The following is a 55,652-nucleotide window of genomic DNA, read 5'->3' on the forward strand; positions in this document are numbered from 1 at the left end:
ACCCGCTACGACAAGTTGGCCGTCCGGTTCCAGGCCAGCCTGACCATCACCATCATCTGCGAGTGGCTCTGACCGGCTTATGAAACACGCCTTAGAGTGCCGGCATGGCCTTCTTCGCCGTACACCGCAACGGCCGGCCGGCGACCGCCGACGACCTGGCGCCGCTCGCCTTCGCCGGCAACGCCCACTTCACCGCGATGCAGGTGCGCGACCGCCGGGTGCGCGGCCTCGACCTGCACCTCACCCGCCTGCGGGAAGCCTCCCACGAGCTGTTCGGCACCGCGCTGCCCGACGACCGGGTGCGCGCCGCGATGCGGGTCGCCATCCAGGCCGGCCCGCCGGACGTCACGCTGACCGCCACGATCCATCCCGGCGAGAGCGAACCGGACCTGCTGGTCCGGACCCGCGCCGCCGCGTCACCGCCCGTCGGGCCGCTGGCGCTGGCGGCGTACGAGTACGAGCGGTTCCTCCCGGCGGTGAAGCACGTCGGTGAGCTGGCGAAGAGTCACCTCGCCCGCCGGGCGGTCCGGGACGGCTTCGACGACGCCGCGTTCGTGGATCGGACGGGCCGGTTCACCGAGGCGACGATCTGGAACCTGGTGTTCGCCGACGGCGACGCGGTGGTCTGGCCGGATGCGCCGATGCTCGTCGGCACCACCATGGGTGTCCTCCGGCGGCAGTTGGACCGGCTCGGCGTGCCGCAGCGGACCCGGCCGGTGACGCGGGACGACCTGCCCGGCTTCGCCGGGGCGGCGGTGCTGAACTCGCGGACGCCCGGGGTGCCGGTGTCCCGGATCGGCCCGGTGCGGTTCCCGGAGGCCGAGGAGTTCCTGGCCACGCTGCACCGGGCCTACCAGGCGGAGCCGCCGGTGGAGGTCTGAGCGGTCAGGTCGAGGATGTGCCGCACGGCCGGCTTCCCGCCCAGCTCCACCTCGCCGTCCGGCTCGAAGCCGGCGCGCCGCAGCACCGCCAGCGACGCCGGATTCGCCAGCGCGGCCGAGGCGACCAGCCGGCGCAGGCCGTACTCGGTCCGAGCCAGGTCGCAGACGGCGCGGACACCGTGCCGGGCCACGCCGCGCCCGGTGGCGTGCTCGGCCACCCGGTAGCCCAGTTCGGCGCCGCCGACGGCCACGTCGAAGAGGTTGAACCGGCCGAGCACGCTGCCGTCGTCGTCGACCAGCAGGTGGAAGTGGCAGATGCCGCGCTCCTGCTCGTCGAGCAGGGCCGCGTGCCGGTCCGCGAACCCGGCGAAGTACGCGTCGCCCCGGTCGGCGACGAACCGGGCGAAGTATGCCCGGTTCTCCCGCTCGAACCGGAGCAGCGCCGGGGCGTGGTGGGCGGCGAGGCGTTCGAGGCGCGGCACCGCGTCAGGTTAGTGAGTCGTAGCTGCGCAGTTCCACCGTGTTGCCGTCCGGGTCGCTGACGTAGATCGAGGTACCGGTGCCCCGGGCGCCGAAGCGCGACACCGGCCCGGTCAGCACCGTGAACCGCCCGGACGCCACCACCGCCGCCCAGTCGACAGGGGCCACCACCAGGCAGAAGTGGTCCACGTTGGACCCGTCCGGCTCGCCCGTCACCAGGTCGATGATGGTGCCGGCGTCGACGCGTACCGAGGGGAACGGCACCTCGCCGGCGCGCCAGCGGTCGACCCGCACCGGGGCCAGGCCGAGCGTGCCGCAGTAGAAGTCGAGGGAGCGCTCGACGTCGCCCACCGTCAGCACCAGGTGGTCGAAACCGGTCACACGCATCGTCATCAGGTCCTCCTGACCAGGTCGGTAACACCGTCAACACTTGTCGGAGGCGACGGCCGGACCAAGCCCCGATCGCTCTACCATCGTTGCCCGACGGTCAACGACGGGAGCGCCGGGTGCTGGAGCGGTACGAGATCGAGGCGTTCCTGACCCTGGCCGAGGAACTGCACTTCGGGCGCACCGCCGAGAAGCTGCGGGTGACCACCGGGCGGATCAGCCACGTGGTGCGCGGGTTGGAACGGCGGATCGGCGCGCCGCTGTTCGAGCGGACCAGCCGGGTGGTCCGGCTCACCCCGATCGGCGAGCGCCTGGCCGAGGAGATGCGCCCGCTGGTCGCCGGCATCGAGGACGCGGTCCGCCGGGCCGTGGACGCCGGGCGCGGGCTCACCGGCGAGCTGCGGGTGGCGTACGTGGGTGAGTCGACCGCGTTGGTGCTGCTACGGGCCGTGGCCCGGTTCACCGAGCGTCACCCGGAGTGCGAGGTGCACGTCCACGAGGCCCCGCTGGCCACCACCCGGTCCAGCCTGGTGGACGGCACGATCGACGTGCTGATCGCCTCGTACCCGTTCGACGGGATGGCGAACGGCCCGGCGCTGCTGCACGAACGCCGGCTGCTCGCGGTGGCCGCGGGTCACCCGCTGGCCGGCGCGGAGTCGGTGTCGCTGGAGGTGCTCGGCGACCATCCGGTGATCCAGTACCCGGCGGTCACGTCGGATGCGTTCAAGCGGGACCGCACGCCCGACCGGACGCCGGCGGGGCGCCCGGTGCCGAAGGGCCCGGCCGGCGGCAGCTTCTCCGAGATGCTGGCGCTCGTCGCGCTCGGGCGTGGGGTGCTGCCGGTGGGCGAGCAGACCCGGCACTACCACGCTCGGCCCGACCTGGCCTACGTGCCGATCCACGACGCGCCGCCGATCCGTCGCGGCCCGGTGTGGCTGGCCGGCAACACCACCGCCCGGGTACGCGAGTTCGTCCGCGCTGCGGTCGACGCCAACCCGCTCCAGGCGGACTGACACGGTCGTACCCGGCTGGCAGCATCGGCGGCATGCGGAACGAGATCCGGGCGCTCGTCGAGGCGCTGCCGCCGGGCGACGAGCTCGAGGCACGGCACCGGCGGGAGGCGCTGACCTGGCTGGCCGGCACGGAGACGGTGCGTCGCGAGCTGCGCGAGGAGTTGGACGTGCCGGCGGTGTTCGCGCCGGCGTACGGCGAGCGCCCGGCGTTCCTCACCGTCACCGAGACGGTCGGCCCGCCCGAGCAGCGCCACACCGACGTCAGCCTGTGGTTCCTGCTGACCGCCGACCGTGGGCAGCGGTTCACCCCCGACCCGGTCGAGTTCCGGGGCATCCGCTGGTGGGCGCCGGCGGAGGTGACCGCGGCCCCGGCCGGCACCGTCGAGCCGCACCTGGGCCGGATGCTGGCGAAGCTGGCTGCCGTCTCGCCTTGACCCGGACCCTGCGGCAACGCCCAGCGTGGTCCCTGCCGGCCACCGGTGCCGGCACGAGGAGGGGAGCGACGTGCGGCTGCTGACCATCGGGGCGTTCGCCCGGGCGGCCCGCCTGACCGCCAAGGCGCTGCGAATCTACGACGACTGCGGACTGCTGCCGCCGGCCGCCGTGGACCCGCACTCCGGCTACCGCTACTACGCGCCGGAGCAGCTCGACCGGGCACGGCTGATCGCCGCGCTGCGCCGGGCCGGCATGCCGTTGGTGGAGATCCGGACCGTCTGCGGCCTGCCGCCGGAGGCCGCCGCCGAGGCGCTGGACGCCTGGTGGCGGCGGGTCAGCGCGGACACCGCCGCCCGCGGCCGAACCGTCGCGCTCCTCGTCGACAAGCTCACCGAGAGGGGCAGCACCATGTCCGAGAAGACCACCTTCCGGTACGCGACGCGCTGCGAGACAGGCGCCGTACGCGACTCCAACGAGGACACCGCGTACGCGAGCGACACGCTGCTCGCGGTCGCCGACGGCGTACGCGGTCCGGGTGGGGCCGCCGCGGGCGCCGCCGCAGTGGACGCGCTGCGGCCGTTGGAGCGGGCCGACGTGCCGGCCGCCGACCTGCTCTCTGCGCTGGCCGACGCGGTGAGCCGGGCCGACCGGGCGGTACGCGCCCAGGCCGGCGACGACGACCGGCCGGCGAGCACGCTCACCGCGATCGTGCGGCGGGGCACCCGGCTCGCGCTGGTGCACGTCGGGGACACCCGGGCGTACCTGCTGCGCGGCGGCGAGCTGACCCGGCTCACCCAGGACCACACGTACGTGCAGACCCTCGTCGACCAGGGGCGGCTCACCCCGGCCGAGGCGGGCGTCCACCCGCAGCGGGCGCTGCTGGCCCGGGCGCTGGGCGCGGGCGGCGAGGTCGAGGCGGACCTGGCGCTGCGCACGGCGCTGCCCGGCGATCGCTACCTGCTCTGCTCGGACGGCCTCTCCGCGACCGTCGACCCCGGCGCGCTGCACGCCGCGCTGGCCGGGGCGGACGACCCGGAGACCGCCGTCGGGAAGCTTGTCGAGCTGGCGTACGCGGCGGGCGCGCCGGACAACGTCGCCTGCGTGGTGGCCGACGTGGCGGCGTGATCGACCGACCCGGGCCGGCATGTCCGGCCCGGGTCGTACCCTGGCGATCATGCGAATTGGCATCGTGATCCTGCCCGACCAGCGCTGGTCGGAGGCGCGTCACCGGTGGGCCCAGGCGGACGAATGGGGTTTCGACCACACCTGGACCTACGACCACCTGGGCTGGCGTGATCTGGTCGACGGGCCCTGGTTCGACTCCTGGACGACGCTGACCGCGGCGGCGACGGTGACCTCCCGGGTGCGTCTCGGCACGCTCGTGGCCTCGCCGAACTTCCGCCACCCGGCGGCGTTCGCCCGTCAGGTCACCGCGCTCGACGACGTCTCCGGCGGCCGGGTGCTGCTCGGGCTCGGCGCGGGCGGCATCGGCTTCGACTCGGCGGTGCTGGGCGGGGAGACGCTGCCGCCCCGGCAGCGGGTGGATCGGTTCGCCGAGTTCACCGAGCTGCTCGACCTGATCCTGCGCGAGGACGGCACAACCTGGCGTGGCGAGTGGTTCGCGGCGGTGGACGCCCGCAACAACCCCGGTTGTGTCCAGCGACCCCGGGTGCCGTTCGTGATGGCCGCGAACGGGCCGCGCTCGATGCGGCTGGTCGCCCGGTTCGGGCAGGGCTGGGTCACCACCGGCCTCGACGGTGACGACCTGGAGGCCTGGTGGGGCACCGTGGCGGAGCTGTCCGACCGGATGACCCGGACGCTCGAGGAGGCCGGCCGGGATCCGGCCACGCTCGACCGCTACCTCTCGCTCGACTCGGCCCCGGTCTTCTCGCTGACCAGCGCCGACCTGTTCGCCGAGCAGGTGGCCCGGGCGGCCCGGCTGGGCTTCACCGACGTGGTGACGCACTGGCCCCGCGCCAGCAGTTGGTACGCCGGCGACGAGGCGGTGCTGGCCGAGGTGGCCGCGCTGCTGCCGGAGCTGCGCCGCTAGGTGTTAGGAGGGGCCCCTTCTTATGCAGAATGCGTTAAGAAGGGGCCCCTCCTCACGTGCCGACGCTGTGCTCGGCGGAGAGCAGCCGGAAGCGCAGGCAGACGATCCGGCTGTCGTCGGTCACCGGGGTGCCCTGCCGGGCCCAGTAGGCGCCGTGGCCGGCCCGCCACTCCTCGATCGACCGGTCGCCCTCGCCCTCGGCGCGGGCGAACTCCCACGGCACGTCGGCGAAACGCATCACCTCGACGCCGGTGATCTCGACGACGCCGACGAGCGCGTCGTGGTCGTCGACCAGGGCCAGCCGTTCGCCGACGTGCTCCAACTCCTCGTCCTCCTCGGCGTACTCGCCGATCAGCCCGGCGGTGGCGGTCTTCACGCCGGCGAGCACGAGATTGTTCAGGTCGGCGCGCAGCCCGCCCGGGGTGCCGAGGGCGAGCGCGCGCAGTCCACCGATGCGGGGCCACATCCTGCCGAGGCTACTCAGATCAGCCGGCCGGCGTGGGCGGGTGCGGCCAGCACCCGCCGGTCACCCGTCGTCGCGTAGGACTCCAGCACCGCGTCGGCGAGCTTCACCACGTGTTCGTCGCCGTGCCGGGCCGCCCGGGCGAACACCTCGTCCGGGTCGGCGGATCCGCCGATCGGCGCCGAGGCGGCCGGCGTCGGTGCCGCGTACACCGAGGTCACGGCCGCCGTCGCGGACCAGGCCGCGGCGACGCTCGGCGCCCGCAGCGCCGGATCGAGGGCCGGCAGGGTACGCAGCACGGCGGTCGGCGCGGTGACCGCGTGCACCAGCATCACCGGCTCGCCGTGCCCGAACCGCAGGTAGTCCAGCGCGGCCCGGTGCACCATCTCGCCGAGGGTACGGGCGGCCTCGTCCGGGTCGGCCGGCGCGCGCAGCGCGGTCACCGCGCCGGACCATCCGGGTACGCCGGTCAGCCGGCCCAGCCGTTCCCGGATGCCACCGGTCCGCTGGGCGATCCGGGGCACCCCGGCCAGCGCCGACGCGACGTCGGAGTGGCCGGTGAGCGGGCCGGCGCCGGGCACCGGCTGCCAGCGGGCCGCCCAGTAGCCGAGCGCCTGGCCCAGCTCGGCGCGGCGGTCGGGTGTCTCCCCGTCGACGCGCAGCACCCGCACCGCGTGCCCGACCCGGATCACGCCGTGCGTGGCGCCGGCCGCGATGCCGGGCAACAGCCGGGGCCACCACTCACCGAGCACCTCCTGCCAGTGTCGTTCGCGCAGCTCGCGGTCGAAGTGGTGGAGCCAGTCGCCGGTCCGTTTCGGATCACCGAGCGCGGCCCGCCAGTCGTCGATCGGTCGCAGCCCTCGGGGCAACTCGTCGAGCCGGCGTAGGTAGCCGTCGAGCCAGCGGTGCACGCGCGCGCCCTGCCCGTGCCGGACCAGCGCCTCGGCGGCCATCGGCCCGTGGTTGGACAACCAACCCTCGAACTCGGGGCCGGTGCGGTGCAGTCGGTGGTACGCCTCGTCCAGGATGTCGTCCATCCGAGGATCGTCCGGGTTGAAGCTTGCTTGAGGTCAAGCGTCCGGGAGTTGGTCACCGGTGAGCAGGGCGCGCAGTCGTAGCCGCTCGGCCACGGCGGGTGGACAGCTCGACACCAGCGCGACGGCGCCGACCGGCACGGCGGCGGCGTTCCGGACCAGCCGGTGCAACGCGTCGAGCTGGGCGCCGGTGTCGACCCAGTCGTCCACCAGCAGCACCCGGTCGCCCGGGCCGAGGCGCCGGCCGTCCACGCCGATCCGTAGCCGCTGCCCCCGGTGGTCCGGCGGGGTCTCGGCCCACCGCGTCGCCCCGATCCGCCGCCGCCCGCCGCCCGCCTTGTACGCGGGCAGGAAACCCGCGCCGGCGGCCACCGCGACCAGCGGGCCGAGCAGCAGGCCGGTGACCTCGGGGGCGATCACCACGGTCGGGCGCGCGTCGGGGTGCAGCGCGGCCAGCGCCGGACCGGCCTCGGCGAGCACCTCGGGGTCGCGCCACCAGCCGGTGAGGTCGCTGACCAGGTGGCTGCTGTCCGGCCCGGGGTTGGCCCAGCGGAACAGCTCGACCAGGCGACGGTTCAGCACGCGTTCCATCCTGCACACCTTCCACCGTTCGGCCCAGCGGGGGTGGCTTGATCGGCTACACGTACCAGGGTAAATGCGGGCATACCACCATGATCACGTTGACTTCGGAAGTGCTTCTCTCGTTACGGTCCGGGCCGGTTTGTTGAGTTGACGAAAGGACCGGGCCGGTGGCTGGTAGGCACCTTCGTACCCGCAGATTGTTCTCCTCGCCCGCCGGCATCGCCGCCACCGCGGCGGTCGGCGTGGCGCTCGCGGTCGGCGGCACCGTCGGCGCGGTGCAGCTCACCTCCGGCGAGCCGGCCGACGCGCCGGTCGCCGTCGAGGCGCTGCCCAGCACGCTCGCCCCCACCTCGGCGGCGCCGTCGCCGAGCGCGTCGACCTCGCCGAGCCTCAGCCCGTCGCCGACGGCCAGCCCGAGCGCGAAGCCGACCCGCACCCAGGCGGCGTCGCGTGGCAAGGCCCGGACGGCGGCGCCGAAGCCGACCGCCACGAAGAAGAAGACCCCCGCCCCGACGGTCGTGGACAGCGGCTCCTGCGGCGCGTCCTTCTACGACGAGGGCCAGATGACCGCCAACGGCGAGACGTTCGACCCGGACGCGCTGACCGCCGCGCACAAGACGCTGCCGTTCAACACGAAGGTCCGGGTCACCAACCCGGCCAACGGCAAGTCCGTGGTGGTCCGGATCAACGACCGTGGTCCGTACATCGACGGCCGGTGCCTGGACCTGTCCCGCGCCGCGTTCGCGGCCATCGCCTCGACCGGTCTCGGTGAGGTGGACGTCCGCTACGAGGTGCTCGGCTGACCGGCCCGTCAGGCAGAACTTCCGCGACGGACGGGCCAGGTTCATTCTCCGTCTCACATCCATCAGGCATGCTGTCCGATGTACGCACTCGACCCTTCCAGCCGGGCCACGGCCCGCTGAGCCCCGGATCCCGCGCCGGCCTCGGCGCGGCCCTCGCGCTGCTCGCGATCGTGTCCGCAGTGGAGGCCGGTGACGGCCGGCCGGCGCACTACCTCGCGCTGATGGCCGCCGCGCCGGTGCTGGCCGCGGCGCTGGCCGACTGGCGGGTGGTGCTGGCGGTGGGCACGCTGGGCACCGCGGCCGGCATCACGTTCGCCATGTGCGAGCGGGGCGCCTCGCTGGTGACGGCGGTCAACGTGGCCGCGATCGCGCTGGTCACCGCGATCGCCGCCGCCACGGCTGCGATACGGCAACGGCAGGCCGAGCGGATCGCGGAGCTGTCCCGGCTCGCCTCGGTGGCCCAGCAGGCGGTGCTGCGCCCGCTCGGGCCGCAGGTCGGCACGCTGGCGGTGGCCGCACGCTACATCTCCTCCACCGCGACCGCCGAGATCGGCGGCGACCTCTACGAGGTGATGGACACCCCGTACGGCGTCCGCATGATCATCGGAGACGTGCGCGGGAAGGGTCTGGACGCGGTCCGGCTGGCCAGCATCGTGCTCGGCTCCTACCGCCACGTGGCCTACGAGCGGGCCGACCTGCGCGCGGTGGTGACCGACCTGGACCGGGCGGTGGCCCGCAACGTCGGCGACGAGGACTTCGTCACCGCCGCCCTGGTCGAGGAGCGTGGCGGCACGCTCACCATCGTCAACTGCGGGCACCCGCCGCCGTTGCTGCTGCGCCGGGGCCAGGTGATCCCGCTGGAGCCGCCGGCGCCCGCCCCGCCGCTCGGGTTCATGCCCGTGGTCCGGCCCCGGGTGGAGCGGCTGGAGCCGGGTGACCGGCTGCTGCTGTTCACCGACGGGCTGGGCGAGGCCCGGCGGGACGGGGAGTTCTTCCCCACCGCCGACCGGGCCTGGCGCCTGCTCGGCCACGGCACCGTCGGCGACGGGCTCGCCTCGCTGGAGACCGCGCTCGTCGAGTGGGTGCACGGCCGCCTCGACGACGACATCGCCCTGGTCCTGATGGAATACGCCGGCCCACGCAGCTCCGCCACGGCCCCGGTGCCGAGCTGGGAGGTCGGCGCCGCCGACGGGTGAACCGGAAGTGTGTAATCGCTGTCACTTCCGAGATCGGCTTGTCGTTGCCTACCGGCGAGTAATACAGTCTGGAGTTACTGATCGGTAACACCTGTCCGGAAGCGGGGCCAGCGAGCATGACCCACTACAAGAGCAACCTTCGGGACCTCGAGTTCAACCTGTTCGAGGTATTCGGGGCGGACCGGACGTTCGGCCAGGAGCCGTACACGGATCTGGACGTCGACACCGCCCGCAGCTTCCTCTCCGAGGTCGACCGCCTGTCCCGCGAGGACCTGGCCGCCAGCTACACGGACAGCGACCGCAACCCGCCGGTCTTCGACCCGGCCACGCACACCGCGCCGCTGCCGGAGTCGTTCAAGAAGTCCTACCAGGCGTTCATGGACTCCGAGTTCTGGCGCCTCGACCTGCCCGAGGCGCTCGGCGGCACGAACGCCCCGCGCGCCCTCTGGTGGTCGCTGGCCGAGCTGGTGCTCGGTGCCAACGCCCCGGTCTGGATGTACGCCTCCGGCCCGTCCTTCGCCCACGTGCTGCACGTCGAGGGCAACGAGGAGCAGAAGAAGTGGGCCCGACTGTTCATCGAGAAGCAGTGGGGCTCGACGATGGTGCTGACCGAGCCGGACGCCGGCTCGGACGTGGGCGCCGGCCGCACCCGGGCGGTCCAGCAGCCGGACGGCACCTGGCACATCGAGGGCGTCAAGCGCTTCATCACCTCGGGTGAGCACGACCTGAGCGACAACATCGTCCACTACGTGCTGGCCCGCCCGGTCGGCGTGGAGGGCGTCGGCGGCCCCGGCACCAAGGGCCTGTCCCTCTTCGTCGTGCCGAAGTTCCACTTCGACGCCGAGACCGGCGAGCTGGGCGAGCGCAACGGCGTCTTCGCCACAAACGTCGAGCACAAGATGGGCCTGAAGGTCTCCAACACCTGCGAGGTGACCTTCGGCGAGCACGGCGTACCGGCCAAGGGCTGGCTGCTGGGCGACAAGCACGACGGCATCCGCCAGATGTTCATGATCATCGAGTACGCCCGGATGATGGTCGGCACCAAGGCCATCGCCACGCTCTCCACCGGTTACCTGAACGCGCTGGAGTACGCCAAGAACCGGGTGCAGGGAGCCGACCTCGTCCAGCAGGCCGACAAGACCGCCCCCCGGGTGACCATCACCCACCACCCGGACGTGCGTCGCTCGCTGCTCATGCAGAAGTCGTACGCCGAGGGCCTGCGCGCGCTCGTCTGCTACACGGCGAGCTGGCAGGACAAGGTCGCGATCGCCGAGGCGGCCGGTGACGAGAAGGCCACCAAGCTGGCCAAGCGGGTCAACGACCTGCTCCTGCCGCTGGTCAAGGGCGTCGGCTCGGAGCGGGCGTACGAGCTGCTCGGCCACGAGTCGCTCCAGACGTACGGCGGCTCCGGCTTCCTCCAGGACTACCCGCTGGAGCAGTACGTCCGGGATGCCAAGATCGACACCCTCTACGAGGGCACCACGGCCATCCAGAGCCTCGACCTGATCTTCCGGAAGATCGTCCGGGACAACGGCAAGGCCCTGATGGCGGTCGCCGGCGAGATCCAGGAGCACATCACCTCCGAGGCCGGCAACGGTCAGCTCAAGGAGGAGCGTCAGGCGCTCGGCAAGGCGCTCGCCGAGATCCAGAACATCCTCGGCGTGATGACCGGCTGGCTGGGCGAGGCCCAGGCCGGCGACGCCCGCGCGCTCTACAAGGTCGGCCTGAGCAGCCGCCGGTTCCTGCTGGCGATCGGCGACCTGGTGGTCGGCTGGCTGCTGCAGAAGCAGGCGGACGTGGCGCTGAAGGCCCTGGGCGGCGAGGTCTCCGCCACCGACAAGGCGTTCTACACCGGCAAGGTGGCGGCGGCCCGGTTCTTCGCCCGCGAGGTGCTGCCCCGCATCGGCGCGGACCGCCGGATCATCGAGGGCGCCGACCTGGAGATCATGGACCTCCCGGAGGAGGCGTTCTGACCCCTTCCGGGGCGTACCTTCCCTGAAGCATCATTCTCCCCCTCACGACGACGGCCGGCGGACGACATCCCGCCGGCCGTCGTCGTTGGTGGCTCGCAGGTGGATAGGCGCGCCGGTGGGCGGGTAACCGTCGCGGACCACGACCGGAGCACGCCCAAGGGCCATCGCACGGGGGAGTGCAGCGCACATGGGCATTGGCAGCGCCATCTTTCTCATCGCGCTCGGCGCGATCATGACCTTCGCCATCCGGGCCAACGTCTGGTGGATCGACCTGCGCGCGGTCGGCTGGGTCTTCATCCTGGCCGGGCTGGGCGTCCTGCTGACCACACTGTGGTTCTGGCAGGACCGCCGCAAGCGGGCCCGCACCCTCATCGTGGAGGAGAACCGGCTCTCGCATCCGACCGCGATGATGCCGCCCCCGCCGGACCCGCCGCCGCCCACCGCCCCGCCGTCCTGACACCACCCCACGCCCGGCTGCCGCAGCCGGGCGTGGGGTGGTGACTGTTAAGAAGGGGCCCCGCCTCTACCGGAGGCGTTAACAGGGGGCCCCTCCTTACATCTCAGCCGCGGGCGGTGTGGCGGGTGAGGAGGGGCGCGCGGGTGAGGGTGGGCCAGGCGGTGGCGGGTCGGTGCACCACGATGTCGGTGGTGCGCAGGCCGTCCGGATCCGCCCGCTCCGGGTCGAGCAGCGCCGACAGCAGCGAGATGCCCGGGTTGTGGGCGATCAGCAGCACCGTGCCGGCCGTCGGGTCGACGCCACGGACCAGGTCCAGCAGCTCGTCCGGGTGCGCCTCGTACGCGGTCGGCTCGTACCGCACCGCCGGGGTGGAGCCGGCCGGGCCGCCCTCGGCCGGGGATCCCGTCATGCCCATCGCCACGCCGTGCCAGGTCTGCCGGGTGCGCCGGGCCGGCGAGCAGAGCACCACGTCCGGCAGCAACTCGTGGCGGGCCAGCCAGGCGCCCGCCGCGGCGGCGTCGGCGTGGCCCCGGGCGGTCAGCGGCCGCTCGGCGTCCGGGGCGTCCGGGGACTGTTCGGCCTTGGCGTGCCGCAGCAGCACCAACGTCCGCTGACCGTTCCTGCCGTCCGTCATGCGCCCAGCTTGCCTGATTGACGATCAGAGCGCCTGGGTATGTCGATGCGTGCCGCTACCTCATCCATGGCCGCGGCGGGCAAACGCCAGCAGGACGCCAAGGAGGCGACGTCATGGGCATCGGTGCCAGCATCTTCCTCATCGCGGTCGGCGCGATCTTCGCGTTCGCGGTCGACGCCAACCTGGGATGGCTCAACCTCAACGTGGTGGGCTGGGTGCTCATGCTCGCCGGGCTCGCCGGCCTGCTCACCACGCTCTACTTCTGGAACAGCCGCCGCCGCGTGGTCGCCGCCCCGGTGCGCGAGCAGGTCGTCGCGGAGCCGGTGGTGCCGGTGCAGGGCGACCGGGTCGTGCGCGAGGAGTACCGCGAGGTGCGCCGCCCGGGCACGGGCTACCCGGCCTGACCCCACCCCCCAGACCCGAGGGCCCCGCAACGACGCGGGGCCCTCGTGCGTGTCCGGGGTGTCCTCGCGGCGCGTCAGGCGAACAACGCGAAGTAGATCGCGATGTGATGGCAGATCGCCGCGACGAGCGTGCACGCGTGGAAGAACTCGTGGTGGCCGAAGACGGTGGGCCACGGGTTCGGCCGGCGCAGCGCGTAGAACACCGCGCCGACGCTGTAGATCGCGCCGCCGACGCTCAGCAGCACCAGCGCGGTGACGCCGCCGACGTGCAGGATCTCCGGCAGCATCGCCACCGCGACCCAGCCGAGCGCCAGGTAGAGCGGCGCGGAGACCCAGCGCGGCGCGTGCGGCCAGATCATCTTGACCGCGACGCCGGCGAGCGCGCCGCCCCAGACCAGGCCGAGCATGATCGTGGCGTGTCGGGTGTCCAGCAGCAGCGTGCAGAACGGCGTGTAGGTGCCGGCGATGAACACGAAGATCATCGAATGGTCCATCCGGCGCATGATCTGGTAGCCGCGTTCGGACCAGACCCGCCGGTGGTAGAGCGCGCTGGTGCCGAAGAGCCCGCACACGGTGAGGCTGTAGATCAGGCAGCTCACCAGCGGCGCCCACCCGGGCCGGGTGGCGGCGATCGAACACAGCACGATGCCGCAGACGAGTGCGACGAAGAACGCGTACGCGTGGAGCCAGCCGCGCATGCGCGGCTTTCCGATGTCGACCGGCCGGAGCCGGAGCGGTGCGGAGGTGGTCACCTCATCAGGTTACGACACCGTAGGTTACTTGCAAGTAGTGTGGACCGTCACGCCCGACGGCGCGAGGATGACCGGATGCGGATCCGGCCCGTCGGGGCGCACGCCCTGCTGCTCGACTGCGACGACGCCGACCAGGTCGAGGCGTGGCGCGCCGAGCTGTGGCGTCGCCGCGCCACCGGCGACCTGGCCGCCGTCGACATCGTCCCGGCCGCGCTCACCGTGCTGCTCGACGGCGTGCCCGACCCGGAGCCGACCGCCGCCCGCATCGCCGGCTGGCGCCCCCGGGACACCGCCACCGCCGACGCCACCGAGGTCCGGGTGCCCACCGAGTACGACGGGGAGGACCTGCCGACCGTCGCCGACCACTGGGGCGTCGACGTGCCGGCCGTGGTCGACAGGCTTCGGCGCACCCGGTTCCGGGTCGCGTTCTGCGGCTTCGCGCCCGGGTTCGCGTACCTCGCCGGGCTGCCGCCGGAGCTGGCCGTGCCGCGGCTCGCCACCCCGCGTACCCGGGTGCCGGCCGGCTCGGTCGCGCTGGCCGGCCCGTACGCCGGCATCTACCCCGCCGCGTCGCCCGGCGGCTGGCTGCTGGTCGGACGGACCGGGATGGCCCTCTTCGACGTGCGGGCCGACCCACCGGCCCGGCTCACCCCCGGCACCCCGGTCCGGCTGGTGCCGGCGTCGTGATCGAGGTGCTGCGCGCGGGCGCGCTCACCACCGTGCAGGACCAGGGCCGGCCCGGCTGGGCGCACCTCGGCGTCCCGCGCTCCGGCGCGCTCGACCCGGCCGCGTTGCGCCTGGCCAACCGGCTCGTCGGCAACCCGGAGCAAGCCGCCGGCCTGGAGATCACGGTCAGCGGCTGCGTGCTGCGGTTCACCCGGGCGGTCACCGTCGCGCTCACCGGCGCCCCGGCCGACGTGCTCGTCGAGCACCCACCCCGCCGAGGCTCGACAGCCGTCCCGCCGGTGTGGGGCCCGGCCGGCCCGGCACCGACGGCCGTCCGGCCGCGGTGGGGCCCCGCCGGTCCGCCGCCGGCCCGCGTCGATTCCCGGGCGGTGGCCGGCGACCCCGGGTCGCCCGGCGGGCGGGTCCGGCGGCCCGGGGACGTGGGGCGGCCGTTGTCGCTGCCGGCCGGGGCGGTGCTGCGGATCGGACCGGCGCGCGTCGGGGTGCGGACCTGGCTGGCCGTCAGCGGCGGGATCGCGGTGGAGCCGGTGCTCGGCAGTCGCTCCACCGACACGCTGTCCGGCCTCGGGCCGCCGCCGCTGCGGGACGCCGACCGGCTGCCCCTCGGGTCGCCCGCCGGGCCGCCGGCACCGGTCGACCTCACCGTCGGCCCGCCGGTGCCGGACGAGGTGCGGCTGACCGTGCGAGCCGGCCCCCGGCAGGACTGGTTCACCCCGGGAGCGGTCGACAGGCTGTGCCGCGCCGCGTACACGGTCACCCCGGCCAGCAACCGGGTCGGCGCGCGGCTCGCCGGCGCCGCCCTGCCCCGCGCGGTGCCCGGCGAACTGCCGAGCGAGGGCCTGGTGCTCGGCGCGGTGCAGGTGCCGCCGGACGGCCAACCGCTTGTCTTCCTGGCCGACCATCCCACCACCGGCGGCTACCCGGTCATCGGGGTGGTGGACGACGTGACCGCGCTCGCCCAGGCCCGGCCAGGGACTACGGTGAGGTTCCATGGACCTCAACGCTGACCTCGGCGAGGGATTCGGGAGCTGGCGGCTCGGCGACGACGATGCGCTGCTCGGGCTGATCAGCTCCGCCAACGTGGCCTGCGGCTTCCACGCCGGCGACGCGGCCACCATGCACCGGGTCTGTGCCGCCGCCGCCGAGCGCGGCGTCGCCGTCGGCGCCCAGGTCGGCTACCGGGACCTGGCCGGCTTCGGCCGCCGGCACATCGCCTACGACTTCGCCGAGCTGCGCGACGAGACGATCTACCAGCTCGGGGCGCTCGACGCGTTCTGCCGGCTCTACCGCACCCGGGTGCGCTACCTGAAGCCGCACGGCGCGCTCTACCACGCGGCCGCGTGCGACGAGGCGCAGGCCGCCGCGCTGGTGGCGGCGATCAGCGGGTACGACCACGAGCTGCCGGTGCTCTGCCAGCCCGGCACGGTGCTCGCCCAGCTCGCGGCCGGCGCCGGCCTGCGGGTGGTGGCCGAGGGCTTCGCCGACCGCACCTATCTGCCCAACGGCACGCTGGTGCCCCGCAGCGCCCCGAACGCGCTGGTCACCGACCCGGACCAGGTCGCCGTGCGGGCGGTCCGGATGGCCGTCGAGCGGACCGTGGTCGCCGTGGACGGCAGCGTGGTGCCCTGCGCCGTGGAGTCGATCTGCCTGCACGGGGACACGCCGGGCGCGGTGCGGTGCGCCGAGCTGGTGCGGGCCGCGTTGGTCGACGCGGGGGTCACGCTCACTCCGTTCGCGTGAAAGGAGGGGCCCCTTGTTAACGCATTCTGCATAACAAGGGGCCCCTCCTAACACTTGTCAGCTCAGGACTCGTCCAGGCCGCGCAGCACCAGAGGCAGCCGGGTGGCGCCGCCGGTGACCACCCGGACCGGTACGCCCCAGTCCTGGCGGGTCAGGTGGCAGGCGGCGTGCTCCACGTCGGCGTCGCAGGTCGCCGCCTGGGCGGTCACCTGCAACACGCCCTGCGCCACGTCGCCGCTGACCACCAGCCGGCGGGACAGGTCGGTGGTCGTGCCCGCCCCCTCCACCAGCAGCTCCGGCGGGGACGCCGACACCACCAGCCGGGTCGACGGCCCGTACGTCTCGTCGAGCTTCTGCCCCGGCGCCGGCGTGAAGATCACGTCCAGCGTCAGCTCGCCGGCCGTGACATCGGTCGGCCTGCGCTCCAGCCGGTGTCGCGGCCCGGCCACGGTGTTCGCTCCGGCGGCAGTCAGCGCGCCCGGCGCCAGCCGCGTCAACCGGTGCGCGGCCGACTCCACCACCAGCACGTCGCCCTCGGCGGTGATCACCAGATCACTCGGCTCGGCCAGCCCGTCGGCCACGGTGCCGACCTGGCCCGTCTCCGGGTCGAAGCGGCGCACCGCGCCGTTGTAGGTGTCCGCGATCAGCACCGACCCGTCGGGCAGCGCGCACACGCCCAGCGGGTGCTGGAGCAACGCCTGGTCGGCCGGTCCGTCGACGTGACCGAAGTCGAACAGTCCCTGACCGACGGCGGTGTGCATCTCGCCGCCGGCGACCCAGCGGATCGCGCTGGTCTCGCTGTCGGCCACCCAGAGCCGGGAGCCGTCGGCCGAGACCGACAACCCGGAGGGCTGGGCCATCCAGACGTCCGCGAGCGGGCCGTCCCGCAGCGCCTCGACCGTGGTGCCGGCGTACATGCCGGCGGTTCGCCTGATCGGGTCGAACCACCAGAGTTGGTGGATGCCGGCCATCGCCACCACCACCCGGTCGTCGTACCAGGCCACGTCCCAGGGGGAGGAGAGGTCGACCGCGCGGGCGTCGTGCGCGTGGTAGTCGACGGTCGAGCGCCACTGCCGCCCGGTGCCGGCCACCGTGACCACCTCGCCGGAGGAGAGCCGTACGCCGCGCAGCAGGTGGTTGACCGTGTCCGCGACCACCACGTCGTAGCCGGCCACCTCGGCGACGTGCGGGGGCAGCAGGCAGAGCCCCTGCGGCTCGGCGAAGGTGGCGGCGGTCGCCGGGCCGTCGGTCCGGCCCCGCCCGCCCGCGCCGATCCGGCGGAGCACCGTCTCGCCGTCCGGGGCCACCTCGACCAGGGAGTGCCGGGCCGAGTCGGAGACCAGCAGGTTGCCGCCCTCCAGGGCGATCGCCTTGCCGGGGAAGCGCAGCGCCGTCTCCGGCTCGGCCGGCGGCACGTACGGGCCCTCGCCCCGGTGCAGGGTGCCCTTCGCCTCGTGCGTGGCGATCAGGTCGTCGACCAGCCGGGCCAGCCCTTCCGCGTGGCCCTCGCCGGCCATGGTGGCGACCACGTATCCCTCGGGATCGACCACCGAGAGCGTCGGCCACGCCTTCGCCGCGTACTGCTGCCACATGTCCATCTCGGCGTCGTCGAGCACCGGGTGGTGCACGCCGTAGCGCTCGACGGCCGCGGCGAGGGCGTCCGGGTCCTTCTCGTGCTCGAACTTCGGCGAGTGCACCCCGATCACCACCAGCACGTCGCCGTACTTCTCCTCCAGCGGGCGCAGCTCGTCGAGCACGTGCAGGCAGTTGATGCAGCAGAAGGTCCAGAAGTCCAGCAGAACGATCTTGCCGCGCAGGTCGGCAAGCGTGACGGCCTTCCCGCCGGTGTTCAGCCAGGATCGGCCGCGCAGCTCAGGGGCGCGCACTCGGGGAGTCATGACCCCATCGTGCCGCACCCCCGGTCCGGCAGCCCGGGTACCGCCGGGTGAAGAGCCGCACAGGACGGCGCGAAGCGCCCGCCCCCGGTGGGGACGGGCGCTTCGCGGGGCGTTACTGGCCGGCCGGCTTCAGGCAGAGGACCCGGTTGGTGCCGCCGCCCTGGAGGACGACGGTGGGCTGGGACAGGTCGGCGCACTTGTCCTTGTTGTCCACCTTCGACACGATGGTGAACGCGCCCTGCTGGCCGCAGTCGGTGGCCACGGCTGTCGAACCGGACTGCTTGATGCACGAGCCGACCGCCGGGTCGAAGCCCGCCGGCTTGTCCTCACCGTTGATCTTGCCGAGCAGGGCGAGCAGGCCGAGCGGCACGGCGAGGATGAGCACGGCCGCGACCAGCACAGCGGCCAGCACCCGACCGTTGCGTACCTTCGGCGCGGGCGCCTCGGTCTGCGGCTCCGCGTCCGGCTTGAACGCGTCGAAGCGACCCTGGTCCGAGTCGCCCGACGGGCCGTCGGACGACCAGGCCGGCGGCGCCTGCTGCGGCGGCGGGGGGAAGGCGGGCGGGAAGCCGCCCGGCTCACCCCCGGAACCTTGACCGGGTACGGCGACCGAGGCGCGCCCGCCGGCCGGCGGACCGTACGGGTCCTGCTGGCCGGGGCCGCCGAACGGGTCGGGGCGACCGGCGGAACCGTGGAACCCGTCCTGGTGACCGCCGGGGCCGCCGAACGGGTTCTGCTGCCCGCCCGGCGCGCCGAACGGGTCACGCGGACCAGCCGGCTGGTCGCCGTCGTGCGGGTGCACGCCGTTGGCGGGACGGTTGTTGCCGGGCGGGTCGACGAAGGACGGCACGCCGACCGGGAACGGCGGCGGGCCGGCCGGCGACGACGGCTCGGCGTAGCCACGCGGTTCGTCGTCGTCGGGCCGGGACTGCGGGCCGCCGAAGCCGGCCGGGCCGTCCTGGCCCGGGTAGCGGTGCGCGTCGTCCGACCGGGACCGCGGGCCGCCGAAAGCGGCCGGGCCGTCCTGGCCGGGGTAGCCGTGCTCGTCGGAGCGGGACTGGCCGCCGAAGCCGGCCGGGCCGTCCTGGCCGTGCTCGTCCGAGCGGGACTGCGGGCCGGGGTAGCCGTGCGGCTCGTCCGAGCGGGACTGCGGGCCGCCGAAACCGGCCGGGCCGTCCTGGCCGGGGTAGCGGCGCGCGTCGTCCGACCGGGACTGCGAGCCGCCGAAGGCAGCCGGGCCGTCCTGGCCCGGGTAGCCGGGTGCGTCGTCCGGGCCCTCGTTCTCCTCGGGCTCCGGTCGGGCCGGCCGACCGTACACCCGGGGCTGCGGCGTGGCGGTGCCGGTCGGGTGCACGGGCTGGTCGGTGGGCGGAGTCACCCGGCTGGCCACCGGCACCGAGGCGCTGGCCGAGACCGCGCCGGCCGGACCCGCCTCGGGCGACACGCGCGGGCCGGGAACGACCGGACCGGCCGGCGACTGCGGCTCCTCCTGGCCGGACCGGGAGGCGCCCCAGCCGGTGTCACCGCGCTCCGGCTCGTACGCCTGGGGTTCACGCTCGGCCGGTCCGAACTGCGCGGCGGCCGGGTGGTCGGCGGGCGGCGAGGCGGCCAGGGCGGCGCCCGGCACGCGCTGGCCCTGCGCGGGCAGCGGCACCGCGTTGCCGGGGGCGATGCCCGGCGCGGGCGCCGGCTGGTAGGCCGGGCCGTCGTCGTTCGACTGCCAGCCGCGTGACGGCGCCGGCTCGGCCTCGTCGGCCCGGCCCCACGCCTCGGCGGGGGACCAGGGCTCGGCGTCCGGCACCGCCGGACGCTCGGGCGCGCGCTCGCCGGTGTTGCCGCCCCAGCCGGACGGCGCGTCGGGAGTGGGTACGGAGGCGCTGGCCCGGGCCGGCGCCTCGGCGGCACCCCAACCGGGCTGCGCCGGCTCGTCCGCCGGCCGCTCGGTCTCCCGGTGCGGCGCGGCGGCGGCGCCGTTCCAGCCGGTCGTCCGGGGCTGCTCCGGCTCGCCCCAGGCGTTCGCCTGCGGCGCCTCGGTCGGAGCGCCGGCTCGTCCGCCGGCCGCCCAACCGCCGGAACGGTCGGGATCGTCGTCCCGGTTGGACTCGTCCCAGCCGCCGGGCCGGTTCTCGGCCTGCGGCGCGGGCCAACCGCTGGAGCGGGCCGGGTCGTCGTGCTGCGGTGCGCCGGCCGGGCTCCAGCCGCCGGAGCGCTGCGGGTCGTCCTCGGCGCGACCGTCCTGGTCGGACTGCTCCGGAGTGGACCATGCCTGGTCCGGGCGGGCCGCACCGGGCACGGAGACCTTGGCGGCGGCCCGGGCGGGCGGGTCGGCCGGCGGCCAGGTGGCACTGCCCTGCTGACCGGGCGGAGCCCAGGCCGGCTGCGGGTCGCGTGCGGTCCAGCCGCCTGAGGTGTGGGGGTCGTCGGCCGGCTCGTCGCGCGGCGTCCAGCCGCCGGAGCGGTGGGCGTCGTCGGCCGGCTCGTCACGGGGCGTCCAGCCGCCGGAGCGGTGGGGGTCGTCCGGCGGCGCGCCGGCGCCGACCGCCCAGCCACCGGAGTGGCCCGCGTCGTCGCCCTGCGGCGCGGAGCCGCCGGCGCGGTGGGCGTCGTCCGGGCCGACGGGGGTGACCCAGCTCTCGTTCGGCACGGTGGCCGGCGCGGGGACGTAGCCGGTGCCGCGCGGGCCGGCGTCGCCGGGCTGCGCCCAGGCCGGCTGCTCGCCCGACTGGCCGCCCGCGCCCCAGGAGGGGCGGTTCGGCTCGGCTGCGGCCCAGGCCGGCGGTGCCGGCTCGGCGGGGTTGTTCGGCGGAGCCGCGGCCCAGGTCGGCGGCATCGGTCCGGGACGGTCCGGGCCGGCCTGCTCGGCCGCGCCCCATGCGGGCGCGCCCTGGCCGGGGCCGGTCCAGGAGGGCGTGCCCTGGTCGGGACCGCCCCAGGCGGACTGCGGGCCGCGGCCCGCCGGCTCGGCGGGCGGGGGCACCTGGGCGCTGGCCCGGCCGGTGGCCTGCTGGCCCGGGGGCGGGCCCCAGGCCGGGGGCTGGTCGTCCGCTCCGGCCCAGGCCGGGGTCGACGGGGCGGGCCGGCCGGCCGGCGGGGGCGGAGCCCAGCCGAGGTCGGGCGTGCCGGGGTACCCGTTGTCCTGTTGCGACGGCTGATCGCCGTACGGCACCGGTCCGCCGGTGCCCGGCGACACCTCGCCCGGCTCCTGGCCGGGGCGGTGCGGAGCCTCGGACGTCATGGGTGCGCCTCCTCCATCACAGGTCGGCCGCCGGTGCCGGTCGGAGACCGTCGGCACGGCTGCCGGCGTCGCCGGCGGGTACCGGCCGTGCGGGCTCCCCGCACGGTATCCGGTGGTCGCCGGAGTGCGCTCGGGGGAGCCTCGGCCGTCACCGACCGTCACCGGGCGACGTCGATGAGTTTCGCTTTCCCGAGTCGATCCGGAGGCGGCCGGTTGGCGGCCGTGCCAACCGTACCGGGCGGTGGGGCGGGGTGGAATCCCGGTGCCGGACGACCCGGAACGCCGAAGACCCGCCCGGTGGACCGGGCGGGTCTTCGAACTGGAGGAGGTGAGAAAGGTCGGTGGCGTCAGCTCATGTGACGCTGGGCGATGGCGAGAAGCTCCTCGCGGACCGCGGGCGAGTTGGCGGAACGCAGCGCGTGCTCGATGGCGCGGGCGCGGCGGTTGGCGTCGCGGCGGGTGCGGATTCGCTCGATCATGCTCATCTTGGGTCTCTCCTCCTGGCTATTCGGTTGTCAGCCCTTGATGTCTCTATTGAAGCGCACCGAGCGGCCAAATTCCATCGATTAGAAGGTGAGCTGAGCCACCTGCCTAAGGATCGTAGGTCCAGAGCCCCGTCGAGCCGACGATTTCGCCACCCAACGGCAACGGCCGGTGTGCCGGGCGTTCACCCGTGGCACACCGGCCGTCGCCGGAGCGGTGGATCAGGTCCAGGCGAGCAACGCCGCCTCCGGGTCGGCCAGGAAGTCCCCGATGTCGCGGAGGAACTTCGACCCCAGCTCACCGTCAACGATCCGATGGTCGAAGGAGAGGCCGAGCGTGGTGACCAGGCGCGGCTTCACCTTGCCCTTGTGCACCCACGGCTGCTCGCGTACCGCGCCGAAGGCCAGGATCGCCGACTCGCCCGGAGGCAGGATCGGCGTGCCGGTGTCCACGCCGAAGACGCCGACGTTGGTGATGGTCAGCGTGCCGCCGGACATGTCCGCCGGGGAGGTCTTTCCCGCCTTCGCGGTCTGCACCAGCGCCGTCATCGCGTCCGCCAGCTCGCGCAGCGAGAGCCGGCCGGCGTCCTTGATGTTCGGCACGATCAGGCCACGCTCGGTGGCCGCCGCGATGCCCAGGTTGACGTACTCCTTGACCACGATCTCGTCGCCGGCCCAGGTCGAGTTGACCATCGGGTGACGCCGGACCGCCAGCAGCACCGCCTTGGCGACCAGCAGCAGCGGCGAGACACGCACGTCGCGCCACTCACGCCTGTCGCGCAGCCGGTCCAGCGCCTTTATCGCCCGGGTCACGTCGACGGTCAGGAACTCCGTCACGTGCGGGGCGGTGAACGCCGAGCGGGACATGTTCTCCGCGGTCAGCTTGCGTACCCCCTTGACCGGGATGCGCTGCTCGCGGTCCGCGCCGAAGCTCGCGACCGACGCGGCCGGGGCCGCGACCGCCGGCGACGCGGTCGCCGCCGGAGCCGCGCCCACCGCCCGCTGTACGTCCTCGCGGGTGATCGAGCCCAGCGGACCGGAACCGGTAAGCGTGGACAGGTCGACCCCGAGGTCCTTGGCGAGCTTGCGGACCGGCGGCTTGGCCAGCACCGGACCGGAGATCCGACCGTTGCCGTTCACCGCAGGCGCAGGCGCGATCGGGGCCGGCGCGGGAGCGACCGGCGCCGCCGCCGCGGCCTGCGCCGGCACGTCACCCTTGCGGGCCCGGCGCTTGGCCGGCGCGTTGCGTGGGCCGTAGCCGACCAGCACGGCGGTACGACCACCCGGGGCGGCGCCGCCGATCAGGCCCGGCTCGACCATGCCCTCGGCCGGCGCGACCTCCACCGCGGCCAGCGACGCGGCCGACGGGGTGGGCAGCGCCTCGGCCGGCGTGCCGGTCGTCGACTGCTCCACCGGCCCGGCGCCCGGGTCGGTGTCGATCGCGATGATCGGCACACCGACCTCGACCGTCGAACCCTCCGGGTGGAAGATCGCCTGGACCCGGCCGGCCCACTTCGCCGGGATCTCGACCGCCGCCTTCGCGGTCTCCACCTCGACGATCGGCTGGTTCAGCTCGATGTCGTCGCCCACCTTGACCAGCCAGGCGAGGATCTCGCCCTCGGTCAGGCCCTCGCCCAGGTCGGGCAGGTTGAACTCCTTGATCCGGGACATGCCGCTCACCAGCCGAAGGTGCGGTCGACGGCGTCGAGTACCCGGTCGAGGTCCGGCAGGTACTCCTCCTCCACCCGGGCGGCCGGGTAGGGGACGTCGAAGCCGGTCACCCGCAGCACCGGGGACTCCAGGGAGTAGAAGCACTCCTCGGTGATCCGGGCCGCGATCTCCGACCCGAGGCCCAGGTTGCCCGGCGCCTCGTGCACGACCACGCAGCGGCCGGTGCGCTTCACCGACTCGTACGCGGCGGTCAGGTCCAGCGGCGAGAGCGTCCGCAGGTCGATGACCTCCAGCTCCCGGCCGTCCTCGGCGGCGGCGGTGGCCGCGTCCAGCGCGGTGCGCACCATCGGGCCGTACGCCAGCACGGTGGCATCCGTGCCCGGCCGGGCGACCCGCGCGCTGTGCAGCGGGTACGCGTCGGTGAGCGGGGCGTCCAGGTCGACCTGACCCTTCTCCCAGTAGCGCCGCTTCGGCTCCAGGAACACGATTGGGTCGTCCGACGCGATGGCCTGCTGGATCATCACGTACGCGTCCTGCGGGTTGGCGCAGGTGACCACCTTGAGACCGGCGGTGTGCGCGAAGTACGCCTCGGGCGACTCCGAGTGGTGCTCGACCGCGCCGATGCCGCCGCCGTAGGGGATCCGGATGACCATCGGGATCCGCACCTTGCCCTGCGAGCGGTAGTGCATCTTCGCCACCTGCGACACGATCTGGTCGTACGCGGGGTAGACGAAGCCGTCGAACTGGATCTCGCAGACCGGCCGGAAGCCGCGGATGGCGAGGCCGACCGCGGTGCCGATGATGCCGGACTCGGCGAGCGGGGTGTCGATCACCCGCTGGTCGCCGAAGTCCTTCTGCAGGCCGTCGGTGATGCGGAACACGCCGCCGAGCTTGCCGACGTCCTCGCCCATGATGACGACCTTCGGGTCGTTCTCCAGGGCCCGCCGCAGGCCGGTGTTGAGCGCCTTGCCGAGGGTGAGCGTCTCCGTGGCCATCAGTGCGCGCTCCCCTCGAACGACTCCATGTACTGCGAGAACCGGGCCCGCTGCTCGTCCAACTCGGCTGAACCGTGCGGGTAGACGTGGTCGAACATGCTGACCGGCTGCGGGTCGGGCATGTTGAGCACCCGCTCGCGCAGGTGCACCGACTCGGTGCGGGCCTGCTCGTCGACCTCGGCGAAGAACGACTCGTCGACGATCTGCTGCTTGAGCAGGAACGCCTTCATCCGGGCGATCGGGTCCTTGGCCTGCCATGCCTCGACCTCGCTGGCGATCCGGTAACGCGTCGGGTCGTCGGAGGTGGTGTGCGCGCCCATCCGGTAGGTGTACGCCTCGATCAGCGACGGGCCCTGACCGTTGCGCGCGGTGTCCAGCGCGTGCCGGGTCACCGCGTACGAGGCGAGCACGTCGTTGCCGTCCACCCGGACGCCGGGGAAGCCGAAGCCGCCGGCCCGCCGGTAGAGCGGGACGCGGGTCTGGCGCTCCAGCGGCTCGGAGATGGCGTACTGGTTGTTCTGGCAGAAGAAGACCAGCGGGGCGTTGAACACGCTGGCCCAGACGAACGACTCGTTGACGTCGCCCTGGCTGGTGGCGCCGTCACCGAAGTAGGCGATCACCGCCTCGCCGTCCTCGCCGCCGGTCTTGCCGTCCATCGCGACACCCATGGCGTACCCGGTCGCGTGCAGGGTCTGCGCCCCGATCACGATCGTGTACATGTTGAACTTGAACTCGTTCGGGTCCCATCCGCCCTGGTCGACGCCGCGGAACAGGCCGAGCGGCATGATCGGGTCGATGCCGCGGCAGTAGAGGACGCCGTGCTCCCGGTAGGTCGGGAAGGCCATGTCCTGCGCGCGCAGCGCCCGCCCGGAGCCCACCTGCGCGGCCTCCTGGCCCAGCAGGCTGGCCCACAGGCCCAGCTCGCCCTGCCGCTGCAGGGCGGTCGCCTCGGCGTCCAGCTTGCGGACCAGGACGAGGTCCCGGTAGAGGCCGCGGTACTCGTCGTCGGTGAAGTCGACGCGGTATTCGGTCCCGTCCGGACCGAGCGCGGTCTCGATCCGCTCACCCTCGGGGGTGAGCAGTTGTACGAGTTCCGGTTCGCCGGTCGCGGCGGCGCGCCTGGTACGGGGTGCGGCCCGCTTGCTGCGGGTGGCGGCCCCGGGGTCGCCCTTTGCCATCCGTCTCTCCCTGTCTGTCTGCGCCGCGCCGGGGGTGACCCGAGCCGCGCACCTCGTGCGCCCGCCCGGCTGCTGCCGGGTCGGTCCCTGGCGACCGCGCCTAGCCCCGGTGAGGGTTGCCGCGCGGCGTGAGCCGGGGTCCGTCGGGGGACCCAGGCCCGGGAGCGCCGGCGCCGTTCCGCACCAGCCGCGGGGTGCGCGGAGGTGGCGGCTGCGTTGCCGTCGTGCCTGAATGATTGCAGAGGAGGTGAGCGGGCCCACAGTATGGCCTCCCCCGCCGGCGAGGTTCCATCGGGTTCGTGACGCATAGACGCTTTTGTCGGATAGGCCACCTCGGGCCGTCGGACAAATTGTGTGTCGACACGCGGTTGCGGCTGGTGGACTGAGCGTCACTGAGCCAAGCTGACGGGGAGCCATCGCGCGGCATTTGTCCTAATATCTGCGTGTGCTCGTCCGTCCCGTCGACGCGTACGAGGAGTGTGCCGGTGTTCGAGCCAGAGGGTCCTCCCGGTGCTCCCTTCCTCGGCCGGCACCGGGCGACGTCCGCCACCCGCTACCGCCGGGTGGTCGGCGCGCACCGCGCCCCCGGGGCCGGCGGCCCCAGCCGCGGCTACCTGCTGACCGTGGCGCTGCTCGCCGGCACCGCGTCGATGCCGATCCTCGCCGCGATCAGCACCGGCACCGCGTCGGTGGGAAACAGCGCCCTGCCCGATGCGGGCACCCGGTTCATCCCCACCCCGTCGGTCGGTCCGGTGGTCATCCCGCTGCCCCAGACCACCCAGGGGCCGGCGCTCCCGGTGCCCACGCCGGCGGTCGGCGTCACCACCATCGCGCCCCCGCGACCGGTGCTTCCGGCGGCCCCGTCCCTGCCCGACGACAGCGACCTGGGTTCCGGCCGCCGGTCCCGGCCGTCCGTCGTGCCGGCGCCGCCGCCCGTGCCCACCCGACCCGCGCCGGTCCGACCACCGCGACCCTCCCCGGTGCCCTCGCCCTCGCCGTCGGACCAGATCCCCTCGAGCCCGACACCCGAGCCGTCCGTGACCTCCGCCACGCCCGAGCCCACCGGCACCACGTCCGAGCCGACACCGAGCGACGGACCGGAACCGACCACCACGCCGCCCGACCAGTCGCCGACACCCAGCCCCACCACCGCACCCACGGCCACGGCAACCGCCACCGCCACGGCCACCGCGGAGCCGAGCCGGTCCCCGCAACCGAGCCGCTCCGCGACGCCGAGCGCCACACCCGCATGACCGGCCCGGGCTCGCCGGCCGGCGCGAGGATCAGGCGGGGTCGTCGGTGAGCCGGTGCCGGTTCGCCTCGATCCAGGCGTTCAACGCCTCCGGATCGTCCGGGTCCACCCCGTCCGCCATGAGCTGCGCCACCGCCGCGGTGGCCGGGCTGCGCCGCTCACCGGTGCTGTAGAGCCGGGCGAACTCCGGGACCATCTCGGTGATCGCCTCGTCCGTCCGCTCGGCCGCGGCCGGCGACAGCCCACGCTGCCGGGCCGCGTACGCCGCCCAGGCACGCAGCACCCGGGGCAGCATCGCGGCGTCGTCCATGTCGAGCACGGCGCGGCGGTGCACCCAGTCGAGCAGGAACAGCTCGGCGACCATCGGGCTCCACCGCATCGGATCCGCGTCCGGGAAACTCGCCGCGTGGTCCAGCAGCAGGCCCAGGCAGAAGTGCAGGGAGGCCAGCTCGCCGTCGGCCACCTCGGGCAGACCGAACCGGGTCGCCTCGGGCGAGTCGAGGAAGGCGCGCACCAGCCGGGTCCGTTCCTCGTCCGTCGGCGGCGGCGTCACGGTCGGACCGGCTGCCCGGGCCGGCCCGGGCAGGGCGGCCAGCCGGGCGCCCACCAGGGCCCGATCGGTGGCGAGCGAGCCCTGGGCGGGCAGCTCGCCGAGGTCGTCGGTGACCGCCAGGTGCCGGCTCACCTCCGCGCGCATCCGGACCGGGTCCTCGGTGCGGAACCAGGTCAGCTCGTCCTCGGTGCAGATCTCCCGGGCCTGCTCCACGATCCGGGCCGCCGGGCCGCCGACGAACACGTCCTTGGTGATGCCGATGTTGTGGTCGACGAGGGCCACCAGGGCGTGCTCCGGGCCGCCATGCTCCTCGTCGTCGTAGGCGAACGTGGCGAGATAGGAGGTCTGGTCGCCGTACACGTCGCCATAGGCCCAGGTGCCGGTGAGGCGCACCCGGCCGAGCTGGCCGGCCCAGGCCGGAGCGAGCGCGCCGGGCCTGACCCGGGCGGCGCCCGTGGCGTCCGGCACCAGGGTGGCGAAGACGGCGCGGATCGTGGTCGCGGCGGCACTGCGCCGGCGGGACGTGGCGGCCAGGAAGCCGGCCACGAACTCGCGGACGGCCTGCTCCCGGTCGTGCTCGGCGACGGCGTAGACGCTGCCCAACAGCGCGGCGCCGAGCATCTCCGCGTCCAGCGCGGAGTCGAGCCTCGTCACGTCGCGCGCGGCGTGCAGCACCGCGTCGTAAGGGGTCTGTGGCGTGGCCATGCATCGACCCTACGCCGCGCGGTCGGCGACCACACCGGTCAGCGCGCCGGGTTCAGCGCCGCTCGGCCTCCCGCAGCGCCTCCCGAGCCGCGCCGTAACGCGCCAGCACCGCCCAGACCGGGTCCAGCACGTACTTCTCGCCGACGCTGCCCACCGAGGTGAGCAGGCGCTGCTCGGCGCGGCGTCGGGCCCGCCGGGCCGCCCAGCCGACCACCGGCCGGGTCAGCGCCGCGACCAGCAGCCCGGCCAGCAGGCCGCCCAGCAGCAGCACGGTCGGCCAGGGCACGTCACCGAGCCTCGGGTGCTCCAGCGGGGGCAGGCCGAGGAAGCGCAGCGCGTAGCCCAGGAGCAGCCAGAGCAGCCCACCCAGCGCGGCGAGCGTGACCAGCCACTGGATCGCGCCGACCACCCGCCACCAGGCGGGCCGCCGGTCCATGCCCAGGTCGGTGGCCGCGACCGCATGGTCCAGCGCGCCCGGCAGGTCGGTCAGCCGGGACCGGGCCGCGGCGGTCACCGCGGCCGGCCAGGGCGCCGGCAGGTCGGTGCTGGAGCGGTCGGCCACCGCCCGGATGGCCAGGTGCAGCGACGACCGCTGCGCGGCGGTCGGATCGGGTACGGAGGTGGCCGAGATCAGGCTCTCCGCCGGCGCCTCCGGGTCACGCCCGGGCAGGTGCAGCCGGCGCAGCGGATCCGGGCGCAGCTTCCGCCAGCTCCGCACCAGCGGCCAGCCGGTGCTGCTCACCGCCCGGTGCCGGTAGGCGCCCTCGACGGCCTGCGCCACGGTCGGCACGCCGGCCGCCCCGGCGAGCGCCCGGGTCAGCTCCTGCGCCGAGGCGTCACCCGGCCGGGTGCGCGGCGGCTCCGGGCCGACGAGCGGTTCCAGATCCGCCACCACGGCGTCCACGTCGCCGGAGAGCCGGCGCAGGGCCGCCTGCCGTTCGGCGACCGTCTTCTCCAGCTCGGCCCGCAGCCCGGCCAGCCCGGCCGGATCCGTGGCCACGGTGGGCAGCAGCGGCACCCCGCCCAGCCCGTCGGCGTCGAGCAGCCGACGCAGGTCGTCGAGGACCGTGGGCAGCTCGGTCGGGTGCAGCCGGTCGGCCTGGTTGAGCACCACCACCGTGACGTCCTTGTGCCGGTGGAACTCACGCAGGTAGCTAGTGTGGATCACGCGGTCGGCGTACTTCTGCGGGTCGACCACCCAGACCACGAGGTCGACCAGGCCGAGCAGCCGGTCGACCTCCAACCGGTGGTGCTGCTGCACCGAGTCGAAGTCGGGCAGGTCCAGCAGGACCAGACCGTGCAGCGTGGACTCGTCGTCGCCGTCCAGCGGGCTCTCCCGAACGAACCGGTGCCGCGGCAGCACGCCGACCCAGTCGAGCAGCCGGACCGCGCCGTCGAGCGGACCCCACACGCAGGCGTGGGCCACGCCGGTGGTCGGCCGGCGCACGCCGACCGGGGAGAGATCCATCCGAGCCAGCGCGTTGAACAGGCTGGACTTGCCGCTGCCGGTGGCGCCGGCCAACGCGACCACGGTGTGCCGGCCGGAGAGGGCGAGCCGGTCACCGGCCCGCTCGACCACCGTGTGCCCGGCCACCAACTGGGCGTCCGGCACCTGGCCGTCCACCGCGCGGAGGAACCGCTGGACCGCCTCCAGGCGCGCGATCAGGACGTCCGGGTCGACCCGCTGGTCGGCCCGGAGCGCCTCGCGCACCCGCCCCACGATGTTCGTCACGGTGCCATCTCAGTTCGCGACTGCGGGGCTCGCAAGCCCGGCTCGCTCCTCGCGCTCACGGGCGGCCGTCCTCTTGGGGGGTGGGCAGCGGGGTGTCGCCGGACAGGCCGCTGCGGTGCCGGGCCCGTTCGACGGTGACCGCGGCCCGGCGCAGCGCCTGACCGGCGTCGCCGGCCGGGCGGGCGGCCTCGGTGCGGGCCAGGAACCGGGCGGCCTCCTCGGTCAGCAACGCGCCGACCCGGTCGAGCAGGTCGACCCGCGCCTTGCGGGCGAGGTTCCGCACCGCCTGGTCGCCGAAGATGGCCTGGAGCACGGTCTGGCCGGCGACCGCGGTGCCGGTGCCCGCGGCCACCTCCAGCCCGGTCGGGATGAACGCGGTGGAGGCGAAGACGCCGATCATGACGGCCAGCCCGGTGGCGTTGACGGCGTACGCGGCCGTGCGGGCCACGAAGCGCCTGTCGCCGCCCTCCACCCGGACCAGCTCCAGCACCGCGCGCTGCCAGTCACGGACCAGTTGCTCGGCGCGCGCCGGCAGGTCGGCCGAGGCGTGCGCCAGCTCCGGTTCGAGCAGCGCCGCGCCGGCCGGGTGCGCCTTCCACCCGGTGTACGCGTTCTCCGCCGCCTCGGCGGCCACCCCGCGCAGCAGCGTGACCAGTTGGGACTCGATCGCCGTGCGCAACTCCGCGGACGGGGCCGGTCGCCCGGTGACCGCCGCGACCATCCGGTCGCGCAGCCGCCCGATGCGCGCCTCCAGACTGCGGAAGAACTCGCCGGTGCCGACGAACTCCTGCCAGCGGGCCAGCACCTCGCCCCGGAGCAACCGGCCGTCCTTGAGCCCCTGGTCGACGGTGCGCTCGGCGCCCCGGTAGGCGGCCCGGACCCGTTCGTCGAGCGCCTCGGCGGCGGCCACCTGCTCGTCGGCGGCGTCGGCCAGGCCCTCGACCACCGGGTGCAGGGCGGCCAGCGCGCCGTCGAGCGTCTGCCGGACCACCGCCGAGCGGGCCTCCGCGTCGCCGGCGAGGCGGGCGAACCACCCGCTCAGCGGGGCGGTCATCCGGTCGGGCAGCAGCCCCTGCCCGTCCACCCAGGTCTCCGGCAGCACGAACAGGGGCGCGGCGCCCAGCTCCTGGCTGGCCAGCATCTGCGACAGGTGGGCGGCGATCTCGTCGGCCGCCTCGGGCGGGACCCGGTCGAGCACCATGGCCACGGCGGTGCCGCGCGCCCGGGCGCTGCGCAGCAACTCCCAGGGGACGGCGTCGGCGTAGCGCGCGGCGGTGGTGACGAACAACCACAGGTCGGCGGCGGCGAGCAACTGCCCGGCGAGCGCCCGGTTGGCGTCGACCACCGAGTCGATGTCGGGGGCGTCGAGGAAGGCCAGGCCCGGCGGCAGCGCCGGGGCGGTGACCAGTTGCAGGGTGCCGGCCTGCTCGCTCGGGTCGGTGGTGCGGGTCAGCCCGGGCAGCAGCTCGCCCTGGCGGAACCAGGCCGCGTCGGCGGGGTTGCAGACCAGGACCGGCGAGCGGGTCGTCGGGCGGAGCACGCCTGCCGCGCTGACCCGGGCCTGGACCAGGCTGTTCACCAGCGTCGACTTGCCGGCGCCGGTCGAGCCGCCGACCACCACCAGCAGCGGGGCGTCCAGGCGGGCCAGCCGTGGCAGCAGGTAGTCGTCGAGCTGGTCGGTGAGGCTGCGGGCGGCGTGCCGGGCCGACTCGGCCGAGGGAAGCGTCAGCGGGAAGCGAGCCGCGTCGATCGCGGACCGCAGGCCGGCGAGCGCGGCGGGCAGCCCCGAGGCGTCTCCGCCGGGCGGCTCCGCGCCGTCGGTGGTTCCGGTGCGGGCGGCGACGGCGGGCGCGCCGGCACGGGTGGCGGGATCGCCATGCGTCGTCACCGCTAAAGCGTGCCCGACCGACGCAAGGTAAGACAACCGGACGGTAATAACGGTCAGGTTGCGCCGAGTCGACTCAACCTCGACTTGCGGTTTGCCGACGGCGTGGCACTATTGAGTCAAGTTCACTCAACTTGTGGTGCGGCCGCCTCCGGGCGACCCCGCCGGGCAGGTCGTCCGACCTGCTCACCCGTTACGAAGCGAGGAAGCGAACATGGCACGTGCGGTCGGCATCGACCTCGGCACGACGAACTCCTGCGTCAGCGTTCTCGAGGGCGGTGAGCCCACCGTCATCGCCAACGCCGAGGGCTCGCGGACGACTCCCTCGATCGTCGCGTTCGCCCGCAACGGCGAGGTGCTCGTCGGTGAGGTCGCCAAGCGCCAGGCGGTGACCAACCCCGACCGGACCATCCGCTCGGTCAAGCGGGAGATCGGCACCAACTGGACCGTCGACATCGACGGCAAGAAGTACACCCCGCAGGAGATCTCCGCCCGGACGCTGATGAAGCTCAAGCGGGACGCCGAGGCCTACCTGGGCGAGCAGATCGCGGACGCGGTGATCACCGTCCCGGCCTACTTCAACGACGGGCAGCGCCAGGCCACCAAGGAGGCCGGTGAGATCGCCGGCTTCAACGTGCTGCGGATCGTGAACGAGCCGACCGCGGCGGCCCTGGCGTACGGCCTGGACAAGGGCTCCAAGGAGCAGACCGTCCTGGTCTTCGACCTCGGCGGCGGCACCTTCGACGTGTCGCTGCTGGAGCTGGCCGAGGGCGTGGTCGAGGTCAAGTCGACGAGCGGCGACAACCAGCTCGGCGGCGACGACTGGGACCAGCGGATCATCGACCACCTGGTGAAGACGTTCCGTGGCGAGCACGGCATCGACCTCTCCCAGGACAAGATGGCCATGCAGCGGCTCAAGGAGGCGGCCGAGAAGGCCAAGATCGAGCTGTCCGCCGCCACCACCAGCAACATCAACCTGCCGTACATCACCGCCGGCTCCGCCGGCCCGCTGCACCTCGACGTGACGCTGAGCCGCGCCGAGTTCCAGCGCATGACGCAGGACCTGCTGGACCGCTGCAAGGGCCCGTTCGAGCAGGCCGTCAAGGACGCCGGGATCAAGGTCTCCGACGTCGACCACGTCATCCTGGTCGGCGGCTCGACCCGGATGCCGGCCGTCACCGACCTGGTCAAGCAGCTCACCGGCCGCGACCCGAACAAGGGCGTCAACCCGGACGAGGTCGTCGCCGTCGGCGCCGCCCTCCAGGCCGGCGTGCTCAAGGGCGAGGTCAAGGACGTCCTGCTGCTCGACGTGACCCCGCTGAGCCTGGGCATCGAGACCAAGGGCGGCATCTTCACCAAGCTCATCGAGCGCAACACCACCATCCCGACCAAGCGCTCCGAGGTCTTCACCACGGCCGACGACAACCAGCCGTCGGTGCTGATCCAGGTGTTCCAGGGCGAGCGCGAGATCGCGGCCTACAACAAGAAGCTCGGCACCTTCGAGCTGACCGGCCTCCCGCCGGCGCCGCGCGGCGTGCCGCAGATCGAGGTCACGTTCGACATCGACGCCAACGGCATCGTCAACGTGCACGCCAAGGACCTCGGCACCGGCAAGGAGCAGAAGATGACGATCACCGGCGGCTCCTCGCTGCCGAAGGACGACATCGAGCGCATGCGCCGGGACGCCGAGGAGCACGCCGACGAGGACAAGCGCCGTCGCGAGGAGGCGGAGACCCGCAACGTCGCCGAGGCGCTCCAGTGGCAGACCGAGAAGTTCCTCGCCGAGAGCGGCGACAAGCTGCCGGCGGAGAACCGTGACCAGCTCAACGAGGCGCTCGGCGAGCTGCGCAGCGCCCTCGGCGGGCAGGACATCGAGAAGATCAAGGCCGCGCACGAGAAGCTGGCCCAGGTCTCCCAGCAGGCCGGTTCGCTGCTCTACGCCCAGCAGCAGGAGGGCGAGCCCGGCGCCCAGGGCGCCCCGGGCGCCGGCGCGACCGGCCCGGGTGCCGGCGCCGGTGCGACAGGTGGCCCGCAGGCCGGCGGCGCCGACGACGTGGTCGACGCGGAGATCGTGGACGAGGACAAGAAGTGACAGTCGGTCCCCGACACGACTCGCACCGCAGAGGGATGAGGTAACCGCATGACGGACAAGCCACGAGCGGCCGACCCGGGCTCCACCGGGTCGGCGCCGGGTGGCTCCCCGGGCGCCGGCAAGGACGCCGGCGACGAGCCGCGGGTCGTCATCCGCGACAAGCACAAGCTCGGCAAGGTGACCGAGGAGCCGGCTAACGACGCCTCGGCCGCCGACGCCGCCGCCGACGCGCCCGCCGAAGGGCTGGTCGAGGAGGCCGAGGTCGTGGTCGACGAGATCGTCGGCGAGGCCGACGTCTCCGGCCCGCCCGTGGTCGACGCGCCCGCCGAGCCGAACGGGGAGAGCGCCGGCACGACGGCCCCGCTCGGCGCCGAACTGGAGTCGCTCCGCTCCGACCTGGAGGAACGCACCCGCGACCTCCAGCGGGTCTCGGCGGAGTACGCCAACTACCGCAAGCGGGTCGACCGCGACCGCAACCTGGTCCAGGAGCAGGCGACCGGCGGGGTGCTCACCGCGCTGCTGCCGATCCTCGACGACCTGGACCGGGCCCGTGAGCACGGCGACCTGGTGGGCCCGTTCGGCAGCGTGGCCGAGCAGCTCACCGGGGCGCTGGGCAAGTTCGGCCTGACCGCGTTCGGCGAGCAGGGCGACCCGTTCGACCCGACCCGGCACGAGGCGGTGGCCCACCAGACCTCCGCCGACGTGACCGAGCCGACCTGCGTGCAGGTCATGCGCCGGGGCTACCAGCTCGGCGAGCGGCTGCTGCGGCCGGCCCTGGTCGCGGTCGCGGACCCGGAGTAGTGCCGACCCGTGACGTCCCGCCCGCCCCCACCGGGCGGGCGGGACGACCGGGATTCGACCCGTGGAAGGGGGTGGACCGGTGAGTTCCAAGGACTGGATCGAGAAGGACTACTACGCCGCGTTGGGCGTGGACAAGTCCGCCTCCTCGGACGACATCAAGAAGTCGTACCGGAAACTGGCCCGGGAGTCGCACCCGGACCACAACCCCGGCGACACCGGGGCCGAGGAGCGGTTCAAGACCGTCTCCGAGGCGTACGCGGTGCTCGGCGACGAGAAGAAGCGGCGCGAGTACGACGAGATGCGGTCGCTCTTCGGCTCGGGCGCGTTCCGGCGCGGCGCCCGCGGCGCGGGCCAGCCGGGCGGCGCGCCGTTCGACGTCTCCGACCTGTTCGGCGGGGGCGGCGGCGGTGGCGACAACCGGTTCGGCGGTGGCGGCTTCACCGACCTGTTCAGCACGATCTTCTCCGGCGGCGGCGCCGGTGGCGCGGCCCGCGCGCGGGGCCCGGCCCGGGGCCGGGACGTCGAGGCCGAGGTGGCGCTCGACTTCTCCGACGCGGTCCGCGGCGTCACGCTGCCGTTGACCCTGCGCGCGCCCGGGGTCTGCGACACCTGCCACGGCAACGGCGCGAAGCCGGGCACCCAGCCGGTGGCCTGCCCGGTCTGCCACGGCGCCGGGGTCACCACTCGCAACCAGGGTTCGTTCAGCTTCTCCGAGCCGTGCCGCAACTGCCAGGGCGTCGGCACGATCGTCGAGGAGAAGTGCCCGGAGTGCCACGGCACCGGCGGGGTCACCAAGACCCGCACGTTGAACGTGCGCTTCCCGGCCGGGGTGGCCGACGGGCAGCGGATCCGGTTGGCCGGGCGGGGGGAACCCGGTGAGCGGGGCGGCCCGGCCGGCGACCTGTTCGTGCACGTGAAGGTCCGCCCCGACGAGCTGTTCGGGCGTACCGGGGACGATCTCACCCTGAACGTCCCGATCACGTACGCCGAGGCGGTCCTCGGCACCGACCTGCGGGTCCCGACCCTGGACGGCACGGTGACCCTGCGGGTGCCGCCGGGTACTCCCGCCGGACGGGTGCTGCGGGCTCGCGGCAAGGGCGTCGTCCGCAAGGACGGCCGCGCCGGTGACCTGCTGGTCACGCTGGACGTGGTGGTCCCGGCGACGGTGTCGGACGAGGCGCGGGCGGCGCTGGAGACCTTCGCGGCGCAGACCCCGCCCGCCGCGCGGGAACATCTCGAAGCGCGGGTACGTCGATTCAGTTGACGGCGGCAGCGGAGGTGAGCGGGCATGTCGGAGGAGTACGCCGGGTCGGGTGACCCGGCCTACGAGGCCAAGATTCTGATGATCTCGGTGGCCGCGCGGATGGCGGGCATGCACCCCCAGACGCTGCGCCAGTACGACCGGTTGGGCCTGGTGCAGGCCGGCCGGGCGGCCGGTGGCGGCCGGCGGTACAGCGTCCGGGACGTGGTGCTGCTCCGCGAGGTGCAGCGCCTCAGCCAGGACGACGGGATCAACCTGGCGGGGGTCAAGCGGATCATCGGGTTGGAGCGGCTCCTGGAGGAGGCGCAGCAGCGGGTGGCCCGGCTGGAGGCGGAGTTGGACGCCGCGTACCGGCGGATCGCCGAGCTGGAGTCGCTGGGTGGCTTTCCCCGTGGCGACCTCGTGCCCACCAACCGCACCTCCACCGCGCTCGTGGTCTGGCGTCCCCGCCGGACACCCGACCGCTGACGCTCGCGTTCGTCCGAAGGCCGGCACCGCCCGCACTCCCGGGCGTGCCGGCCTTCGTCGTCGCTGCCGCCTGCCCGGCGGGTCGGTGGAGCGCCATGGGTGCCTCCGGCGCGCTGAGGGACGCGTGGCGTTCCACCGAAGCGTCGGTTGCCCGGAAAGGGGGGTGCGGTGGAGCGGGGTGCACTACGCTGCTGATCAGGGATAAAAGCCCTGAATCGGAATCCGGGCTGGCGGGGGGAGCCATGACGGAACCGGCGAAGAAGGTGGCGGAACGGGCGGAGGAACGGCTGGAGAAGGTGGCCGAGAACGTCCGGGAGCGGTTCGACCGGGTGACCGAGGGCCGCTTCAGCGACAAGGTCAAGGAAGGACGTTTCGCCGACCAGACCGACCACGGAGTGGACCGGGCCAGGGACGACGAGCGGCGCAAGAAGCAGGGCGGATCGACCTGAGGATCCGCCGACGTGCGGGCCGGGACCCACGGGGGGTCCCGGCCCGTTCGCCGTTCCCTGCCGCCCCACGTGACCAAGGACTTCGCGTCACCCCCGAGATCCACTCCGACAGAAACTTCTTGATCACGCCTGGAGAGTGCGGCGGCGGAGATCACGTTCGTCGTCAACCTCGTGGCCGCCCGGGTCAGAGGCGGCGGTTTTCGCGGACCAGGCCGCCCTCGCACCAGTCCCGGTAGACGAAGAGGTCGGGGCGGGCGAGCAGGACCCGGCTGTTGTGCGCCCAGTTGCGCATCAGGTCGTCACCGACGCGCTCGGCCTGCTCGACAAGCTTCCGGAAGCGCCGCTTCGGGTGCGCCCGGAAGTTCGTCCGGATGCCGTCGGCGGCGTAGATGTAGAGGCAGTGCAGCGCGAACCGGCGGGCCGGACAGCTCTGGTCCATGGCCAGGTCGAACAGCGTCTGCACCAGGTGGTCACCGGCGACCAGCAGGTCCCAGTCCGGCGGCATGGAGGTCAGCGGCACCGAGTCCGGCTGGTAGGCCCAGGCCCGCAACTCGGCGGGTGTGGGGTCGACCGGGTTGGCGAAGCCGTGGAACGTCTCTTCCTGCACGCTCACCGGCCGACCTTCCGCGTTCGCTGGCGGGGGCGCTGGCCACCCGCGGACCCTGGCTGCTGGGCCGACACGTTAACGCGGTTGGGCGGAGCAGTGGTAGACCTTCCCGGAATCAATTTGACAACCGTTGGCCGGGCCGGCCCGCTGAGTCGCGAGTCCGGCCCGGCCGAGGTCAGTCGCCCACCCTCACCTGGGCGGCGGCCCGGGTGGCGGCGGCGCGTTGGCGCAGCCACTGCTTGAACCACGGGGTGTCCGGCAGCCGGGCGAGCAGCGGGCCCGTCACCACCGTGATCAACACGTACGCCGTGGCGAGCGCGGCCAGCTTGGGCTCCACCGGGTAGACGGCGGAGACGGCGAGTCCGGCGATGACGATGGAGAACTCGCCGCGCGGGGTGAGAGCCAGCCCGGCCCGCCAGCGGCCCGGCTCGGCGATCCCGGCCCGGCGGGCGGCCAGGTAGCCGGTGGCCACCTTCGTCGCCATGGTCACCACGGCCAGCAGCAGCGCGGGCAGCAGCACCGGCGGCATGTCCAGCGGGTTGGTGACCAGCCCGAAGAACACGAAGAAGACCGCGGCGAAGAGGTCCCGCAGCGGGGAGAGCAGTTGGGTGGCGTGGTGCGCGACCGGCCCGGACAGCGCGATGCCGACCAGGAACGCGCCGACCGCGGCGGAGACCTGGAGCTTGGCCGCGAGCCCGGCGACCAGCAGGGTCAGGCCGAGCACCCCGAGCAGGAGCGCCTCCGGATCCTTGGCGGAGAGCGCGGTGGAGATCAGGTGCCCGTACCGGATCGCCACGGCCAGCACGACGACCACGGTGAGCACCGCGACGGCGAGCGCGAAGCCGCCCTTGACCAGGCCGACCCCGGCGAGCAGCGCGGTGACCAGCGGCAGGTAGAGGGCCATCGCCAGGTCCTCGATCACCAGGACGGAGAGGATCACCGGGGTCTCCCGGTTACCGACCCGGCCCAGGTCGCCGAGCACCTTGGCGATCACGCCCGAGGACGACACCCAGGTGACGCCGGCGAGCACCACTGCGGCGACCCAGCCCCAGCCGAGCAGCAGCGCGAAGGCGAAGCCGGGCAGCGCGTTGAACACCGCGTCGATCAGTCCGGCCGGCGCCGCCGAGCGGAGGTTGCCCACCAGCTCGTTGGCGCTGTATTCGAGGCCGAGCATGACCAGCAGCAGGATCACGCCGATCTCCGCGCCGACGGCGAAGAACTCCTCGCTGGCGTTGAGCGGCAGCAGGCCGCCGTGCCCGAAGGCGAGGCCGGCGAGCAGGTAGAGCGGGATGGGCGAGACGCCGACGCGACGGCTCAGCCGGCCCAGCAGGCCGAGCAGGAGCAGCAGCGCCCCGACCTCGATGAGCAGGATGGTGGTTTCGTGCATACGCGTCAGCCGTCCGGATCGGTCTCGGCAAGGATCGCTGTCACGCCGTCGAGACCCTGGCGGGTGCCGACCACGACGACCACGTCGCCGGATTCGAACCGGAAGGTGGGGTCGGGCGAGACGTTCACCTCGCCCTGACGCAGCACGGCCACGATGGACGCGCTGGTCCGCGTGCGGGCCTTGGTGTCGCCCAGCCGCCGGCCGACGTACTTGGAGCCGGCCGGGATGACGATCTGCTCGGTCAGCAGCCCGGCGGCCTGCTCGCGCAGCCCGGAGAGCTGACCGAGCATCAGCGACGCGCCGAGGATGTCGGCGAGCGCCTCCGCCTCGTCGTCGGTCAGCGGTATGTCGTGCTGACAGGAGTCGGGATCGTCCGGGTCGTAGAGGACCAGGTCGCGGCGGCCATTGCGGTGGGAGACCACGCCGAGCCGGCGGCCGGACTCCGTCATGAGGTCATGACGGACGCCGATTCCGGGTAAGGCGGTCTGTTCGACACGTACTCGCACGCCGGTGAGGCTACCTCTGCGCGACGCGTGCTGCTCCCGGGGTCGATCGAAGACCGGCCCGATCAGCGGAGCCCGGCGAAGAACTGCCGGATGTCGCCGACCAGGACGTCGGTCGCCTCGTGCGCGGCGTAGTGGCCGCCGACGCCACCGCGCTGCTCGGGACCGGCCTGGAAGGTGTGCCAGCTGACGATGTTGGCGTGGTCCCGGTCGGCGAACCGGCGGATCGACTGGAAGTCGCCGGGGAACATCGCCAGTGCGGTCGGCGTCGTGGTCGGCCCGGTCGGCTGCCCGGTGGCGTGCGCGTCCTCCCAGTAGAACCGCATCGACGAGGCGGCAGTGCCGGTGAACCAGTAGATCGCGACGTTGGCGAGCACGAAGTCCGGGTCGAGGCTCTCGTCGAGGAGTTGCCCGTTCCAGGCGAGCAGGCCGGCCGGCGAGTCGGCCAGCGCGAACGCCAGGGTCTGCGGCTGCTGGCTGTGCACCTGGTTGAAGGAGAACTTGTTCTCGTAGAACCACTGGAGGTGCCGCAACGCGGCCTGGTCGGTCTCGGTCAGGCCCTCGAACTCCGCCGGGTCGCCGGACGGGAACGAGAAGAGCTGGGTGACGTGCACACCGAGCACGTGCTCCGCGTCGAGCCGGCCCAGTTCGGGCGAGACCATCGAGCCGGCGTCGTTGCCGACCGCGCCGTAGCGCCGGTAGCCGAGGCGGGCCATCAGCTCGGCCCAGGCGCGGGCGGTGCGGAACCGGTTCCAGCCGGCGCTGCGGGTGGGGCCGGAGAAGCCGAAGCCGGGCAGCGACGGGATCACCAGGTGGAACGCGGGCGCGTCCGGGTCGGCCGGCTCGGTGAGCGGGGCGATCACGTCCAGGTATTCCACCACCGAGCCGGGCCAGCCGTGGGTGAGCACCAGCGCTGTGGCGTCCGCCCGGGACGACCGGACGTGCAGGAAGTGGATCTCCTCGCCGTCGATCTCGGTGACGAACTGCGGGTGGGCGTTCAGCCGGGCCTCGACCGCCCGCCAGTCGAACGTCTGCCGCCAGTACGTCGCCAGGGCGCGGACCCGCTCGGTGGGCGTGCCGTAGGCGGCGCCGACGCCCGGCAGCTCGTCCGGCCAGACGGTCCGGTCGAGCCGGGTTGCGAGGTCGTCCAGGGCGGTCTGCGGGATCTCGACGCGGTAGGGGCGGATGGCGTCCGACATGGCTTCTCCCTCGGAACGGAATGCTTCGTTCCGCTTTACGATAGCAGATCGGAACGATCCGTTCCACTGCTATCCTTCGGCGCATGTCGAACCCGACCGACTCCCCGCCGATGGCCGGCCGGCGCGCGCAGGCGGCGCGCAACGACGCCACGATCCTGGCCGCCGCCCGGGCCGTCTTCCTGGACGATCCGAAGGCGCCCATCGCCGCCGTCGCCGAGCGGGCGGGCGTCGGCATCAGCGCCCTCTACCGGCGGTACGCCGGCAAGGAGGACCTGCTGCGCACGCTCTGCGACGACGGACTGCGCCGGTTCGTCGCGGCGGCCGAGGAGGCTGCCGCCGAGCCGGACGACTGGGCCGCGTTCGCCGGCTTCCTGGAGCGTGTCGTCGACGCCGACGTGCACTCCCTGACCGTGCACCTGGCCGGCACGTTCACCCCGACCGAGGAGATGGGTCGCACCGCGGTGCGCGCGACCGAGCTGGTCGAGGTGCTGGTCGAGCGGGCGCGGAGCGCCGGGCGGCTTCGACCGGACGCGGTCACGCAGGACGTCGGGCTGCTGTTGGAGGGGTGCGCGGCGATCCGCGTACCCGATCCGGAGCGGACCCGGCAGTTGCGCCGCCGCCACCTCGCGGTGCTGTTGGCCGGGCTGGCGGCGCCGGGTCCGGCGCTGCCCGGTCCGCCGCCGGCGGCGGGGGAGTTCGACTGGCGGTGGCGGTCGACCGGGAAGTGACTCGGGTCACAGCTCCGGAGTTGAGCGGAATAGACTCAAGTCTGGTTGTGTCGTTCCCAGTGGACACGCCGATCCCGGGGGAGCCCATGAACACGGAACGCCTCACCACCAAGAGCCGCGAGACCATCACCGGTGCTGTCGCGCTGGCGAACCAGCGCGGCCACGCCACCGTGGAGCCCTGGCACCTGCTGCTGTCACTGCTGGACACCGACGGCTCGACCGCCGCGGGCCTGCTGCGCGCCGTCGGGGCCGACCCGGCCGAGCTGCGCCGGGTGGCGCTGCGCTCGGTCGACACGCTGCCCGCCGCGCGCGGGTCCAGCCTGGCCGAGCCGACCCTGGCCCGCGAGTTCGTCAACGCCATCGGCGCCGCCGAGCAGATCGCCCGGCCGCTGGGCGACGAATACACCTCCACCGAGCACCTGCTGGCCGGGCTGGCCCGGGTCGGCGGCGCGGTCTCGGTCGCGCTGAAGACCGCCGGCGCCACCGAGGAGAACCTGGTCGCCGCGTTCCCGACCGTCCGGGGTGGGGACCGGCGGGTCACCACCGCCGACCCGGAGCAGACCTACCAGGCGCTGGCCAAGTACGGCGTCGACCTCACCGCGAGCGCCCGGGACGGCAAGATCGACCCGGTGATCGGCCGGGACTCGGAGATCCGCCGGGTGATCCAGGTGCTGTCCCGGCGTACCAAGAACAACCCGGTGCTGATCGGCGAGCCGGGCGTCGGCAAGACCGCCATCGTCGAGGGTCTGGCCCAGCGGATCGTGGCCGGCGACGTCCCCGAGTCGCTGCGGGACAAGAAGCTCGTCTCGCTCGACCTCGGCGCCATGGTCGCCGGCGCGTCCTACCGCGGGCAGTTCGAGGAGCGGCTGAAGTCCGTCCTGGAGGAGATCAAGAACTCCGACGGGCAGGTCATCACGTTCCTCGACGAGCTGCACACCGTGGTCGGCGCGGGCAAGGGCGAGGGCTCGATGGACGCCGGCAACATGCTCAAGCCGATGCTGGCCCGTGGCGAGCTGCGGATGGTCGGCGCGACCACGCTCGACGAATACCGCGAGCACATCGAGAAGGACCCGGCGCTGGAGCGTCGCTTCCAGCCGGTGCTCGTCGGCGAGCCGACCATCGAGGACACCATCGGCATCCTGCGCGGGCTCAAGGAGCGCTACGAGGTGCACCACGGCGTCCGGATCACCGACGCCGCGCTGGTCGCCGCCGCCGCGCTCTCCGACCGCTACATCACCGACCGGTTCCTGCCGGACAAGGCGATCGACCTGGTCGACGAGTCCGCGTCCCGACTGCGCATGGAGATCGACTCCCGGCCGGTGGAGGTGGACGAGATCGAGCGGGCGGTGCGCCGGCTGGAGATCGAGGAGATGGCGCTGGCCAAGGAGCCCGACGCCGCCTCCGCGGAGCGCCTGGAGCGGCTGCGCAAGGAGTTGGCCGACAAGCGCGAGCAGCTCACCGCGCTCTCCGAGCGCTGGCAGACCGAGAAGAGCCACATCACCAAGCTCTCCACCGCCAAGGAGGAGCTGGAGCGCCTGGGCGGCGAGGCCGAGCGGGCCGAACGCGACGGTGAGCTGGAACGCGCCGCCGAGCTGCGCTACGGCCGGATCCCCGCGCTCCAGGGCGAGCTGCGGCAGGCCGAGGAGGAACTGGCCCGGCTCCAGGCCGACGGCGCGATGCTCAAGGAGGAGGTCGGCGCGGACGACATCGCCGCCGTGGTCGCCTCCTGGACCGGCATCCCGGCCGGCCGGCTGCTGGAGGGCGAGACCGCCAAGCTGCTGCGGATGGAGGAGTCGCTGGGCTCCCGGGTGGTCGGCCAGGCCGAGGCGGTCGGCGCGGTCTCCGACGCGGTCCGCCGCGCCCGGGCCGGCGTCGCCGACCCGGACCGCCCCACCGGCAGCTTCCTCTTCCTCGGCCCGACCGGCGTCGGCAAGACCGAGCTGGCCAAGGCGCTCGCCGAGTTCCTCTTCGACGACGAGCGGGCCATGGTCCGCATCGACATGAGCGAGTACGGCGAGAAGCACTCGGTGGCCCGGCTGGTCGGCGCCCCGCCCGGTTACGTCGGCTACGAGGAGGGCGGTCAGCTCACCGAGGCGGTGCGCCGCCGGCCGTACTCGGTGATCCTGCTGGACGAGGTGGAGAAGGCCCACCCGGACGTCTTCGACGTGCTGCTCCAGGTGCTCGACGACGGCCGGCTCACCGACGGTCAGGGCCGCACGGTGGACTTCCGCAACGCGATCCTGATCCTCACCTCGAACCTCGGCTCGGCGGTGATCAGTGACCTGACGCTGACCGAGGACGAGCGCCGGGAGGGCGTGCTCGCGGTGGTCCGGTCGCACTTCAAGCCGGAGTTCCTCAACCGGCTCGACGACATCGTGGTGTTCGCCGCGCTTCAGGGCGAGGACCTGCGCGCGATCGTCGACATCCAGCTCGACCGGATGCGCCGCCGGCTGGCCGACCGCCGGTTGGGCCTGGAGATCAGCGACGCCGCCCGGCTGTGGCTGGCCGAGCACGGGTACGACCCGATCTACGGTGCCCGGCCGCTGCGCCGCCTGGTGCAGTCGGCCATCGGCGACCGCCTCGCCAAGGCGCTCCTGTCCGGCGACATCCGCGACGGCGACACCGTCCGGGTCGACCTGGCGGACACGAAGGACGCCCTGGCGGTCACCTCCGCCTGACGCCCTCCCCCCACGAAGGCCCGGCCCTCGGCCGGGCCTTCGTCCTGCCCGTCCCCACTTCCCCCGTTGATCAAGGGGTTTGTGCCACCCGTCGGGTCCAGGCCCGACGCAAACTCCTTGATCACCGAGGTGGGGGTGGGGGTGGGTAGGGGTGAGGAGGGGGTGGGGTGGGCACATAGTGGGGTATGAGCGGGAAGCGGGAACTGGACCAGGCCGTGCGGGAACTCGACGACGCGGACACCCTGGCGTTCGGCGGGGTCGGGTTCGCGGGGCAGATTCTGCCCGCGACCGAGGCGTACCGGCTGCTGGAGCAGGAACTGCGCGAGCAGCCGGAGGCGGCCCGGAAGCGGATCGAACGGCTGCTCAAGAAGGGCTCGCCGGCCGGCCGGGCCTACGCGGCGACGCTGCTGGAGGCGGTCGACCCGGCCGCCGGGCGGGACGCCTGGGAGCGGCTGCGCGGCGACGACGGTGAGTTCACCACGTTCAGCGGCTGCGTGATGGGCCGGACGACGCTGCGCGAGTACGCCGCCGAACGCCTGGCCGGCGGCTGACCGTAGCTGATCACACACTCAGCGAACAGCACTACGTCCGAGGTGCGCGGGGTTGTTACCGTCTCCGCCGATGCACGTTGGGGGGAGGCGGTCGTGAACGGTTCGGTGGCGTACGTGGTGGCCACGCTGGGGTGTCTGCTCGGGGTGGCCGGTGTGGTGGTCGCCGTGATCGCCCTGCGCAGGTCCCGCTCGGCGGCCCGCCCGAAGGCGGCCCCGCCCGGTGACCCGTTCCGGGACCGGGACTCGGACGCGCTGCGCGGCGACCCGCGCGCGCTCAAGCCCGGCGACATCGTCGAGATCCGTCAGGTGCCCTACACCGTGCGCGGCTCGGTGCACCTGGTCGAGGGCGGCTGGAGCTGGGCCGAGCACCTGCTCGACGACGCGGGCGGGGTGAAGCGCTGGCTCTCCGTCGAGGCGGAGCCGGACCTGGAGATGGTGCTCTGGGCCAGCGAGCCGGGCGCCACCGTCACCCCGGGCGCGCCCACGCTGGAGATCGCCGGCCGCCGCTACAACTGGGACGAGTCCGGCCAGGCCCGCTACACCGCGACCGAGGGCACCGGCCTCGACCCGCGCGGCACCATGCGCTACCACGACTACCAGGCGCCCGGCGGGGCCCGGCTGTCGTTCGAGGCGTACGGCGAGGCCGGCTGGGAGGTGAACCTCGGTGAGGAACTCCGTCGCGCCGAGGTGATGATCTATCCGCAGGGCGGCCCGGACCAGGTGAAGTAGGCGTGCTCGTCGCCCTCGCGGCCCCGTACGTCGACAGCCGCGCCGCCGACCTGAGCCTGACCCTCGGTGGCCCGGAGCTGCCGGCGCTCGCCGTCCGCGACCTCGACCTGCCCGGTGGACCGCGGCTGCGGCTGCGCCTGCTCGGCGCCTCCCACCAGGTCGTCGCCGGCGCGCTGACCGAGACGGTCGCCTGCCTGCCCGGCCACCGGCCGCACCTGCCGGACACGCTGCACGACGTGGCCGCCGGCTACCGCTTCACCGCCACGGTGCTGCGGCCGGCCGGCGACGGCCTGCGGACCCGGGTCGCGGCGCTCCGCGCCGAGCTGGCCGGCGACCCGTACGCGCTCGTCGGCGTCTTTCCCGGCGACGAGGACGCGGTCACCGCGCTCGCCGTCGCGCCCGACCCGCCGGCCGGCGCGCTCGCGTGGCGCACCTGGCACGCCTATCCCCAGTACAACGAGCTGGTCCTGACCGAGACGGTGGTGGAAGAGCTGTGACGTATCGACGGTGGTTCGTGGTGGGCGTGGCGGTCGCCGTCGTCGGCGCCCTGATCGCCGCCTTCGCGATCTTCTACGGCAACTTCTCGCCCCGCGGCTACGTGCAGGACCACTTCTCCCGGGCGTCCGGGCGGGACATCGGCTCGCAGGCCATCGCGTACACCTCGAACAAGTCGCCCAGCCAGGTGTCGAAGGAGATCACCGACACCTGGCAACCGGCCGACCAGTACGTCGACGGCAGCGGCGTCTACCTGCGCTACGACGACGACTCGGTGGTGATCCTCCCGCTCGCCGTCGGCTCGGTGATCCTGCTGGAGCGGATGCGAACCGCCTATCCCCGCTATCACGGCGTCGTCGGCAACAGCTGGGGCTGGGGCCGAGGCAGCACCGTCCGGGGCGGCGGCCCCGGCGCCGGCAAGTAGCCCGTCCGACCCCCTCACCCTGGAGTAGTCCCTGTGGAGCATCTCGTCACCGACCTGCTGGTCACCCTCGCGTACGGCGTGGTGGGCGTCGTCCTGATGGCCGTCGGCTACCTGCTCGTCGACCTGGCCACCCCCGGCAAGCTCCACGAGCTGATCTGGGTCGAGCGCAACCGCAACGCCACGCTGCTGCTCGCCTCCAACCTGCTCGGCGTCGGCACCGTGGTGGTCGCGGCGATCGTGGCCAGCGACGACGACTTCGCGCTCGGGCTGGTCGGCGCCGCCGCGTACGGGATCCTCGGGCTGGTGATCATGGCGGCGGCGTTCGTGCTGCTCGACGTGGCGACCCCTGGCAAGCTCGGTGAGCTGCTGGTCGACCCGGAGCCGCACCCGGCGGTCTGGATCTCGGCCACCGTGCACGTCGCCACCGGCGCGATCATCGCCGCCGCGATCAGCTGATGACCGGTAAGGCCGCCGCCGCGAAGGCGAAGGACAAGCGCAACACGGCGGTGGTCTGGACCGTCGTGCTCGGGCTGTTCGTCGGCGTGCCCTGCGCCATCGGGATCGTCAACGGCGGCGAGAGCACCGACGTGCCAGCGCCGACGACCGAGCAGCGGACCGCCACCGTGCCGCTGCTGGCCTCCGCGTTCGAGGGGCAGGGCGTCTGCTACGGCTGGCGGCTCTACGACTGGAGCACCGAGATCAGCGTCGGCTCCAACCTGGGCGACGGGACGTCGGTGCGGGACGACCCGCGCTGCCCGCGCTGGATCGAGGTCTCCGCCGCCGTCCGCTACACGTCCTCCAGCAGCGAGTCGCAGGACTCGGCGAGCATCGCGGTGGACGGCTCTCCGGACATCGAGCGGGCCGACCTCTACCCGATCGCCTCCGGGCTGGGCCGCTTCGGGCTGGACGCGGACGCGTTCGTCGACGAGCCCGGCTGGGCGATCACCCGGGCGACGACGGTGCTGCCGTTGCTCGCCGCCGAGGTGGGCCTTGCCGATCCGGCCCCCGCCGCCGCGACCCCGGCGCCGTCCGGCACGCCCGCCCCACTGGCGGACGCCGGCAGCGACCTGCTGCGGGACCGCAAGGGCTGGCTGATCACCGCCGCCGTCCTACTGCTGGTCGCCGCGCTGTTCATCGTGGTCGGCGTGCGGCAGCGCCGCCGGGCGACCGCTCCGGGTCGCGGCGCGCCGAGCGGGAGCGGTCGGCAGCCTCGGGGACCGGTGACCGCGCAGCGCGCCGGGGCGGGACCCGCCGGGCGTACCCGGGAGGAAGCGTGACCGTCGACGTGCCCGCGCGGCCGCGGTGGCGGGCGGCCCGCGCGGCGGTCCTGCTCGCGGTCTTCGTCTGCGCGGCCTGCGGCCTGGTGTACGAGCTGGCGCTCGTCGCGCTCGGCAGCTACCTGATCGGCGACGCGGTCGGCCAGGCGTCGATCGTGCTCGGCGTGATGGTCTTCGCGATGGGCGTCGGCGCGCTGGTGGCGAAGCCGTTGCAGTCCCGGGCGGCACCCGCGTTCGCGGTGATCGAGCTGACCCTGGCGCTGCTCGGCGGCCTCTCCGTGCTCGGCCTCTACGCGGCGTTCGCCTGGCTCGACCTCTACGGCCCGGCGCTGGTCGGCACCGCGTTCGTGCTCGGCCTGCTGATCGGCGCGGAGATCCCGCTGCTGATGGTGATGCTGCAACGCATCCGGGAGCAGTCCGCCGGCAGCGCGGTGGCCGACCTGTTCGCCGCCGACTACGTCGGCGCGCTGCTCGGCGGCCTGGCCTTCCCGTTCCTGCTGATGCCGGTCTTCGGTCAGCTCAAGGGCGCGCTGGTGGTCGGCGCGGTGAACGCGGTGGCCGGCGTCGCGCTGGTCCTCACCGTGTTCCGCGACGAACTGGGCCGCCGGGCGCGGGTGGGGCTCTGCGCCGGCTCCGTCGTGGTCGGCCTCCTGCTCGGGTACGCGTGGGTGACCGCCCACGACTTCGAGGTGACCGCCCGCCAGCAGCTCTACCGCGACCCGGTGGTGCACGCCGAGCGCAGCCGCTACCAGGAGATCGTGCTGACCCGCTCGGTGCGGGAGGTCGGCCACGCCGACACCGACCTGCGGCTGTTCCTCAACGGCGACCTCCAGTTCAGCTCGGTGGACGAGTACCGCTACCACGAGGCGCTGGTGCACCCGGCGATGCGCGGGCCGCACGGCGACGTGCTGGTGCTCGGCGCCGGCGACGGGCTGGCGGCGCGGGAGATCCTGAAGTATCCGGATGTGCGCTCGGTGACGCTCGTCGACCTCGACCCGGCGGTGGTGTCGCTGGCCCGCAGCGAGCCGCAACTGCGCGACCTGAACCACCGGTCCCTCACCGATCCCCGGGTGCGGGTGCTCAACCTGGACGCGTTCGGCTGGCTGCGGACCGCCACGCAACGCTTCGACGTGGTGATCGCCGACCTGCCCGACCCGGACGAGACGGCCACCGCCAAGCTCTACACGGTCGAGTTCTACTCGCTGATCCGCCCGGTGCTGGCCCCGGGCGGCCGGCTGGTGGTGCAGTCCGGGTCGCCCTACTTCGCGCCCCGGTCCTACTGGTCGATCGAGCGGTCGGTGCGGGAGGCCGGTTTCACCACCGTGCCCTACCACGTCGACGTGCCGAGCTTCGGCGACTGGGGCTTCGTGCTCGCCGCGCCCGGCGGCACCGCGCCCGAGCTGGCGCTGCCGGCCGACGTGCCGCCGCTGCGATTCCTGACCCCGGCGGTGCTCGCCGCCGCCGGCACGTTCCCCGCCGACCGGGGTCGGGTCGACGTGCCCGCCTCGACGCTGTTGCAGCCCAGGGTGCTGGAGTACGCCCGCGAGGAGTGGCGCGGCTACTAGGTTTCGGGGCATGCGGTCACACCACCGGCTGTCCCGTCGGCTGCCGACGCGGGCGATCGACGCGGCCGCGTACCTCCAGGCGTTCGTGCTCTCCGGCGTGGTCACCGTGCTGGCCGTCCGGGCCTACCTGCAGGCCACGAACTATCCGCAGCTCGGCGGCGGCGGGCTGCACATCGCGCACGTGCTCTGGGGTGGCCTGCTGCTCGTCGTCGGCCTGGGCATCGCGCTGGTCTTCCTCGGCGGCGGCCCGCGCACCGCCGGGGCGGTGGTCGGCGGCGTCGGCTTCGGGCTCTTCATCGACGAGGTGGGCAAGTTCGTCACCGCCCGCACCGACTACTTCTACGCCCCGGCCGCCGCCATCATCTACGTCGCGTTCGCCCTGCTCGTCCTGCTCACCCAGGCGGTACGCGGGCGCACCGGCCGAGCCCGGCTGACCCCGGCCGAGCGCACCGCCAACGCGCTTGACGTGGTGCTCAGCGGCCTGCCCAGCGGGCTCACCGACCGGCGCCGGGCCGCCGTGCTGCGGCTCGTGCAGGGCACCGGACCGGAGACCGAGGCGGCAATCTCCGGGTTGCTGGACGCGGTGCCCCGCCGGGAACCGCCCCCGGTGCGCTTCTGGCAGCGCGGCGCCGACCTGGCCCGGCGGCTCGCCGTCTGGGCGGTCAACCGGCGCTGGCTGGTCTGGCCGGTGGTGGTCTGGCTGGTGGTGGAGCCGGTGGCGACAGTGGCGGCGGTGGTCCTCGACGGGGTGACCGGCGCGCTGGACCAGGAGCGGGAGTGGGGCGCGGTGCTCGGCGTCAGCGCCACCGCGTTGGTCACCGCCGCGCTGAGCCTGCGGGCGGCGTGGCTGCTGCGCCGCGACCGGACCGAGGCGTTCCGGCTGTTCAAACTGGCCCTGCTCGTCGACCTGCTGTTCGGGCAGGTCTTCAACTTCACGGTCAACCAGTTCGGCGCGGTGTTCGCGGTCGCGCTGGACCTGGCGCTGCTCGGTGTGGTCACCGCCGAGCACCGGCGGCTGCGCCGCGCCGCCCACCGCTGACCCTTCCTACCGTGCCCGTCTGGTCCGAGATCGCTACGGTGGTCATCTGATCCAGGGAGGGAGAATCATGGTCGATGCTCCGGGCACCCCGCCCCGCGCGCGTCCCAGTGTGGTGACGCTTTCCAGTTGGCTGCTCATTCTCGTCGCCGTCATCCAGGTGCTGAACCTGATCGTGACGCTGTCCGTCATCGGCACGATCCGCGACGTGCTCAAGGACGCCTACGCCGGCACGTCGGCGGAGTCGGCCGGCGACATCGCGTACGCGTTCACCATCGGCTCGTCGGTGCTGACGCTGCTGCTCGCGATCGGTCTGGTCGTGCTCGCGCTGCTGAACAACCGGGGGCGCAACGTCTCCCGGATCATCACCTGGGTGGTGGGCGGCCTCCTGCTCTGCTGCACCGGCGGCGGCCTGCTCAACGGTGTCTCCGGCGGCATGATGGGCGGCGGCGGCAACGCCAACGGTGACCTGCCCAGCACGCAGGAGATCCAGCGCCGGATGGAGGACGCGCTGCCGTCCTGGTACGGCCCGGTCAGCCTGCTGCTCGGCATCGTCGCGCTGCTCGCCCTGCTGGGCGCGCTGATCCTGCTGGCGCTGCCGAAGGCGAACGAGTTCTTCCGCAAGCCGAAGGCGGCGTGGGAGCCGCCGGTGCCGGGCGGCGCCTACCCGGCGTACCCGTCGGCCCCGGGGCAGTCCGCCGACCCGGGCTACCCGTCGACGCCGGGCCAGTCGGGCGACCCGGGCTACCCGTCGACGCCGGGTCAGCCGACCACCCCGCCGGCGACCCCCGGTGACCACCCGCCGGCCGGTCCGACCGGCCAGTCGGGCGAGCGACGCGACCCGGAGCCGCCACCCGGAAGTTGACGGCAGGATTTCAGCGACGCCGACGATCCCTCCGAGTAGGTTGCAAGCCATACGCCTACCGGAGGGATCCGTCGTGTCGTACCCCGATCGGGCCGCGCCCCGCCGGCCGGCCACGGTCGTCGCGGCGGTGGCGGTGCTGCTGCTGATGGCGGTCGGCGCCGTGGCGTACGCGGTGACGAACCTGGTGGTGGCCGGCGGCACCGTGGAGCGGTTCCGCGCCGCCGCCACGGGCACCGACGCCTCCGGCGGCGACGTCGACCGGGTGGCCGGCCTGCTGCGTGGGTCGACCGTGCTGGCCGCCGTGCTCGGCGTGCTCGCCGCGCTGCTGCTGGTCGGGCTCGCGCTCGGCCTGCGCGCCGGTCGCCCCGGCGCGCGGCTGGCCACCTGGGTGGTCGCCGGTCTGGGCCTGCTCTGCGGTTGCTGCGGTCTCGCGGTGCTTGTCGGGCAGCGGGCCGCGCCGCTGCGGCTCGGCGCCGACGACCGGGTCACCGCCGACCTGCTGGGGCTGGCCGGTGACGCGTACCCGGCCTGGTGGATCCCGGTGAACGCGGCGCTGTCGGTGGCGCAGATCCTCGGCTATCTGGTGGTCGCCGGGCTGCTCGCGCTGCCGTCGGCCGGCGCCTTCCTGCGCCGGGCGGTGCCGACGGGTCGACCGCCCGGCCCGCCGACCGGTTACGGCGCCACCACGTCCGGCGCTCCGGTCGCCGGTCCGACGCCCTGGGGTCCGCCGTCGGGATTCGCCCCGCCCTCGCCTCCGGAGGACCGCCCGTGACCGCGCCCGCTCGCCGCCGTGCCGTCGTCACCGGCGCCACCCTGGGCATCGGCGAGGCGTTCGCGCGCCGGCTCGCCGCCGACGGCTGGGACCTGGTCCTGGTGGCCCGGGACTTCGCCCGGCTGGACGCCCTGGCGACGGAGCTGGCCGGTCGGCACGGCGTCGAGGTGAGAACGATCCCGGCGGACCTGTCCACCGACGACGGTTGCGCCGCGGTGGAGCGCCGGCTGACCGACGGCTCGCCCGTCGACCTGTTGGTGAACAACGCAGGGATCAGTCTGAACACCCCGTTCGTCCGCTCGGCGGTTCCGGACGAGTTCCGGTTGCTGCGGCTCAACGTGCTCGCGGTGCTCCGGTTGACCCACGCCGCACTCGGCCCGATGATCGAACGCGGCGACGGGGCAGTGATAAATGTCTCTTCGGTAGCGGGTTTCGGTGTACCCATGCCGGGATCGACCTACTCCGCCAGCAAGGCGTGGGTGACGAATTTCAGTGAGTCGATAGGTCAGTCGGTGGCACCGCTCGGCGTGCGCGTGATGGCGCTCTGCCCCGGCTACACGCGCACCGGAAACCACGAGCGGGCCGGCATCGACATGTCGCGGCTGCCCGCCTGGGCCTGGCTGCGGCCCGACTCCGTCGTCGATGAAGGGCTGCTTGACCTGCGTAAAGGCAAGTTGGTGAGCGTGCCGGACTGGAAGTACAAGGCGGCCGTGGCCGGGCTACGACACGCGCCCAAGGGGTTGCTGCGGCGGTTCACCCGCGACACCCGGGGCCGGGTCGACCGGACGCGCGACTGACCGGACGCGGTCCCGTCCCCCGGATCGCACGACCACGGACCGGGATGGACGGTCGCGCAGCGTAGCCGGGCATCGCCACTCGTCGGTCGCCCACCGGGCTGACCGCGGCGGACCCCACGGACGGCGCACAGACTCGCGAAGTACGCTCTGTTGCCATGGGGGACCACGACGACCTGCGTAAATTCATCACTGACCTGGCCGTGGTCCACGGTCGGGTCGTGCTCTCCTCGGGCCGCGAAGCGGACTGGTACGTCGATCTGCGTCGCGTCACGCTCCATCACCAGGCCGCCCCGCTGATCGGCCGGGTGATGCGCGACCTCACCGCGGACTGGGCGTACGACGCGGTCGGCGGGCTGACCCTGGGCGCCGACCCGGTGGCCGTCGCGATGCTGCACGCCTCGGCCGGCACCGACCGCCCGCTGGACGCGTTCGTGGTCCGCAAGGCGGGCAAGGCGCACGGCCTCCAGCGTCGCATCGAGGGGCCGGACGTGACCGGGCGGCGGGTCCTGGCGGTGGAGGACACCTCGACCACGGGCGGAAGTGTGTTGACCGCCATCGAGGCGTTGCGTGAGGCCGGGGCGGAAGTCGTGGGTGTTGCGGTTATTGTTGATCGAGGTGCCGGCGACGCGGTGCGAGCCGCCGGATTGCCTTATCGGGCGGCCTATACGTTGGCTGACCTCGGCCTTGTGGCCTAAAAGTTTGCCGATTCGGATCTGCTGATATGCAGGCGGATCGATGCTGCTGGTGGAAGGATGGAATACGTGGGAACTGCGTTGGCTGAAATGACCATGCCTCAGATCTCGCCGCTTGCCGGCGAGCCGATCGAACGCGCCGATGCCGAGCGGCTCGCGGGGGTCCTCAAGGCCCTCGCCGACCCCGCCCGGCTGCGGCTGCTCAGCCTGATCCAGTCGGCTCCCGAGGGGGAGGCGTGCGTGTGTGACCTCACCGCGCCGCTCGGCCTCTCGCAGCCGACGGTCAGCCACCACCTGCGTATCCTCACCGAGGCCGGCTTGCTGGAGCGGGAGAAGCGCGGGGTCTGGGCGTACTACCGGCTGGTGCCGACCGCGATCGCCACGATCGCGGATCTGCTCACCCCGCCGCGGAAGCGGGCCACCAAGAAGGCTCGCTGACGACACGGCCCGTCCTGCGACGGGCCGGCCGGCCGAGGCCACGGCGCGATGGCACGCGCGCCGAACCCGGCGGGCGGTCCCAACCGGACACGGGCCGGACCGGTGGCGTGCGAGGGGTGGCGCCATCGGTCGTAACGGGTGACGACTGCCGTCACCCGACAGGTCAGGTGCGAAGGCCGGCCCCCACCCGGGGGCCGGCCTTCGGCGTCCGTGCCGGTCAGCGGCGGTGCTGGCCGCCGTGCCCGTGCGGGTGGTCGTCGCCGTCGACGGCGTCCCGGGCCGCGTCCACCGCACCCGCCGCGGTCGCCGCGGCGATCACCGCGACCGCCTCGCCGCGCTTGCGCGCCCGCCGGTCGCGGAGGAACTCGAAGAAGATCGGCAGCACCGAGATCAGGATAATCAGTGCGACCACCGGCAGGATGTACCTGTCGATCTTGTCGCCGATGGCGTCGTAGATCTGGCGCGCCAGCAGGTAGCCGATCAGCAGGATGCCGTCCACCCAGAGGACCGCGCCGACCACGTTCCACACGAAGAACTGCCGGGCCGGCATGCCGAGCACCCCGGCCACCGGGTTCAGGAACGTCCGCACGATCGGGATGAACCGGGCCAGCACCACGGCCTTTGCCGGGCCGAACTTCTGGAAGTAGTACTCCGCCTTCGCCACGTACTCCCGCTTGAACAGGCGGGAGTTGGGCTTGTCGAACATGCGCCGGCCGTAGCGCGCGCCGAGCCAGTGCCCGAGCTGGGCGCCGGCGATCGCGCAGATCGGGCCGCCGATCATCAGACCGGCCAGCGAGAGCCGGGTGCCGTCACCGAAGATGGCGTCCGCCACCGGGGAGGCGGCCACCCCGGCCAGGAAGAGCAGCGAGTCACCCGGGAAGAAGAAGCCGACCAGCAGACCGGTCTCGGCGAACAGGATCGCCCAGACGCCGATCATCCCGAAGGTGTGGATGAGATCCTTGGGATCGAGCGGGTTCAACGCCACGTTCTCGGAGATCATCCGGGTCTTCTCTGCTGTGTCCACGGCCACAAAGGGTACCCGGGCCCGGTCCGGCCTCGCGGCGGACCGGGCCCACCTCGTCACAGCCGCGGGTCGACCGGTTCCGACTCGCAGGCGAGGATCGCGAAGACCAGCTCGTGGCGACGCCACAGCGGGGCGTCCTCGGCCAGCGCGTCCAGCGCGGCCAGGCCCAGGCCGTGCTCGCGCAGGGCCAGGCCGCGCTTGCGGCCCAGCGACCGCCGGCGCAGCGCGGCGAGCTGCTCCGGCCCGGTGTAGCCGGGACCGTAGATGATCCGCAGGTACTCCCGGCCCCGGCACTTGATCCCCGGCTGGAGCAGCGCGCCCTTCGGCGACCGGGCGGCCAGGCCCGCGTACGGCTTGACCACCATGCCCTCGCCGCCGGAGGCGGTGAGCGTCAGCCACCAGTCCGTCGCCGCCGCCACCGCCGTCTCGTCGGCCAGCTCCACCACCAGCCGCCGGGTCGGCGTGAAGAACTCCGGGTCGGCCGTCCGGAGCCGGTCCGCCAGCGCCAGGTGCCAGCCGTGATCGCGGTCCGCGTAGCTCACCCCGGCGCCGGCGAGCACCGCGAACGGCGCCAGCGTCACCCCGCGCAGCCCGTCGGTCGGCCCGACATACGCCCGGTAGGCCGCCGAGTACGCGGTCACCTCGTCCGCCCGCGCGGCCATCCGGGCCCGCAACCCGTCGATGGGCAGCCCTCGTCCGGCCGCGGCGTCCACCGTGGCCAGCACCGCGGGCAGTGCCGCCCGGCCGGCCGCGCCGACGCTTGCATACTGCTCGCGGATCAGCCCGCCGGCCTTCGCCGACCAGGGCAGCAGCTCCGCGTCGAGCAGCAGCCAGTCGGTGTCCAGCTCGGCCCAGAGGCCGGCCGTGGTCACCGCCGCGCGCACCCGGGCCAGCAGCTCCTCGTCCAGCGGCGAGGAGAAGAACGGCCGACCGGTACGGGTGTGCACGACGCCACCGCCGAACCGGCCCGGCTCCCGCTCCACCAGCACCACGGCCCGCGAGCCCATGTGCTTCTCCTCGCAGACCACCCGCTCCACGCCGGCCGCGCGGTAGTCGGCGAACGCCTCCGCCGGGTGCTCCAGGAACCCCTCCACCGTCGACGTCGAGCAGGGCGCCATGGTCGGCGGGAGCCACACCAGCCGGCCCGGGTCGACCGCGTACCGGCTCATCACCTCCAGCGCGGCGGCGGCGTTCTCGGCCGGCACGGTCAGCGACCCGTACGCGTGGGTCAGGTGCCGGCGACCGGTCACGTCGGCC

Annotated in this window: 56 protein-coding genes (1 of these 56 running past the window's edge); 33 read left to right on the forward strand and 23 right to left on the reverse strand. The window is 73.7% G+C overall.

All coding sequences use genetic code 11. From position 1 onward, the window contains the following. The first annotated feature begins 104 nt into the window (after positions 1-104). Positions 105-881 carry an aminotransferase class IV family protein gene (locus tag ACIA5A_RS25190; protein ID WP_396766882.1) on the forward strand — a complete coding sequence of 259 codons (777 nt, stop codon included), beginning with the start codon at positions 105-107 and terminating at the stop codon, positions 879-881. On the opposite strand, the gene ACIA5A_RS25195 is transcribed toward ACIA5A_RS25190, so the two are convergent. Together ACIA5A_RS25195 and ACIA5A_RS25200 are read right to left on the reverse strand one after the other, a co-directional pair. Continuing rightward, entirely contained in the window at positions 851-1,363 is a 513-nt protein-coding gene (locus tag ACIA5A_RS25195; RefSeq protein ID WP_396766884.1) for a GNAT family N-acetyltransferase, read from the reverse strand. The two genes, ACIA5A_RS25190 and ACIA5A_RS25195, sit on opposite strands and share 31 nt — an antisense overlap. A 4-nt stretch (positions 1,364-1,367) precedes the next feature. Continuing rightward, positions 1,368-1,754, reverse strand: coding sequence for a VOC family protein (locus tag ACIA5A_RS25200; RefSeq protein ID WP_396766886.1), 387 nt, complete (start codon positions 1,752-1,754; stop codon positions 1,368-1,370). A 113-nt stretch (positions 1,755-1,867) separates the two neighbouring features. Between ACIA5A_RS25200 and ACIA5A_RS25205 the strand changes: the two genes are divergently transcribed. From ACIA5A_RS25205 to ACIA5A_RS25220, 4 genes are all read left to right on the forward strand, one after another. Then, positions 1,868-2,761 carry a LysR family transcriptional regulator gene (locus ACIA5A_RS25205; protein ID WP_396766888.1) on the forward strand — a complete coding sequence of 298 codons (894 nt, stop codon included), beginning with the start codon at positions 1,868-1,870 and terminating at the stop codon, positions 2,759-2,761. A gap of 32 nt (positions 2,762-2,793) precedes the next feature. Next, on the forward strand, positions 2,794-3,195 hold the full coding sequence (locus ACIA5A_RS25210; RefSeq protein ID WP_396766890.1) for an NUDIX domain-containing protein: 402 nt from the start codon (positions 2,794-2,796) through the stop codon (positions 3,193-3,195). A gap of 70 nt (positions 3,196-3,265) precedes the next feature. After that, positions 3,266-4,321: a MerR family transcriptional regulator gene (locus ACIA5A_RS25215; RefSeq protein WP_396766892.1), complete on the forward strand. Its 1,056-nt coding sequence runs from the start codon at positions 3,266-3,268 to the stop codon at positions 4,319-4,321. Between the two features lie 19 nt (positions 4,322-4,340). Further along, positions 4,341-5,246 carry an LLM class flavin-dependent oxidoreductase gene (locus ACIA5A_RS25220; RefSeq protein WP_396766894.1) on the forward strand — a complete coding sequence of 302 codons (906 nt, stop codon included), beginning with the start codon at positions 4,341-4,343 and terminating at the stop codon, positions 5,244-5,246. 52 nt (positions 5,247-5,298) lie between these two features. On the opposite strand, the gene ACIA5A_RS25225 is transcribed toward ACIA5A_RS25220, so the two are convergent. The 3 genes from ACIA5A_RS25225 to ACIA5A_RS25235 are packed head-to-tail and all read right to left on the reverse strand — an operon-like array spanning position 5,299 to position 7,334. After that, positions 5,299-5,712 carry an ASCH domain-containing protein gene (locus ACIA5A_RS25225; RefSeq protein WP_396766896.1) on the reverse strand — a complete coding sequence of 138 codons (414 nt, stop codon included), beginning with the start codon at positions 5,710-5,712 and terminating at the stop codon, positions 5,299-5,301. Positions 5,713-5,726: 14 nt separating this feature from the next. Next, positions 5,727-6,746: a questin oxidase family protein gene (locus ACIA5A_RS25230; protein WP_396766898.1), complete on the reverse strand. Its 1,020-nt coding sequence runs from the start codon at positions 6,744-6,746 to the stop codon at positions 5,727-5,729. Between the two features lie 33 nt (positions 6,747-6,779). Then, positions 6,780-7,334, reverse strand: a complete 555-nt coding sequence (locus ACIA5A_RS25235) for a phosphoribosyltransferase (protein ID WP_396766900.1) — start codon at positions 7,332-7,334, stop codon at positions 6,780-6,782. A 158-nt stretch (positions 7,335-7,492) separates the two neighbouring features. Here ACIA5A_RS25235 and ACIA5A_RS25240 point away from each other — a divergent pair, with 158 nt between their 5' ends. From ACIA5A_RS25240 to ACIA5A_RS25255, 4 genes are all read left to right on the forward strand, one after another. Continuing rightward, positions 7,493-8,128 (forward strand): septal ring lytic transglycosylase RlpA family protein, encoded by a 636-nt coding sequence (locus tag ACIA5A_RS25240; RefSeq protein ID WP_396766901.1) that lies wholly within the window; start codon positions 7,493-7,495, stop codon positions 8,126-8,128. 68 nt (positions 8,129-8,196) lie between these two features. After that, positions 8,197-9,324 (forward strand): PP2C family protein-serine/threonine phosphatase, encoded by a 1,128-nt coding sequence (locus ACIA5A_RS25245; protein WP_396766903.1) that lies wholly within the window; start codon positions 8,197-8,199, stop codon positions 9,322-9,324. Positions 9,325-9,440: 116 nt separating this feature from the next. Beyond that, positions 9,441-11,297 carry an acyl-CoA dehydrogenase gene (locus ACIA5A_RS25250; RefSeq protein WP_396766905.1) on the forward strand — a complete coding sequence of 619 codons (1,857 nt, stop codon included), beginning with the start codon at positions 9,441-9,443 and terminating at the stop codon, positions 11,295-11,297. 187 nt (positions 11,298-11,484) lie between these two features. Next, on the forward strand, positions 11,485-11,754 hold the full coding sequence (locus ACIA5A_RS25255; RefSeq protein WP_013283345.1) for a DUF6458 family protein: 270 nt from the start codon (positions 11,485-11,487) through the stop codon (positions 11,752-11,754). Between the two features lie 103 nt (positions 11,755-11,857). On the opposite strand, the gene ACIA5A_RS25260 is transcribed toward ACIA5A_RS25255, so the two are convergent. Next, the gene (locus tag ACIA5A_RS25260) at positions 11,858-12,388 is read right to left on the reverse strand and encodes a SixA phosphatase family protein (RefSeq protein ID WP_396766907.1); all 531 of its coding nucleotides are present in this window, start codon (positions 12,386-12,388) and stop codon (positions 11,858-11,860) included. 113 nt (positions 12,389-12,501) lie between these two features. Here ACIA5A_RS25260 and ACIA5A_RS25265 point away from each other — a divergent pair, with 113 nt between their 5' ends. Continuing rightward, positions 12,502-12,792 (forward strand): DUF6458 family protein, encoded by a 291-nt coding sequence (locus ACIA5A_RS25265; protein ID WP_181571090.1) that lies wholly within the window; start codon positions 12,502-12,504, stop codon positions 12,790-12,792. A 74-nt stretch (positions 12,793-12,866) separates the two neighbouring features. On the opposite strand, the gene ACIA5A_RS25270 is transcribed toward ACIA5A_RS25265, so the two are convergent. Further along, positions 12,867-13,544, reverse strand: coding sequence for a hemolysin III family protein (locus ACIA5A_RS25270; protein ID WP_396766909.1), 678 nt, complete (start codon positions 13,542-13,544; stop codon positions 12,867-12,869). A 75-nt stretch (positions 13,545-13,619) separates the two neighbouring features. Here ACIA5A_RS25270 and ACIA5A_RS25275 point away from each other — a divergent pair, with 75 nt between their 5' ends. From ACIA5A_RS25275 to ACIA5A_RS25285, 3 genes are read left to right on the forward strand one after another with little or no spacing between them, the layout of a single operon-like run. Then, positions 13,620-14,231 carry an allophanate hydrolase subunit 1 gene (locus tag ACIA5A_RS25275; protein WP_396766911.1) on the forward strand — a complete coding sequence of 204 codons (612 nt, stop codon included), beginning with the start codon at positions 13,620-13,622 and terminating at the stop codon, positions 14,229-14,231. Next, on the forward strand, positions 14,228-15,238 hold the full coding sequence (locus tag ACIA5A_RS25280; RefSeq protein ID WP_396766913.1) for a biotin-dependent carboxyltransferase family protein: 1,011 nt from the start codon (positions 14,228-14,230) through the stop codon (positions 15,236-15,238). The genes ACIA5A_RS25275 and ACIA5A_RS25280 overlap by 4 nt, the downstream gene beginning before the upstream one ends. Then, complete coding sequence (locus tag ACIA5A_RS25285) at positions 15,222-15,971, forward strand: LamB/YcsF family protein (protein ID WP_396766915.1); 750 nt, start codon at positions 15,222-15,224, stop codon at positions 15,969-15,971. The genes ACIA5A_RS25280 and ACIA5A_RS25285 overlap by 17 nt, the downstream gene beginning before the upstream one ends. Positions 15,972-16,033: 62 nt before the next feature. On the opposite strand, the gene ACIA5A_RS25290 is transcribed toward ACIA5A_RS25285, so the two are convergent. From ACIA5A_RS25290 to ACIA5A_RS25335, 10 genes are all read right to left on the reverse strand, one after another. Next, positions 16,034-17,869, reverse strand: coding sequence for an NHL domain-containing thioredoxin family protein (locus ACIA5A_RS25290; protein WP_396766917.1), 1,836 nt, complete (start codon positions 17,867-17,869; stop codon positions 16,034-16,036). A gap of 112 nt (positions 17,870-17,981) precedes the next feature. Beyond that, positions 17,982-21,104 carry a hypothetical protein gene (locus ACIA5A_RS25295; RefSeq protein WP_396766919.1) on the reverse strand — a complete coding sequence of 1,041 codons (3,123 nt, stop codon included), beginning with the start codon at positions 21,102-21,104 and terminating at the stop codon, positions 17,982-17,984. A 347-nt stretch (positions 21,105-21,451) separates the two neighbouring features. Continuing rightward, on the reverse strand, positions 21,452-21,589 hold the full coding sequence (locus tag ACIA5A_RS25300) for a hypothetical protein (protein ID WP_013283356.1): 138 nt from the start codon (positions 21,587-21,589) through the stop codon (positions 21,452-21,454). A gap of 219 nt (positions 21,590-21,808) precedes the next feature. Then, positions 21,809-23,266 carry a dihydrolipoamide acetyltransferase family protein gene (locus ACIA5A_RS25305; RefSeq protein ID WP_396766921.1) on the reverse strand — a complete coding sequence of 486 codons (1,458 nt, stop codon included), beginning with the start codon at positions 23,264-23,266 and terminating at the stop codon, positions 21,809-21,811. Beyond that, a complete protein-coding gene (locus ACIA5A_RS25310; RefSeq protein WP_396766923.1) occupies positions 23,263-24,252 on the reverse strand; it encodes an alpha-ketoacid dehydrogenase subunit beta in 990 nt (329 codons plus the stop codon). Before ACIA5A_RS25310 ends, ACIA5A_RS25305 begins: the two co-directional genes overlap by 4 nt. Continuing rightward, on the reverse strand, positions 24,252-25,430 hold the full coding sequence (gene pdhA / locus ACIA5A_RS25315; RefSeq protein WP_396766924.1) for a pyruvate dehydrogenase (acetyl-transferring) E1 component subunit alpha: 1,179 nt from the start codon (positions 25,428-25,430) through the stop codon (positions 24,252-24,254). Before pdhA ends, ACIA5A_RS25310 begins: the two co-directional genes overlap by 1 nt. A 610-nt stretch (positions 25,431-26,040) precedes the next feature. Further along, entirely contained in the window at positions 26,041-26,673 is a 633-nt protein-coding gene (locus ACIA5A_RS25320; protein WP_396766926.1) for a hypothetical protein, read from the reverse strand. A 40-nt stretch (positions 26,674-26,713) separates the two neighbouring features. Continuing rightward, complete coding sequence (locus tag ACIA5A_RS25325) at positions 26,714-27,940, reverse strand: hypothetical protein (RefSeq protein ID WP_396766928.1); 1,227 nt, start codon at positions 27,938-27,940, stop codon at positions 26,714-26,716. Between the two features lie 52 nt (positions 27,941-27,992). Further along, complete coding sequence (locus tag ACIA5A_RS25330; RefSeq protein ID WP_396766929.1) at positions 27,993-29,672, reverse strand: GTPase; 1,680 nt, start codon at positions 29,670-29,672, stop codon at positions 27,993-27,995. Positions 29,673-29,727: 55 nt separating this feature from the next. Then, entirely contained in the window at positions 29,728-31,560 is a 1,833-nt protein-coding gene (locus ACIA5A_RS25335) for an ABC transporter (RefSeq protein ID WP_396766931.1), read from the reverse strand. Between the two features lie 211 nt (positions 31,561-31,771). Between ACIA5A_RS25335 and dnaK the strand changes: the two genes are divergently transcribed. The 5 genes from dnaK to ACIA5A_RS25360 all read left to right on the forward strand — a co-directional run bounded on the left by dnaK (position 31,772) and on the right by ACIA5A_RS25360 (position 36,628). Next, the gene (dnaK, locus tag ACIA5A_RS25340; protein WP_396766933.1) at positions 31,772-33,649 is read left to right on the forward strand and encodes a molecular chaperone DnaK; all 1,878 of its coding nucleotides are present in this window, start codon (positions 31,772-31,774) and stop codon (positions 33,647-33,649) included. Positions 33,650-33,697: 48 nt separating this feature from the next. Next, positions 33,698-34,450: a nucleotide exchange factor GrpE gene (grpE, locus tag ACIA5A_RS25345; protein WP_396766935.1), complete on the forward strand. Its 753-nt coding sequence runs from the start codon at positions 33,698-33,700 to the stop codon at positions 34,448-34,450. Positions 34,451-34,529: 79 nt separating this feature from the next. Continuing rightward, positions 34,530-35,714, forward strand: a complete 1,185-nt coding sequence (dnaJ, locus tag ACIA5A_RS25350; RefSeq protein WP_396766937.1) for a molecular chaperone DnaJ — start codon at positions 34,530-34,532, stop codon at positions 35,712-35,714. A gap of 24 nt (positions 35,715-35,738) precedes the next feature. Continuing rightward, positions 35,739-36,179, forward strand: a complete 441-nt coding sequence (locus ACIA5A_RS25355) for a heat shock protein transcriptional repressor HspR (RefSeq protein WP_396766938.1) — start codon at positions 35,739-35,741, stop codon at positions 36,177-36,179. 242 nt (positions 36,180-36,421) lie between these two features. Beyond that, complete coding sequence (locus tag ACIA5A_RS25360; RefSeq protein WP_013283368.1) at positions 36,422-36,628, forward strand: hypothetical protein; 207 nt, start codon at positions 36,422-36,424, stop codon at positions 36,626-36,628. A 184-nt stretch (positions 36,629-36,812) separates the two neighbouring features. On the opposite strand, the gene ACIA5A_RS25365 is transcribed toward ACIA5A_RS25360, so the two are convergent. The 4 genes from ACIA5A_RS25365 to ACIA5A_RS25380 all read right to left on the reverse strand — a co-directional run bounded on the left by ACIA5A_RS25365 (position 36,813) and on the right by ACIA5A_RS25380 (position 40,324). Further along, the gene (locus tag ACIA5A_RS25365) at positions 36,813-37,241 is read right to left on the reverse strand and encodes a hypothetical protein (RefSeq protein ID WP_396766940.1); all 429 of its coding nucleotides are present in this window, start codon (positions 37,239-37,241) and stop codon (positions 36,813-36,815) included. A gap of 169 nt (positions 37,242-37,410) precedes the next feature. Continuing rightward, on the reverse strand, positions 37,411-38,622 hold the full coding sequence (locus ACIA5A_RS25370) for a cation:proton antiporter (protein ID WP_396766942.1): 1,212 nt from the start codon (positions 38,620-38,622) through the stop codon (positions 37,411-37,413). Between the two features lie 5 nt (positions 38,623-38,627). Continuing rightward, positions 38,628-39,128: a cation:proton antiporter regulatory subunit gene (locus ACIA5A_RS25375; protein WP_091062123.1), complete on the reverse strand. Its 501-nt coding sequence runs from the start codon at positions 39,126-39,128 to the stop codon at positions 38,628-38,630. 62 nt (positions 39,129-39,190) lie between these two features. Then, a complete protein-coding gene (locus tag ACIA5A_RS25380; RefSeq protein WP_396766944.1) occupies positions 39,191-40,324 on the reverse strand; it encodes an epoxide hydrolase family protein in 1,134 nt (377 codons plus the stop codon). A gap of 83 nt (positions 40,325-40,407) precedes the next feature. On the opposite strand from ACIA5A_RS25380, the gene ACIA5A_RS25385 reads away from it, so the two are divergent. The 15 genes from ACIA5A_RS25385 (at position 40,408) to ACIA5A_RS25455 (ending at position 53,371) form a co-directional block, all read left to right on the forward strand. Then, positions 40,408-41,052 (forward strand): TetR/AcrR family transcriptional regulator, encoded by a 645-nt coding sequence (locus tag ACIA5A_RS25385; protein WP_396766946.1) that lies wholly within the window; start codon positions 40,408-40,410, stop codon positions 41,050-41,052. Positions 41,053-41,138: 86 nt separating this feature from the next. Beyond that, on the forward strand, positions 41,139-43,730 hold the full coding sequence (clpB, locus tag ACIA5A_RS25390; protein ID WP_396766948.1) for an ATP-dependent chaperone ClpB: 2,592 nt from the start codon (positions 41,139-41,141) through the stop codon (positions 43,728-43,730). Between the two features lie 185 nt (positions 43,731-43,915). Then, positions 43,916-44,281: a hypothetical protein gene (locus ACIA5A_RS25395; protein WP_396766950.1), complete on the forward strand. Its 366-nt coding sequence runs from the start codon at positions 43,916-43,918 to the stop codon at positions 44,279-44,281. A 93-nt stretch (positions 44,282-44,374) separates the two neighbouring features. Next, positions 44,375-45,010 (forward strand): DUF4178 domain-containing protein, encoded by a 636-nt coding sequence (locus ACIA5A_RS25400; protein ID WP_396766951.1) that lies wholly within the window; start codon positions 44,375-44,377, stop codon positions 45,008-45,010. Positions 45,011-45,012: 2 nt separating this feature from the next. Continuing rightward, entirely contained in the window at positions 45,013-45,507 is a 495-nt protein-coding gene (locus tag ACIA5A_RS25405) for a DUF2617 family protein (protein ID WP_396766953.1), read from the forward strand. Then, entirely contained in the window at positions 45,504-45,929 is a 426-nt protein-coding gene (locus tag ACIA5A_RS25410; RefSeq protein ID WP_396766954.1) for a DUF4247 domain-containing protein, read from the forward strand. Before ACIA5A_RS25405 ends, ACIA5A_RS25410 begins: the two co-directional genes overlap by 4 nt. A gap of 33 nt (positions 45,930-45,962) precedes the next feature. Further along, positions 45,963-46,385 (forward strand): DUF350 domain-containing protein, encoded by a 423-nt coding sequence (locus ACIA5A_RS25415; RefSeq protein WP_091062136.1) that lies wholly within the window; start codon positions 45,963-45,965, stop codon positions 46,383-46,385. Continuing rightward, the gene (locus ACIA5A_RS25420; RefSeq protein ID WP_396766956.1) at positions 46,385-47,206 is read left to right on the forward strand and encodes a hypothetical protein; all 822 of its coding nucleotides are present in this window, start codon (positions 46,385-46,387) and stop codon (positions 47,204-47,206) included. Before ACIA5A_RS25415 ends, ACIA5A_RS25420 begins: the two co-directional genes overlap by 1 nt. Continuing rightward, on the forward strand, positions 47,203-48,771 hold the full coding sequence (locus ACIA5A_RS25425; protein ID WP_396766958.1) for a polyamine aminopropyltransferase: 1,569 nt from the start codon (positions 47,203-47,205) through the stop codon (positions 48,769-48,771). Before ACIA5A_RS25420 ends, ACIA5A_RS25425 begins: the two co-directional genes overlap by 4 nt. 40 nt (positions 48,772-48,811) lie before the next feature. Beyond that, positions 48,812-49,810: a hypothetical protein gene (locus tag ACIA5A_RS25430; RefSeq protein WP_396766982.1), complete on the forward strand. Its 999-nt coding sequence runs from the start codon at positions 48,812-48,814 to the stop codon at positions 49,808-49,810. A gap of 67 nt (positions 49,811-49,877) precedes the next feature. Next, complete coding sequence (locus ACIA5A_RS25435) at positions 49,878-50,672, forward strand: hypothetical protein (protein ID WP_396766960.1); 795 nt, start codon at positions 49,878-49,880, stop codon at positions 50,670-50,672. 73 nt (positions 50,673-50,745) lie between these two features. Further along, the gene (locus tag ACIA5A_RS25440; RefSeq protein ID WP_396766962.1) at positions 50,746-51,444 is read left to right on the forward strand and encodes a hypothetical protein; all 699 of its coding nucleotides are present in this window, start codon (positions 50,746-50,748) and stop codon (positions 51,442-51,444) included. Next, positions 51,441-52,241 (forward strand): SDR family NAD(P)-dependent oxidoreductase, encoded by an 801-nt coding sequence (locus tag ACIA5A_RS25445; RefSeq protein WP_396766964.1) that lies wholly within the window; start codon positions 51,441-51,443, stop codon positions 52,239-52,241. Before ACIA5A_RS25440 ends, ACIA5A_RS25445 begins: the two co-directional genes overlap by 4 nt. A gap of 155 nt (positions 52,242-52,396) precedes the next feature. Continuing rightward, a complete protein-coding gene (gene pyrE / locus ACIA5A_RS25450) occupies positions 52,397-52,936 on the forward strand; it encodes an orotate phosphoribosyltransferase (RefSeq protein WP_358041254.1) in 540 nt (179 codons plus the stop codon). A gap of 57 nt (positions 52,937-52,993) precedes the next feature. Further along, positions 52,994-53,371, forward strand: coding sequence for a helix-turn-helix transcriptional regulator (locus tag ACIA5A_RS25455; RefSeq protein WP_007073957.1), 378 nt, complete (start codon positions 52,994-52,996; stop codon positions 53,369-53,371). Positions 53,372-53,588: 217 nt separating this feature from the next. Here the strand turns inward: ACIA5A_RS25455 and ACIA5A_RS25460 are convergent, their stop codons facing one another. Both ACIA5A_RS25460 and ACIA5A_RS25465 read right to left on the reverse strand, forming a co-directional pair. Then, positions 53,589-54,371, reverse strand: a complete 783-nt coding sequence (locus tag ACIA5A_RS25460) for a DedA family protein (RefSeq protein ID WP_396766983.1) — start codon at positions 54,369-54,371, stop codon at positions 53,589-53,591. Between the two features lie 80 nt (positions 54,372-54,451). Beyond that, positions 54,452-55,652, reverse strand: the 3' portion of a protein-coding gene (locus ACIA5A_RS25465) for a polynucleotide kinase-phosphatase (protein WP_396766966.1). It continues 1,316 nt past the right edge of the window; only the last 1,201 of its 2,517 coding nucleotides appear in the window; the start codon falls outside the window, past its right edge; its stop codon occupies positions 54,452-54,454.

It is taken from the genome of Micromonospora sp. NPDC051300 (assembly GCF_044455315.1).
GTDB lineage: Bacteria > Actinomycetota > Actinomycetes > Mycobacteriales > Micromonosporaceae > Micromonospora > Micromonospora robiginosa.

What these genes read in the sequence shown, in the direction of transcription:
- pdhA (WP_396766924.1), bottom strand. Translation starts at nt 25,430, where the DNA reads ATGGCAAAGGGCGACCCCGGGGCCGCCACCCGCAGCAAGCGGGCCGCA.
- ACIA5A_RS25210 (WP_396766890.1), top strand. Translation starts at nt 2,794, where the DNA reads ATGCGGAACGAGATCCGGGCGCTCGTCGAGGCGCTGCCGCCGGGCGAC.
- ACIA5A_RS25295 (WP_396766919.1), bottom strand. Translation starts at nt 21,104, where the DNA reads ATGACGTCCGAGGCTCCGCACCGCCCCGGCCAGGAGCCGGGCGAGGTG.
- ACIA5A_RS25380 (WP_396766944.1), bottom strand. Translation starts at nt 40,324, where the DNA reads ATGTCGGACGCCATCCGCCCCTACCGCGTCGAGATCCCGCAGACCGCC.
- ACIA5A_RS25235 (WP_396766900.1), bottom strand. Translation starts at nt 7,334, where the DNA reads ATGGAACGCGTGCTGAACCGTCGCCTGGTCGAGCTGTTCCGCTGGGCC.
- ACIA5A_RS25220 (WP_396766894.1), top strand. Translation starts at nt 4,341, where the DNA reads ATGTCCGGCCCGGGTCGTACCCTGGCGATCATGCGAATTGGCATCGTG.
- ACIA5A_RS25285 (WP_396766915.1), top strand. Translation starts at nt 15,222, where the DNA reads ATGGACCTCAACGCTGACCTCGGCGAGGGATTCGGGAGCTGGCGGCTC.
- ACIA5A_RS25420 (WP_396766956.1), top strand. Translation starts at nt 46,385, where the DNA reads ATGACCGGTAAGGCCGCCGCCGCGAAGGCGAAGGACAAGCGCAACACG.
- ACIA5A_RS25255 (WP_013283345.1), top strand. Translation starts at nt 11,485, where the DNA reads ATGGGCATTGGCAGCGCCATCTTTCTCATCGCGCTCGGCGCGATCATG.
- clpB (WP_396766948.1), top strand. Translation starts at nt 41,139, where the DNA reads ATGAACACGGAACGCCTCACCACCAAGAGCCGCGAGACCATCACCGGT.
- ACIA5A_RS25455 (WP_007073957.1), top strand. Translation starts at nt 52,994, where the DNA reads ATGGAATACGTGGGAACTGCGTTGGCTGAAATGACCATGCCTCAGATC.
- ACIA5A_RS25190 (WP_396766882.1), top strand. Translation starts at nt 105, where the DNA reads ATGGCCTTCTTCGCCGTACACCGCAACGGCCGGCCGGCGACCGCCGAC.
- ACIA5A_RS25225 (WP_396766896.1), bottom strand. Translation starts at nt 5,712, where the DNA reads ATGTGGCCCCGCATCGGTGGACTGCGCGCGCTCGCCCTCGGCACCCCG.
- ACIA5A_RS25435 (WP_396766960.1), top strand. Translation starts at nt 49,878, where the DNA reads ATGGTCGATGCTCCGGGCACCCCGCCCCGCGCGCGTCCCAGTGTGGTG.
- ACIA5A_RS25200 (WP_396766886.1), bottom strand. Translation starts at nt 1,754, where the DNA reads ATGACGATGCGTGTGACCGGTTTCGACCACCTGGTGCTGACGGTGGGC.
- ACIA5A_RS25290 (WP_396766917.1), bottom strand. Translation starts at nt 17,869, where the DNA reads ATGACTCCCCGAGTGCGCGCCCCTGAGCTGCGCGGCCGATCCTGGCTG.
- grpE (WP_396766935.1), top strand. Translation starts at nt 33,698, where the DNA reads ATGACGGACAAGCCACGAGCGGCCGACCCGGGCTCCACCGGGTCGGCG.
- ACIA5A_RS25360 (WP_013283368.1), top strand. Translation starts at nt 36,422, where the DNA reads ATGACGGAACCGGCGAAGAAGGTGGCGGAACGGGCGGAGGAACGGCTG.
- ACIA5A_RS25460 (WP_396766983.1), bottom strand. Translation starts at nt 54,371, where the DNA reads ATGATCTCCGAGAACGTGGCGTTGAACCCGCTCGATCCCAAGGATCTC.
- ACIA5A_RS25355 (WP_396766938.1), top strand. Translation starts at nt 35,739, where the DNA reads ATGTCGGAGGAGTACGCCGGGTCGGGTGACCCGGCCTACGAGGCCAAG.
- ACIA5A_RS25325 (WP_396766928.1), bottom strand. Translation starts at nt 27,940, where the DNA reads ATGGCCACGCCACAGACCCCTTACGACGCGGTGCTGCACGCCGCGCGC.
- ACIA5A_RS25300 (WP_013283356.1), bottom strand. Translation starts at nt 21,589, where the DNA reads ATGAGCATGATCGAGCGAATCCGCACCCGCCGCGACGCCAACCGCCGC.
- dnaK (WP_396766933.1), top strand. Translation starts at nt 31,772, where the DNA reads ATGGCACGTGCGGTCGGCATCGACCTCGGCACGACGAACTCCTGCGTC.
- ACIA5A_RS25265 (WP_181571090.1), top strand. Translation starts at nt 12,502, where the DNA reads ATGGGCATCGGTGCCAGCATCTTCCTCATCGCGGTCGGCGCGATCTTC.
- ACIA5A_RS25250 (WP_396766905.1), top strand. Translation starts at nt 9,441, where the DNA reads ATGACCCACTACAAGAGCAACCTTCGGGACCTCGAGTTCAACCTGTTC.
- pyrE (WP_358041254.1), top strand. Translation starts at nt 52,397, where the DNA reads ATGGGGGACCACGACGACCTGCGTAAATTCATCACTGACCTGGCCGTG.
- ACIA5A_RS25395 (WP_396766950.1), top strand. Translation starts at nt 43,916, where the DNA reads ATGAGCGGGAAGCGGGAACTGGACCAGGCCGTGCGGGAACTCGACGAC.
- ACIA5A_RS25260 (WP_396766907.1), bottom strand. Translation starts at nt 12,388, where the DNA reads ATGACGGACGGCAGGAACGGTCAGCGGACGTTGGTGCTGCTGCGGCAC.
- ACIA5A_RS25385 (WP_396766946.1), top strand. Translation starts at nt 40,408, where the DNA reads ATGTCGAACCCGACCGACTCCCCGCCGATGGCCGGCCGGCGCGCGCAG.
- ACIA5A_RS25230 (WP_396766898.1), bottom strand. Translation starts at nt 6,746, where the DNA reads ATGGACGACATCCTGGACGAGGCGTACCACCGACTGCACCGCACCGGC.
- ACIA5A_RS25370 (WP_396766942.1), bottom strand. Translation starts at nt 38,622, where the DNA reads ATGCACGAAACCACCATCCTGCTCATCGAGGTCGGGGCGCTGCTGCTC.
- ACIA5A_RS25310 (WP_396766923.1), bottom strand. Translation starts at nt 24,252, where the DNA reads ATGGCCACGGAGACGCTCACCCTCGGCAAGGCGCTCAACACCGGCCTG.
- ACIA5A_RS25275 (WP_396766911.1), top strand. Translation starts at nt 13,620, where the DNA reads ATGCGGATCCGGCCCGTCGGGGCGCACGCCCTGCTGCTCGACTGCGAC.
- ACIA5A_RS25245 (WP_396766903.1), top strand. Translation starts at nt 8,197, where the DNA reads ATGCTGTCCGATGTACGCACTCGACCCTTCCAGCCGGGCCACGGCCCG.